A 57,671-nucleotide genomic window follows, 5' to 3' on the forward strand; every position below is an offset into this window, starting at 1 on the left:
ACGGCGCATGGGTGGACCACGGCGCATGGGTGGATCACGACGCATTGGTGGACCACGGCGCATCGGTGGACCACGGCGTATGGGTGGATCACGGCGCATGGGTGGACCACGGCATATGGGTGGATCACGGCGCATGGGTGGACCACGGCGTATGGGTATCCGTGCCGTAGGTACGGCGTATTGGTGGGCTACGGCGCATTCATAACCGTGCCGTAGGTACGGCGTATGGGTATCCGTGCCGTAGGTACGGCGTATGGGTGGACCACGGCGCATTGGTGGACCACGGCGCATTGGTGGACCACGGCGCATGGGTGGATCACGGCGCATGGGTAAACCGCGTCACATTGGTTGTTAATTAATCCCCCAAATATCGAACGATCAATCGCGCAGCATTATCCGAGGCACGACCCACATCGAGGGTGTCATAGATAGAATCATAGGCAGATATCATCTGATTTCGATAATCTCCGTCATTCATCAGCCTGGATAATTCGGCATCCAGGTTTTTCAGGTTCATCTCGTCCTGAAGCAGCTCTATTACCACCTCTTTATTGGCGATGAGGTTTACCAGGGAAATATACGGTGTTTTCACAAGGCGGCTACCGATGGCATAGGTGATCGGACTGGCCCTGTAAATGACGACCTGTGGGATTTTGATCAGTGCAGTTTCCAGGGTGGCAGTGCCGCTGGTAACAACCGCTGCCTTTGATTGCTTCAAAAGATCATAGGTATGCCCCTTATACGCACTTACATTTTCCAGATTCAATATATCTTCATACAGCCTGCTGTCGAGGTTATCAACCGTCGCCAATCCGAAAGACCATTCAGGATGTGCCCTGGCCAATTCCTCCATTAATGGAAGCATGTATTTTAGTTCCTGCTTTCGGCTGCCGGGAAGCAGGGCCACCTGGGAGGTGGATGATTGATCTGTATTATAAACATGATCCTTCACGGCATCCAGCACAGGGTTGCCAACATATTCTACATTCCAATCGAATCTTCGAAAAAAATCTTTCTCAAAGGGTAATATCACCAGCATCTGGTCGACAGTTCTCTTCAGCTTCCATGCCCTACCCTGGTTCCATGCCCAGACTTTTGGCGAAATGTAATAATGTATTGGGATACCCTTACCCTTTAAACGAGCAGCAAGTTTCATGTTGAATCCGCCATAATCGATCATAATAACGACATCCGGGCGGATCCTCAGTATTTCCTTCTCCGTATTTTTAAGGTTTCGCCGTATCGAACGAAGGTTTTGAAGAACCTCTACAATGCCCATGAAAGCCATCTCCCGATAATGGATAAATATATCCATACCGGCAGCTTGCATCTGATCACCACCTATTCCCGAAAAGGCGGCCTGAACATCCTGTTTTTTGAGGGATTTTATGAGATTCGAACCATGAAGGTCCCCAGATCTTTCTCCGGCTATGAGAAAATACCTCATTCGCCGAAATATTCTACAAAATTGCGGGGCGTTTCATAGAGCTTGACACAGTGTAACTGCGCATCCGGGGCTATTTCCGGAAGAGAGCCATATAAAATCTTCCAAATCTCCATGACCAGATTTTCCGTAGATGCCATTTTTCCCTCCATGAAGGGGACGTCGAGGTTTAAATTCTTGTGATCAAGTTTATCGGTCACCTCAGTGCGTATAAGCCGGCTTAATTTCTTCAGATCGACAACGAAACCCGTATCCGGATCAGGCGTACCCTTCACGGTTACAATCAGGTTAAAATTATGGCCATGCCAGTTTTCATTGGCACAAGGACCGAATACCTCCTGATTTTTCTCCCTGCTCCATGAAGGGTTATAGAGCTTATGTGCAGCGTTAAAATGTTCTTCCCGGCTAACGTAAATCATAACAACTTGATTTCGGTGCAAATATAACAATGCCTCCTCTATATTTTACAATATGCATGGGATGGATTAATTTGGCAAAAAAGATCATATGATAGTTGTTACCGGAGCAGCAGGATTTATTGGAAGCCGGCTTATAAAAAGGCTCAATGACGATGGGTTCAATTACATTATTGCCGTTGACAAATTTGGAATTCCCGAAAAGGAGCGAAACCTGGACAAACTGAATATCCTTTCATTTGTGGAGCGGGCAGAATTTATGGAATGGCTGGATGTGAATTACGAGGAAGTAGAATTCATCTTTCACATCGGGGCTAAAACAGACACAACGCTGTTTGATGAGGAACTCCTTCGTATCATGAATACAGATTATACAAAAGACATCTGGACCCGGTGTGTAAAATACCAGATTCCCCTTGTTTATGCATCGTCGGCAGCCACATATGGTCTCGGTGAACAGGGTTACGAAGATGATGAAGCGAAAATACCTATGCTGAAGCCTCTGAATCCCTATGGAAAGTCAAAGCAGGACTTCGATGTTTGGGCACTTGAACAGGAAGAAAAACCATTTTTCTGGGCCGGTCTGAAGTTTTTTAATGTGTACGGTCCGAATGAATATCACAAAGGCAGAATGGCATCAGTGGTTTGGCACGCATACAATCAGATCCGTAAAACCGGGGGCATGAAATTATTCCGTTCCCACAATCCGGAATACAAGGACGGAGAACAGCAGCGAGACTTTATTTATGTGGATGATGTGGTTGATGTTTGTATCTGGCTGATGCATCACAGACAGCAATCAGGTATCTATAATCTCGGTACCGGTAAATCCCGAACATTCCTCGATTTAACACGAGCTGTATTCAGCGCTATGAATGTACCCGAAAACATCTCCTTCATCGATACACCTGAGGATATCAGGGACAAATACCAGTATTTCACGGAGGCTGACATGAAAAAATTAAGGTCTGCCGGATACGACAGACCTTTTACTGAGTTGGAAGAGGGCATTACACGATATGTGCAGACCTACCTCAAAGCTTTATTTAATTAATTGCACCATCATCAAGTTTTTCAAGCAACAAAGCAAAATCATATTCATTTTTTATGTTGTAGCGTGCTTTTTTAGCAATGGCCTTGGCCTCATCTTGTTTATCTCCCAGTAATTCAAAAACCGAATTCTTGCCTCCTTTTACCTCAGCCATTCGGCCATCGGGTGTAACAAGTATGAACATATCTGTAGTCACAAATTTTTCCACCTCTTTGTTCGTACCATAATCACTTACAAGATCTTTAATAAAATCTGTTTTATACTTTCTCACTAATTTATGCTTCCCTTCATAAAACACTTCATAAAAACCCTTTCCACCGAGTAATTCCAATGAGGTGGCTGTTTTAAATCTCCTGTTTATTTGCGTCGTACTACCTTCTTCATAAAAATTGAGAGTGAATTCCGGGTACAGTTTCGCATCCAGAATAAGTGTAGTCCCGTCTTTGAATATCTGCAGCTGGTCCTGGTATGAATCATATTTCAATAATGCCGCATCGATCTTTTTCCCGTCGATATCGGTAATAGTACCTGTCTTCCAGTCCTTATAGAGGTAGGGGGTTCCTTCTGTGGTCTGATATTTTTTTTCCATTATCACACTATTGGCACTGCCCTGAATCGTTTGTATCTGTGCAAATCCCGGAAGGAACACCAACATGAAGAGGAATATAATTATACTATTTCGAACAATACTAACCATGATAATTACTTAATTACTTTTCTGATATAAACACCTTTATCACTTTCTAACCGCAGCCAGTACATGCCGGATGGCAGGCTCAACATTGGGACCACAAAGGTATTACTTTCACTTCTAATTTCCTCATTATACAGCGACCTTCCATGTAAATCCAACAATATCAGTCGATTGGGCCTTAAGGTCTCCGGCCAGCTGACTGTAAGATTTTGTTTTACCGGAACAGGATACACATAAATCTCCTTTGCGGCAGATTCATCTAATATTACATCTTCAATACCTGTTACTTCTACAGTCACGGAATCGGAAATGCTGTTACATCCTTCGTTGAATGTTAGCACAAAGAAATCCCCTCCAAGATTCCCGATTTGATAAATTCGAGCTGTCTCACCCTCCAGAAGCTCATCATCCAAAAACCACTGGTAAGCCTGTCCCGCTTTTTCACTTACAAGTTGATTTTCATTCTGAACTATTTTATTGTCGTTCAGCGCCGGATTCGGCTGTATGATTGAAATCGATCTCGTAACAGATTCTACACTACCACCATTCGCAATAGTCAATGAAACATTAAATGGGCCTGCCGTTGTATATTGGTTATATCCATTTTCACTTGTAGCTAATTTTCCATTACCAAAATCCCATGAATAACCCGTGATTGATCCGGAGCTTTGATTGATAAAGTACGTCATCCCTTCAATGCAATTGTACAAGACATCAAAGTCGGCAAACAAAACATCGTCACATGTTTGAGCCAGCCAGCCAACAGCATTTGTCGTTGAGCTATTTAGCCCTATGCTCACTTTTCCTTCTCCGGAATAATTGACATGATCAATATTCAAATGATCAAAACAAAACTTCTCATAGGTATCGATGGAAATCGTTGAAACCTCACTTTGAGATGAAGACACTATACTAACCGGATTCGTGGCAGAACTATTTATTTCCCAGTATTGAGATATGCTAAGCACAGTTCCTGCGTCAACGACCAGTTGAGCTCCCGGTTCCAGAATCAGGGAATCAACCCTGGAACTATTCAAAAATTCAATGATTCCCAAACCTTCCAGACGCTGTATACTAGCATCAGACGTATTTACAAACAGTGTTCCTCCCGGATTTATAAAAGTACCTTCAAATTCCTTCCCCGAAAACACAATAGATGCTTCATTAGTACTAATGAAGGTAAGTTCTGAATTATCTGATGCAATATTCAGGCTGCTTCCGCCCAGCTCAAAGAGCGCAAGACCACTAATCGAGGCTCCTGAAAGATCCAGTGCCTTGGCATTGGTTCCAGATGTAATGATTTCCCTGATTTCACCAATTGCACCAGCCAGTGAAAGATTTCCACGATTAAGCTGAATCCGATTGACGTCCACAAAACCAGGAATTGCCCAGTTAGCATTGGCTGCATCAAAATATAGGTTAAGCAGAGGAAGAGAATTCGGACCAAGATCAAACAGTCCATTACCCCTAACCGAGAAGGTTCCCTCAGTTGAAACTGAAAATGTCTCCGAGCTCACAACAAGATCATCATTACTCCGCAGTGTATGACCGTTCAGTGAAATTCCGTTGTTTGACTTATTCAACCAGGCAAATGAAAATACCTCGACGTTACCACTGAGGGATATGAATTGATCATTCCCGCTGAATGAGTTTTCATCAATTACAACACGGTCCGTTGAAAGAGGCACGGTATTGGCAGAACTTCCTCCACTTGAGAGAGACCAGTTAGCTCCATTGTTCCATTCGCCATCACCACCTATCCAGTAAAGTGCACGCCGGTCGCCATCCTCATATGCCGCAGTTTGTGAAATCAGCAAGGAAAATGCCTGCTGGCCGTTCTTAAGTGTATTTTTATGTGATACAACAACACGGTATCGGCGTGGTTCAGGATTAAACAATTCAATTTTTTCAACATTATCCCTGAAGTTATCACCTCGTTGTGCGGATCTTCCGGGATTATCTGGTTCCAGGATATAGGGCATGAACTCATTTCCGGCATCATCAACGAGTCGAATATCCAGGTCATTAATGAGCTTAAGATCCGTGGGGTCAAGCACTGCAGGCGAAGGTGTGCCTTCAGGGTCTGTCCATGCAATTGTAACAGTTACCTTGGTGCCGGTAACAGGGTGAATCGCTACTTCGTAGGTTTCACCCTCCTGAAGAACCCGCTCCTGCATGAAATTATTCAGGTTATCCCTATCAAGAATGTGTTTTGCCGCACCCGCTGCATTAAGAAGCCCCCAGCCATGTCTGTAATCCGGACCATCCGAATTAGTTGCTTTATGAGCTGTATGAATGATCAGTGCTTTAAGAGTGGCTGACCTCATGAAATTATTTGTCTCCTGTTTATGAAGCTGCTGCAGTAATGCAAGCGAACCTGTTACGTTAGGTGCCGACATACTTGTTCCACTGAGCGAACCATAAGATTCCTCAGAGGTTGAAATTGGTGAAATTAAGCCGACTCCTACCCCAACAATGTCTGGTTTGATCCTCCCGTCATCAGTAGGCCCCCAACTGCTGAATGAACTAATCCGAACATCTTGTGGCCCGGTATATCCGTTGGGAATTTTCTCAACTGCCCCAACCGTTAAAATATTTTTTGCGTTGCCCCATGATCCTATAATATCATAAGGTCCATCCGCTGGTCTTGAACCGTCACCCACATCATTCCGGTCATTTCCGGCAGATTTCACGATAAGATAGTAGGGTGCGTTAAATGCTAGTCGGTCCATATCCCTGGACTTGGCATCGTATAGACCGAAACGATAATCTTCATCCGGACTGATGGAAGCATTTCCATTCCATGACCAGCTGCCATTGTTAAAATCCCATCCTAATGAAAGTCCGTAAGAATGATTACTAAGCAGGAGACTTGTCTGATCGGGCTTAGCGCGGCCGGTCATTTCTGCTACATCATTATTCGCTGTGTACAGCAATGCCCTTGCTTCCGGGGCCATACCTTGTGCTGTTGGGTTTATCCCAGCTGCAATGATTGTCCCTGTAACATGAGTAGCATGGTTATCTATTTCACTTGCTGCATCCTGAGTAAGTACACGGTTTCCGAATTCCTGGTGCGATTGCATAACGCCAAAAACCTCCCATACTCCTACAGTCATACCGGTTCCACGTAGATTCACTCCAAGACCACCACCCTGCCTCAATTGGTCAACGCCAACAGATTTAGCCGCATCAATGTTAAATGTTTTTATATAAACGGGTTTCCCCCACTCATCTATATAATCAATGAAATACGATGTGCCTTCCATTGAAATAAACGATCTGCTGATCTTGTGTTGTTCAATATATTCCTGAACTCGTTGTTCCTTCTGATCATACTGCGCTTCCTGCTCCTGTTTTAATTCAGCAAGTTCAGCAGCCTGCTTTAAATAACTTTCCTGGCCAAAAACAACACCTGAAGTTAATGCCAAGAATACAAAGACTAAACTCAGAAGGATTTTATCCAAATATCCCATCCGCTATTATTTCACAGTAAATATTATGAGTATAACCCAAAACGCACCATAAAGGTTGCGTTAGATTTAGCAAAAAAAAGGCGGACTTTCATCCGCCTTTTCCAATAGTTTGATCAAATGTTAATTTCGATTGAACGTATGGGTGTTATCATCATAGGTCAGCCCATCAGAAACACGCACAACAGTATAATCTACTGAGAAGGATCCGGTACAAGGGTCATAAGTACCACTTCCGGCGACTACCCAGCCTTCACCACCCATCTGGATAGTTTGTTCTGGCAAAGTCACACCACCTGATGCATCAAATTCGTATTGTGCAACACCACCGAAGTCCCAGAAATTATCGATTTCAACTGTCGTGGCATCAATTTCTGTGAAGGTCACATCATAAGGTGAACCACCGTAGCCGGGTTCTATACACGAATATGATCCAACAAAGTTGGCAATACTGAATGAACATTCCTTACGCGTATTGGTAGTAAGGGTTGCGTAGTTGCTCAACTCAACTCCATCACTTGCACCTGTAAGCGTTACGGTGATTGTCTGCGCCTCATCAGTTCCGAAGTTAAATGTAAGTACTTCATAATCGATGTACGCATAAAATTCACCAGCAGGAATTGTAACCGAATTACCACTGGTCACCTTGTTGTAGTGAACGCCTTCAATCGCTGAGCCGCTGAACTCAAAGTTCACAGTAACAGGATTGTTCAAAGCAGCTGACGAAAGATTCACCCGTAAACGTACTGGTGTTCCTACTCCATTAGGCTGCTGGGCATAAGCTCTTGAAATAGTCGACCCTGCGGCAGTAGTTGCCTCCTGGATTTCAACATAGGAGCCCTCCCAAACGATATCCGTGCCCGGGTCATCAAAACAGCCCGTCAGGACCATTGAAAACCCAAGCAGAATTGCTAAATATAAATTAAATCTTTTCATAATTTCTAGTTTTTAGTATCCAGGATTCTGCTGTAACGACTCATTCAAAACGACCTGATCAACCGGAATACGGGCAATCATTCTGAAGTCTGTGTAATCCAGCTGCCCAAATGTTGTCTGAGGCTTAGGAATATCCATTCCAAGACGCTTCAGATCAAACCAGCGATGTCCTTCGAAAGCAAGTTCCACACGACGCTCATTCATGATCAAATCAACTAGAGCAGCGCCTGTTGCAGAAGTAGGATCTAGATCACGAGCTGCACGCAACTCATTGATTGTTGTTCTTGCCCCGGACTCATTGTTGGACCTGGCCTTCCCTTCGGCTGAAATAAGGTACATTTCAGAAATACGGATAACCGGAATGTTTTCGCGGTAATCTCCTTTTTCACCTCTCCACTTCAGGTTTTCCCAGTTTCCGTTGTAATCTACCCACAAATCGCCACGAAGATCTCCGGCTTCAATGGAATTGATCAAATCATCGCTTCCGGCAACAGCATACTGTCCACCAGTTGGATTGTAATCAGCGTCATGCTGGGCAGTAACCGAGTTCATCGAGTTGTTAACACCATCAACTGTAGACCAGTCAACCAGCGCGATGTCAAATTCAAGAATTGACTCGCCATGAGTGGTTGATGACCAAGAGGCAAGGTATTCATCTCCCTCCAGCAGTTCAATAGTGCTTTCATTAATCACCTGATCCGCATAATTTGCGGCATCATTATAACGACCGGCAAATAGATAAACACGTGCCAGCAACGCCTTCGCAGCTGATCTTGATACACGCGCCGGGAATCCGGTGGTACCAGTTTCAACCGGCAAAAGGTTAATTGCAGCCAACAAATCCTGTTCGATCTGTGCATAAACCTCTGTGTTAGTTGAACGCTCACGGAAATCCGCATCACTCAAACCAATAGTAGGTGTAGTTCGCAGAATTACCGAAAGGTTAAACCCGTTCACTTCCTGACCAGGCTCATAACCATAAGCTTTAGACAAGTCATGATACATCAACGCTCTCAGGAACAACGCTTCACCAAGGATACGATTCTTAGCAGCATCAGTTCCTTCAACGTCAGGAACACCCGCTATTACCGTATTTGCCTCGTTGATTGCAGTATAACGTCCCCAGATGTCAACGTGAGCACCAACTGAGTTTACAACTTCACCTGTGTAACGACCTGTATTGTTGGCAATCACAAGGTTATCTGACAATGCTTCTGCATCAAGAATCATGGTCTGGCCGTAATAGCCGAACTCATGCATTCTTCGGTAAACAGAAGACAAAAGTGCATCATAGCCACCCAAATCAGCCAGGGCAATCTCTGGCGTAATAGAATCTCTGGGCTCTACATTTATTTGCTCCTCACATGCCGCCAGCATAGATCCGGCCAGCACAAGTGTGAATATTCTTTTATAAATTTTCATCATTCTTCAGTTTAGAGTCCAATATTTACACCCAAAGTATACTGACGAGGGTTTGGATACGCTCCAAAAGTGGACAGACCGGCATTGTTATTGAATTCAATAACCTCAGGGTCAATTCCATCATACTTCGTCCAGGTAACCAGGTTAAGGCCCTGTGCAAATACCTGCACGCGCTTCAAACCGATTTTGCTCAAAAGTGAAGGTTGGAATTCATAAGAAAGCGTAACCTGCTTAAGTCGAACATATCCACCATCTGACATAAAACGGCTAGGGAAGAATCCCGGGAATTGCTGGTCGAAACCATCTACAACACCACCTTCATACGCGATCGGAACGTTGGTGATGTCACCTGGATTCTGCCATCTGTCAAGCTGTGTAACCAATTGGTTGTTACGAGTTGAACCAGATTCTGCTATGTTGTACAGTTCTGCATTGGCCACTACGTAATCCAATGAATACTGGAAGAAAACAGCCAGTGAGAGTCCCTTGTAAGAGAACGTGTTATTCCATCCACCAAATTTGGTAGGGATTTGAGAACCTAACACACGACCATCACGCTGCTGTACGTTATAAACAGGATTGCCAAGTGAATCAAGCCACATTGCTTTACCGTTAGCAGGGTTAACACCTGCGTAAGGAACACCAAACAGGAAGTTTACAGGCTCGCCAACAATAAGTGTGTTACCGATTCGCTCCTCACCACCTGGTAATTCGGTGAGCTCGTTCTTGATAAACGAGATATTGAAATCAGAGTTCCAGCGGAATCCACCGACATCAAGGATAACTGCACCCACTTCAATCTCAACGCCTTCATTTCTTACTTCACCAGCGTTAGCGGTGATTGATCCAAATCCTGAATCAGTAGGAAGCGGAACATTGAATAATTGATCACGAGTATCTGAGCGGAAGAAATCAACCGCACCATAGAGTCTGCTGCCAAGTACTGCAAAGTCAAATCCTAATGTGATTTGTTCTTCACTCTCCCACGACAACAGGTCGTTTTCAAGACGGATTGGTCGCTGACCAGCATTACCTAAGTATTGTACTCCACCGCCGTATACACCGAGAGACTGGAAGTTACCGATACCATTCGCGTTACCAAGAACACCCCAGCTTGCACGGATTTTTAATTCATCAATGAATGAAGAGTTCTCAAGGAATGCCTCATCAGAGATACGCCATGCAGCACCAACTGCCCAGAATGTACCGTAACGGTTGTTACGACCGAAACGGCTGTTACCATCACGACGCAATGTACCATTGATCAGGTATTTACCTTTGTAATCATAGTTAACCCTTCCAAATACACCGTTTCTTCTGTATGAAGTCCACGTTCCGTTGATAGCCTGCGGGTTTGCAGCCTGACCGAGCAGACGAAGCTCAGTGTTGGCAAAACCACGACCAGTGGCAGATTCAGAGTTTACAATTTCTTCTTTGAATTCGTAACCTACGATTGCACTAACCTTGTGATCGCCAAATTGCTGCGACCAGTTCAAAGTTGCGTTTGTGTTCCAGTTCAGGAATCGACGGTTGTTTACAAAAGTCTGACCACCGAAAGATGAGAACACAGGAATTGTAGCAGGACGCTCGTTGATATCCTGGTTATCCTGGAAATCAAGACCACCAAATACCTGCGCTGTCAACGATGGAAGAATCTGATAAGAGATTGACATACTTGTCAAAGCCTGTACCGTATAAGCTTCCCTTCTTTCTTCATTCACACCCTGGTAGATGTTGTAGTTGAAGTAGTGACCAGCACCAGTCTGAGGGAAATGTGCAGGATACGGATTGTATTCACCTGTTTCAGGATCGACAGCGGGAGAGTTAGGCTGAAGTACAGCTGTCGCTGAGAATGGTCCGTTTACAAAGTTACCGTTTGCAATAGATCCAAAAGTATGCTGACGTGCCAACTGCAACTGCGTTCCAATTCTAAGCTTGTCAGTCGCCTGATGATCCAAATTCATACGCAGGTTTGCACGATCCCAGCTGGACTGGATGATCTGTCCTTCCTGCTTTTCAAATCCACCGGAAATATAGAACTGTGTTTTGTCGGTTCCTCCGGAAAGTGTAAGACCATAAGTCTCAATGTCACCTGTACGGAACATCAGATCAAACCAATCCTGAGGCGTGAAGCTAGAAGGATCAGCAGGGTTACCATACTGCGCCCATGCCGCTGCAGGATCCAATCCCGCATTGATATAAGCTTCTTCCCTGATTTCAGCAAACTGAGGAGCATCCATGATGTCATAATAGTTCATCGGTTTTGCCCATCCACGCTGATAATTCAGATTAAGGTTGGTTTGATTTTTCTTACCTTTTTTGGTTGTAATGATTACAACACCATTAGCAGCCTGTGCACCATAAATAGCAGCAGCAGCCGCATCCTTTAATACGTCAATTGATTCAATATCGTTCGGGTTGATACCTGCCAGTGCGTTTGTAGAACCCTGGGTTCCTACGCTACCAGTGTTTACCTGAACACCATCGACAATATATAAAGGAGTGTTATCAGATAGGGATCCGTAACCACGGATTACTACGTTGATCGCTCCACCGGGCTGTCCGGAACCAGAAGAAATCTGTACACCGGCAGCACGTCCCTGCATCGCGCGATCGAATGACTGCATGGGCAAGTCCTGGATCACATCGCTCTTAATCGAGGCGACAGATCCTGTCAGATCACGTTTCTGTTCTACACCGTAACCGGTTACAACAACTTCCGAGAGTTCAGTCACATCCTGTGCCATCTGTACGTCGATGACAGAGCGTGCTCCAATCTCTACCTCTTTCGTGGCTAGTCCAACGAAAGAAAAAACAAGTGTACCACCATCCGCAGGGACCGACAGGGAGTAATTCCCATCAATGTCAGTCACCGTACCGATCGTTGTACCCTTGAGTACTACGTTCACACCAGGTAAGGTCGAACCATCCTCTATGGATGTGATCTTCCCCGATATGGTTCGGTTCTGAGCCCACACTTCGCCGAAGCCAAGCGTGAAGGTCAACATGAAAACAAGTAGTAAAAACTTCTTCATATTGCTTTGTTTAGGTTGAAAATAATTTTGCTTTACGTTCAAACATAAAAGAAAATTTGCATATATGTGTAATATATGTTTCAAAAATTCCACCAAAATGGTGTAACCCTTTTTAAACAAGATGTTTAAACGTTGTTTGTCGTTTTCGCGACGTTAGGAAAGAAGTGATTTTTTGAGCCTAATTGATGATTTCAAACTCTATTCGCCGATTCTTGCTGCGATTCTCATCGGAATCATTTGGAAATGCAGGGCGTTGTTCCCCATATCCGGCATATCGAATACGTTCCGGCTCCACTCCATTTTGGGTGAGATAATCATACACCGATTTGGCCCTGCGATTTGACAGTGAGAGATTATAATCGTCTGCCCCCACATCATCGGTATGGCCGGAAACCTCAATCCTTAATTCCGGATTAGTATTCATGAACCGTATTACCTTATTCAGCTCCGTTTGAGAGCGCTCCTGCAAAGCATATTTATCGGTTTCAAAGAAGATATTATTGAGAACCGTTCGTGAACCTTCTTTAATAGGCGTAAGGGTGATGTCCTGCCGGATCGGCTCCAGCTGGGTCTGCCGGTCATACGCAAACGACAAACTGGTAAACAAATACCCGGTTTCGTTTACATACAGCGCATAATCCGAACCCTCGGCAAGTACAATCAGATACTCCCCGGAAACAGGATCTGAACTCACCAAGCCAACACGCTCTTCAGACGCGAGATCAAATAATTCAATATCCGCCTCGATCACTTCCCCGGTCTCAGCATCCGTTACCACCCCGAATACATAGGAAGCCCGAGAGGTGACACGCATATCCGAAGGCACATCAAACTCATAAATGCTCGACTTAACGCTGGGGTTCGACTGATCTTCCAGGGAATAATATCCCTTTTCCCCATTCGCACTTATAAAAAGGCTCACCTGGTCTTCACCCGTATTTACCGGCGCACCGAAATTCTGCGGTTCCGACCAACCGTCTCCTGTACGCTCTGTAAAATAAATATCGTAACCTCCGAAACCGGTTCTTCCATTACTGGCAAAATAAAGCGTCCTGTTATTGGGATGAATAAAAGGTGAAACATCCTCCTCTGCTGTATTTACAGCCGCACCCAGATTCACCGCCTTGGTCCACTCGCCAGCCTCATTCAGTGTCGTCATCCAGATATCCCGGCCACCAATTCCACCCTTACGCGTAGACACAAAATATAATGTGCGGCCGTCCGGTGACAAGGTGGGCTGTGAATCCCATTCCGGGCCATTCACCCGATCCCCGAGGTTTCTGGGTTCCGACCATTCATCGCCCTGCCGTTCAGTGATAAAAAGATCACAGCTGCCATATCCCTTCCGTCCGAGGCAAGATGTAAATATTAGGCGCCGACCGTCAGCCGAAATCGTGCAGGTACCTTCATTAAACGCTGAGTTGATGTTTGGGGAAAGCGACTCGGGCATTTGCCACTTACCGTTTTGATCTTTTCTTGAGATTACCAGGTCTTCATCGTAATCCATGGTCATCCCATTACGCCTTGTATATATAATGGCATTTCCATCAACAGTTACAACCGGAAAGTATTGCATCGGAAAAGCATTTACCTCAGCAGGAAGCGGAACCGGATTATATGCCGCCGCTTTCGAAGCATTCTCCAACGCGAAATTGGCATTATCTATAATCTGCTGTGCTTCAGAAGCGCGTTTACTGTTGCGCGGATTCAGGTCGAGGAAGGATTGTGCATTGGTTCTTGCTGATTCATAATCTCCCAGCTGGATGTAGAGATCTGCCAATTCGAAATAAGTGGGTGCGTGATTGGGATGAGGAAGATCCGCCATCTTTTCCAGGACCGACTGTGCTTCTGCCAGTTTACCCAGCGCCTTTAATATAAGGCCTAGTTGCAGATACGCCTCGTAAAATTCCTTGTCTTTGTCAATCGCCTTCTGCAGCCAGGAAATCGCCTCGTCGTACTGACCGCGAACCCTGAAATTATCTGCCTCGGCAAAATACTCCGCTGCCTTTTTCGACTTGGTGCTAAGGTTATACTGAATTTGTGCTTCCAGCTCTGTAAAAATGAAGCTACAGATCAATCCTGCTAAAAAAATCACTCGCAACATGAATTGAAGATCAGATATTTCATCTGATCCTGAAAGGATTTGTAGGGTTTTATTGATTATTGCACTATTCTCCAGCCCTCAGCCGGGTCGCCTTAAGCGTATTCAGCAGCAATGAGGCAATGGTCATCGGGCCAACTCCGCCCGGCACAGGCGTTATCAGACGTGCTTTTTTTGATACCTCTTCGAATTCAACATCACCCTTCAGGTAATAACCGCGTTCGTTGGCATCGGTCGGAATCCTGGTAATTCCAACATCTACCACAATCACTCCGTCCTTTACCATGTCGCCGGTAATTAAACCCGGTTTTCCAGTGGCCACTATCAGTACATCTGCCTGCCGCGTAAATGATGCGAGATCCTTCGTATAAATATGGCAAGTGGTAACAGTGGCATTTTCCTGGTACGAAAGGATGGCGCTCATGGGAGCACCGACCGTCCGGCTATTGCCTACCATAACACAATGCGCACCCTTCAGCATGACGTCATAGCGTTTCAAAAGCTCCACAATCCCATAGGGAGTGGCCGGCATGAGACCCGGATGTTTCGAAGTGATCCGGCCGTAATTGAGGTTGGTGAACCCGTCTACGTCTTTTTGCGGACTGATATGCTCAGTCACCTTGGTTGATGATATATGTTCGGGAAGGGGCAACTGAACAATTAAACCGTCGATATCCGGATCCTCATTCAGCCGGTCGACCTGGGCAAGCAGCTTTTCTTCTGAAATGGACGCCGGAAAGTTGAGGAGTGTGTATTCGTAGCCAACCTTTTTACATGCCTTGATCTTTCCGTTAACATACGTCTGGCTGGCACCATCATCACCCACCAGTACGGCTGCCAGGTGTGGAATTTTTTTTCCTTCAGTTTTACGCGTCGCTACTATCCGCGCAATTTCTTCATGAATTTCGCCGGCAATCCGCTTACCATCCAGAATATTGTTACTCATATTAATCAAGTTTAAGGACCGCCATAAAAGCTTCCTGGGGAATTTCAACATTCCCTACCTGACGCATCCGTTTTTTACCTTTTTTCTGCTTCTCCAACAGCTTACGCTTTCGGGTAATATCACCTCCGTAGCATTTGGCAAGTACGTTCTTCCGCATTGCCTTTACTGTTTCACGGGCGATGACCTTGGTGCCGATCGCAGCCTGGATGGCTATTTCGAACATTTGTCTCGGAATCAGCTCCTTCAATTTCTCACACAAACGTTTCCCCCATTCATATGCTTTGTCCCGATGGACAATCGCTGAAAGCGCATCAACCTTGTCACCGTTGAGCATTATATCCAGTTTAACCATAGTAGACGGTCTGAAACCGATCAGCTCGTAATCGAGTGAAGCATAGCCGCGGGACAATGTTTTCAGCTTATCGAAGAAATCAAATACAATTTCGGCAAGAGGCAATTCGAAGGACAATTCAACCCGATCTGCAGTAAGATAGACCTGGTTTTTGATGATTCCGCGCTTGTCGATACACAGGTTCATGATATTCCCTATGAACTCCGACTTGGTAATGATCTGTGCGCGAATAAAAGGTTCCTCGATATGGGATATGGTATTGGGCTCAGGCATATCCGACGGTGCATTGATCATCATCTTACTGCCATCGGTACGAACTGCGTGAAATTGAACGGAAGGAACCGTGGTTATCACGGTCATGTCAAATTCCCTTTCAAGCCGCTCCTGTACGATCTCCATGTGCAGCATTCCCAGGAAACCACATCTAAATCCAAAACCCAGGGCTGCTGAGGTTTCAGGCTCCCAAACAAGTGACGCATCATTGAGCTGAAGCTTCTCCATGGAATTCCGAAGTTCTTCAAATTCCGACGTATCAACCGGATAGATCCCGGCGAATACCATTGGTTTCACGTTTTCAAACCCACGTACGGCCGCGGCACACGGGCGATCCACATGTGTGATCGTATCCCCAACTTTTACTTCCTTGGCCACTTTGATACCTGAAATGAGGTATCCCACATTTCCCGAGCTGATCTTTTGCCGTGGCTCCTGCTTAAATTTCAATACACCGATCTCATCCGCCTCGTAAACCTTTCCTGTATTGACAAATTTAACCTTATCTCCCTTACTGATGGAACCATTGAATACCCTGAAATAAACTTCAATACCACGGTATGGGTTAAACACGGAATCAAAAATCATGGCCTGAAGCGGCTCATCCGAATTTCCTTTAGGCGCAGGTATACGGTCGATGATCGCCGAAAGAATGTCATCAATCCCGATTCCTTCCTTTGCACTTGCACGGATCACATCATCGGCACTGCATCCGATCAGATTCACAATTTCATCCGTTACTTCCTCCGGCATGGCACTGGGAAGGTCGATCTTGTTCAAAACCGGAATTATTTCAAGGTCATGCTCAAGAGCCAGGTATAAATTTGAAATAGTCTGGGCTTCGATACCCTGTGCGGCATCCACGATCAACAAGGCTCCTTCACAGGCTGCAATCGACCTTGAAACCTCATATGAAAAATCAACGTGACCCGGAGTATCAATCAGGTTCAAAATATATTCTTTTCCATCCCGCTTGTAATTCATCTGGATGGCATGACTCTTAATGGTGATCCCGCGCTCGCGCTCGAGATCCATATCATCAAGGAGCTGTTCCTGCATATCCCTGGCACTCACAGTATCGGTCGCCTGCAACAGTCGGTCGGCCAGGGTACTTTTCCCATGATCAATATGGGCTATGATGCAAAAATTTCGAATGTTCTCCATGTAACTTTAAACTCCGGTCCTAAAGGTCTATCTTCGTTTTGAACATGCAAAAGTAGATAATTATTTATACATAACGATAGTACGGCAACATGATTACCGATAATAATAAAATCGCTGACAGCAAGCTAAAAAACAATGTCTCCGAATTTATAATCTATATGTATCAGATGGAGGATCTCTGCAGGGTCTACCAGTTCAATATCGCGGATATCGAGCAATATGTAATACATCATTTCCCGGTAAGCTCTGAAGAAAAAGTCTTACTTAAAGTTTGGTTCGAATCCCTCATGGAACAAATGAAGAACGAACAAATTGAAGAAAGCGGCCATTTGGCTGAAGTTCAGCAGTATGTAAATCGTCTGCTTGATCTGAAAAACCGCCTTCTGACGACTGATGAGGAATTCGCAGCGGTCTATAATGCTGCCAGACCCCATATCCGGCAGTCACTAATGGAAGCAAATGCAGTAGGAAAAAAAATAAATAGTGATATACAGGTGTGCCTCAATGGCATTTATGGCCTGCTGCTGTGCCGCATGAACGGTCGGGAAGTACCTGAAGAACTCAATGATGGCATCGATGCATTCGGAAATGTGCTGTCCTACCTGAGTTTCAAATACAAGCAGGAAGACATGATGTCACCGAACTAAATTATTAATCCTTATAAACAACGCCGTCCTTCATCACAAAGACAACATTTTCCATGGTACTGATATTTTCCAGCGGGTTATCCATGGTGGCCACAATATCGGCTAATTTACCCGATTCAATGGTTCCCAGCTGTTCTTCCATTTCAAGCAATTTGGCCGCCTCAATCGTCGCTGATTTAATCGTTTCCATCGGAGGCATCCCGGCATCCACCATGTAACCGAATTCCTTTCCGTTTTCGCCATGCGGAAATACTGCCGCATCGGTTCCGAAAGCGATCTTAACCCCACGCTTGTACGCCTGCGCAAAAGTATTGCTGATCTGCGGCCCTACTTCAAGTGCTTTTGGAACGATGATCGGAGGATAGTATCCAGGAATTTTCGCCTTTTCCGCAACAAACATTCCTGCCGAAATTGTCGGCACATAATACGTGCCCTTTTCTTTCATGAGATCCATGGTTGCGGTCGACATAAACGTTCCATGTTCGATGGATGTAATTCCCGCCTCCACAGCGCGTCTCATTCCCTCATCGCCATGCGCATGTGCAGCGGTAGTCATCCCGTATTCCCTGGCTGTCTCAATGATCGCTTCTAGCTCATCCATTTGAAATTGCGGACCGGAACCATCCTTGGCCAGGCTTAACACACCGCCGGTTGACGTAATTTTTATTACGTTTGAACCATCCTTGTATCGCTGTCGAACAGCCTTGCGTGCATCATAAGGCCCGTTGATCACACCTTCCTTCGGTCCGGGGTCACCCACAAGATCCGACCGGTAGCCATTGGTTGGATCCGCATGGCCGCCTGTTGTGGCAATGGATTTGCCGGCTGAGAAGATCCGAGGTCCCGGAACCTTCCCGGCATTGACTGCGTCACGAAGCGCCGTATTCACACCGGTTCCGCCAAGATCCCTGACCGTTGTAAATCCTGCCATTAAGGTTGTTTTTGCGTGCACTGCAGCATCATAAGCGATGTCCGCCGGATCCTGCTGAAAACGCTTCAGGTAACTGTCCGGGCTGGTCTCTCCTTCCAGGTGAACGTGCATATCCATCAACCCGGGCATTACAGAATGTCTGGTAAGATCAATTACCTTATCATCCTTGCCAGGTGCTGAAAATCCCTTTTCAACGCCAATAATCCGGTTGCCTTCCACGACGATGGTCATTTCTTTCATTGCCCGGTCGGAAAGCCCGTCGATCAGGGTTCCGCAATGCAATAAGGTTCGTTGCGCTTCGGCGACATAGCCAAAAAGAATAAAAAGAACGAGCGTGAAGAACTTCATGTATTTCATATTATTTCAATTTCATCATAACCAGGTAATGATCATTTTCACCTTCGTAAACCACCTGACAGTGAAACCCTGCCTTCGAGGCTGCATACCGCAGGGTCTTCTGATCCACATAAATCCACTTAAACCATTCCCCGGGCCTTCGGTGATAAATATACTGGTAGTTTATTTCTCCAAAATATACATTTTCAGGCAATGCCGATTCATACAGGTACCGGATGTCGGATGAATCTGCAATCACGATACCTCCTGGCTTTAAAAGTGATTTGAGATTGTTGAGCCCCTGCTGTAGTCCGTCGAGCGTACCAAATAACCCCAGCCCGTTCATCATAAATAAAAGCGTATCAAAGGTCTCTCCGGAAAATTGGTCAAGCGGAAGGTTTCTTATATCCATCACCCCGCGGCTTTTCATAACTTCACATGCTTGTTCAGAAATCTCGAGTGCGGTAACCTCTACCCCGCGTTCCTGGAGCGCAAGTGAGAATGCACCTGCACCAGCTCCAACATCCAGGACCCTCCCTTGCACCAGTGTAAGCGCAAAATTTTCAAGATCTGAAAAATCATCTTCCGTTCTGAAGAATACCTCGGCGGGCATATCTTCCTGAACACCATAACTCGTATTTAGCAATAAAGGGGGAACATAACGTTCATTCAGATAGTCCAGCAGTGCTTCTCCGTAGGCATCCCAGGTAAATGTCATGCAAATCGAAATCCAGTTTCCACATACTTTCGGATTACTTCACGTTCCATCAGATCACCCTGGTCGAAAACACCGACAACCAGATTGAAAAATCTCGTTTCGGGGAATCCAATTTTATTAACCACATCAAAGCAAAAGGTCATTTCCCGCAATTCGATACGGCCATCTGCCCGCATCACCATCACCAGGTTGGTGATGAGATCTATCTTTTCATCCTCGGTCATGGCCTCAAGGGAAGGAATGGTGGATTTATTTGAAGTACTCTGAAATATCATATCCATGTCCTTCCTGGAAACAAATTTTGACGCCCCGATCTCCTGGATGAGCTTCAGTTCTGTTTCACTTGTATCCCCGTCGATTCGCGCCAGCTGCATTAAAATTTGAATATGTGGGTTTTCTGACATTCTGAATTTTCAGAGCTTTCTCGGTATAAGTTGATAAATATATTCATTTTTAGGACATATTACCCGAAATAACAATATTAGCCCTAGATTTAATCATGAATTTTCTTGCGCATTTATATCTTTCAGGACAGTCTGAACCCATTGCTGTTGGAAATTTCATTGGTGATTTTGTAAAGGGAAATCAGTATAATAAATACCCGAAAGAAATTCAAAACGGCGTCCTGTTGCACCGTGAAATTGATGCTTTTACCGACAGTCATCCCGAAATAAGGGAAGGCAGAAAACGGCTCTGGGACCCATACAGGCACTATTCCGGTGTCATCATGGACCTTTTTTGCGATCACTTTCTGGCAAAACAGTGGGAATCCTATCACGACGATCCGCTGGAAGTGTTTGCCCGTAATATGTATGCACTGATGGACCAAAACAATGCATATCTGCCACAGCAGGCCAGAAATATGCTGCCTTATATGAAAAATGGCAACTGGCTTGTATCCTATGGATCTGTGGAGGGAATCGACAGAGCACTTACAGGTCTTTCCAGGCGAACCAGCTTCCGGTCGGGCATGGAAAATGCCGCCAATGATCTGGCGGCAGACTATACATTTTTCAATTCTATTTTTAATAAGTTCTTCCCCGATATGATTCGTTTCGCATCGACAAAAAACCCGTATTTTACTTAACCTCAAAGGTCGTTGCCACGCTTTTCCCTGCCTGATTAACTGTTACCTTGTAGCTTCCTTTTCCAATGTACTTTTCCTTCGCTTCTTCCTTTTTGCCCTTCTTACCGTTGGATTCCAGCACCTTCAGATCCCAGGTGAATTGGTTAAATCCACGATTCAAATCCATTTCCAGGTTACGCAGCACTTGCCCTTCGCTATCGGCAATGGTTACAGTGGCGGGACCTGCCTGAGCCGTATATATCCGCCACTTCAATTCGGGTTCATAAGGCTCTACGTACTCAAAACGGCGTTCGCCCCATCTCGGAGAATATCTGATCTGGTCGCTGCCAGCAATGTGCAGTTCGTCTGTCTTTCCTGCTATCTGATGAAGCATTTTCACATCCATGACGTACATACTCCGGCCGTGTGTGGCAACAACAAGTTCAAGATCCCGGGGATGCACAATAAGATCGTAAACAGCCACATTGGGAATCCGGCTTACATACTCCCACGAATTACCGGAATCCATGCTGACGAACATCCCGAGGTCTCCACCGAGATACAGTATTTCAGGTTTCACGGGATCCTGAATAAGGTCATTAACCACCATTTCAGGGAGGTTTTTGCCAATGTTTATCCATGTCTTACCCGCATCCTCACTCATATACACGTAGGTATTGAAATCATCCTCGCGGTAACCATTGAGTGTTACAAAAACGGTAGAAAGCTCATGGGGGGAAGCGACAACACTCGCTACCCATTTACCTTGCGGGAGTCCACTGGAGATTTTCTCCCAGTCACCGCCAGCAGACCTTGTAACCCAAACATTACCATCATCTGTTCCGGCATAGATAAAGCCAAATTGCAGAGGTGACTCAGAAAACGTGGTAATCGTAGAGAAAGGAACATTTCCTTGCGGCAGATTCTTCGTCAGATCAGGGCTTATAGGGCTCCAGTTTTCTCCCTGATTCATACTCCGGTAAAGCCGCTGTGAGGCCATGTATACCACATCCGCGTTGTGTTCACTTAATTTCACCGGTGTTCGCCAGTTAAAACGGGGTACATCCTCGCCTATATCATGACGCGGGCGCAGTCGCAGCGACTCCCCGGTTTCCCGGTTAATCCGGGCATAATTCCCGAATTGAAATCCAACATATACAATGGATGAATTTCGGGGATCCGGGGCAACAAACATTCCATCCCCCCCGTAAATGGCCGTCCAGAATGGAGTTCGGTTCGGTACGCTGGTTGATGGGCCCATTAAAGTACCATTATCCTGAAGGCCTCCATAAACATTATATGGTTTCTCATAATCAACATTAACCGTGTAAAACTGCCCGACCGACATGTTATTAATATGTCTCCAGTTGGCACCTTCGTCAAAGCTTTCATATAATCCTCCATCATTTCCGAGCCGAAGGTGGCGGCTGTTTTCAGGATTGATCCAAAGTGTCTGATGATCTACATGCACATCACCCAACGTATCAATTCGATTATATTTCACACCCCCATCCGTTGATTTGAGCAGGGGTACCCCGAATACGTAAACAAGGTCGGGGTTATCCGGCGCTACCCTGATTTCTCCGAAATAGTAGCCATATGTGAAATAAACTCCATCGAGCTCATAGCTGTTAACTTTCTGCCACGACATCCCATGATCATCTGATCGGTAAATTTCCGCCCCAATCACATCGGTATTAAACAATGCGTTATTCGCATCACCGTAATAGTTGCCGATATCAACCGGAGTATATTTTCCTTCTTTCAGATCCCTTTTAACACTTTCCGCTGAATATTTCTCAGGGAAGTTATTGTCTTTCAGAAACTTAGCAAGTTCCTTATCATCAATTTTCAAAGCATCCTCCACCGACATACTCGTGAAGTCGGAAAAAGTCAATCCTTCTTCCGATTCCTCCTGATCCGCTCCTTCCTTTGTATTCTGATTATCCAGGAGGGCATAATAGCGTGAAGGATTCGAGGCACTCACCGCAAGACCGATCCGCCCAATTCCATCACCTGTGGGAAACCCATCTTTCGATAACGTCCATGATTTTCCACCATCTGTTGATCGGTAAATACCTGATCCCGGACCGTCTCCCTTGAAATCAGATGCTTTGCGCGTGCGCTCCCAGGCAGCGGCCAGCAATTCATCCGGGTTGGCCGGATTGATCACCAGGTCTACGATCCCGGTGCTGTCGTTGACAAACAGGGTCTTATTCCAGGTATTACCTCCGTCTTCGGTGAGATATACACCGCGGTCTGCGTTATTGGAATACAACGCTCCCAGGGCCGCTACCCAGACAATATCCGGATTGGAGGGATGGACAATCACCCGTCCGATGTGATGGGTTTGTTCAAGACCCAGGTGTTTCCAGGAGACACCGCCATCGGTTGATTTATAAATGCCTGTTCCTGCATAGCTTGAACGGCTGCTGTTTTTTTCTCCGGTACCTGCATAAATGATATCAGGGTTTGAAGGAGCCAACGCCAGATCACCGATGCCAAGGGCATCCTGGTCATCAAAAATCGGCTTGAATGTGATCCCGTTATCCGTTGTTTTAAATATTCCTCCGCTCGCGTAGGCTACATAGTAAGTGGTTATCTGCCCTTCAGGCACTACAATATCGGTAACCCTGCCTCCCTGTACAGTCGGACCAATATTTCGTACCGGGTAATTTGAGAATAGGGATTCACGGTCTGCGGTGGTTCGTTGAAGGTAGGAATCCATATCAACGGTCTGCGCCTTACAGATGCAGACGGATAGTAAAAGAAGTGTAACGATGGAGAGTTTATTCATGAATTGCTTTGATTAGGTTGGCACTAAAATAAGTAAAATCTGCAATTGACGCGGACTCTCATTATTTTTGCAGAAAAAGCATTCATGAACGACCCTGAATTAGACGGCAAATACCTCGGCTCCATCACCAAAGATTTTGCCACGGTAGCTGAGACATTAAGGGAGGCAAGTTATGCCATCCGCAAACGAGGCTTTTCGGAGCATCCCATTTTCCCCATTTCCAAGGTTCAGCTGCCGATTGGTCAGTTGCTGATCGGTAAGGAGGATGTGGCGATCAACTGGTACATCAATGCCTCCTTCCTGGATGAATTTGTTCAGCGTGAAATTATTGCCGAAGACAAGCGGGAAGAATTTATTGGCTCCTACAAGGATCCTGATGAATTCTGCTGCCTTTTTGTGGTAGATGCCGATTTCACACGTTTCGTTTACATTCCCTACCCGGAAGATTAATTATCCTTTTTCATGTGATTCCAGCCCTGTGCCTGGATGGGAACGAGGTTTCCGCCTTTTGTGGCCAGTTCAAATCCGGCACTTGCCTTCTGTGCGTGCCCGATTAAATGGATGTCTGCATGATCCTTGATCTTTTCGAAGTCAGACTGTGAAATAGTAAAAAGCAATTCATAGTCTTCGCCACCATTCAGGGCACAGGTAGTGGCATCGATTTTGAACTCATACGCAGTGTCGTAGGTGACCTTATCGATGGGCAACTTATCCTCATAAACCCTGAATCCCACCCCTGATTGGGACCCCAAATGGAACACCTCCGAAGCCAGTCCGTCTGAAATGTCGATCATGGAAGTCGGAACGATTTGAAGCCCCCTTAATTCATGGATGATATCCATCCGTGCTTCAGGCCTCAATTGGCGCTGCATGAGATAATCGTAACCTTCAAGTTTTGGCTGCATATCCGGATTACTCATGTATACCTGCTTTTCACGTTCCAAAACCTGCAGCCCGAGATAGGACGCACCCAGGTCACCGGTAACACAGAGAATATCACTCTCGCCCGCCCCTGAGCGTTTCACAATTTCAGATTCGGTGGCGAAACCAATAGCTGTAACACTGATGATCAAACCGCTTCTTGATGCATTTGTATCCCCACCGATTAAATCCACCTGGTAGGCATCGCAAGCCAGCCGGATCCCTTCATAAAGTTCGGTCACCGCCTCCACTGAGAAACGGTTGCTAAGTCCGATATTCACAACAACCTGGGAAGGAATCGCATTCATGGCAGCGATATCGGAAATATTTACCGCAATGGCTTTGAACCCCAGATGTTTGAGCGGCATGTAGGACAAATCGAAATGTACTCCTTCTATGAGCATATCCGACGTAATAACCTGGTTATCTGTCTGTTTTACAATTGCCGCATCGTCCCCGACCCCAAGTACTGTAGATGGCTGGAGAGTCTGAAATGAGGAGGTCAAATGCTCAATGAGCCCAAATTCACCCAGTTCACTAATTTCTGTTCTTTTTTCTGCCATGATGGATTATTTAAAGAATACGGATGGCAAAGATAGACGTATTGACTGTTTTCCTTACATGACAGGTTACAAATCTCGGTTTCGGATGATACAACATCGTATTAAAAAAAGAAATCATGAAAAGAATTGTAATCACCGTGATGAGTGTTTTCCTGGTTGGTCTGATTGCTGTTTCATGTGGACCGAAACCCCAATACAAAACAGCACAGGGCAAGAAAAAGCTGAAATATTATAATGATATTCAGTACGACCGAAACAAGGTTACCGACTTCAAAAAGTGGAATTAATTTCCTGACAAAGCTCGATCAGCACGCCATTGGTGCTTTTCGGATGCAGGAAACAGATGAGCTTATTGTCTGCTCCTTCCTTTGGAGTATCATTCAATAGGATAAACCCCTCTTGTTTCATACGTTCCATCTCTGCATAGATATCCTCTACCTCAAAGGCAATATGATGGATCCCCTCCCCGCGCTTTTCAATGAACTTTGCGATGGCCGAATCTGGCGTTCCCGCTTCAAGAAGCTCAATTTTTGTATCCCCCAGCTGGAAAAAGGAAGTAATCACATGTTCAGACTGCACCTCTTCCTCCTTGTAAGGGACAGCTCCAAACAGCTTTGTAAACAATTCATTTGACGCGGACAGGTTTTTTACTGCGATGCCAATATGTTCTACCTTCTTCATTTTACTCTGTATTTTAGGGTTGTGAGGTGGAATTTATAACTTTGTGTAAAGTTCTGAAACTTTTCAACAGGAAGGAAAGTTTTCAAGAGTAACATTAGCGGACGAAATTAAAACCATGGAAACATCACAGGATGTACATGTTGAAGTGGCCCGAATTCAAAAGGAGATTAAAAATCACCTGGGCCTGAGCAGCAATGACCTCATGTTTGAGTATTCAAGCGTAGACGGAAAAGTAAAGCTTGACCTGATCACGATCAATCCCAGGCACAGCCAAAGTTTTTTATTCCACTCGGTGACGGGCTACGATAAAGTCGATGCCCTGAAAAAAATGACAGAATACGTCCGCAGTTACCGTGAAAAGGAAAGTTCCTACACAATTCAGTGGATAGCGAACGGCGAGAAGGAACTTCATACTTCCTATTTCCGGGCCAGCAGTGTGTACAATGCACTGGATAAGTTATACTACGGTAGGGACATGAACCAGATTACCGTTTTTAGTGTTGTTTTAAATCCTGTAGCGTAAGTTTGCAAGATATATGGTAACGATAACAGACAAAGCGAAAGAACAGATCATCGAACTCCGAAAGGAAGAGGGTAAGGACGAAACCTATAATATCCGTGTCTCTGTAAAGGGCGGAGGATGTTCAGGATTAATGTATGACCTGGAATTCGACAATGCCCTCAATGATGGTGATGAAGTTTTTGAAGACAAGGATGTGAAAATTCTGGTTGACAAGAAGAGTCTTCTGTATCTGCTCGGCACCACCCTTGATTTTTCAGACGGTTTGAACGGGAAGGGCTTTCAGTTCATTAACCCAAATGCTTCGCGCACCTGCGGCTGTGGCGAAAGCTTCGCAGTCTGATCGCGTCAGAAGAAAAACCCCAGGCGAATATAAAAGGCATCTTCATTATCATTGGAACGGGCGTAGTCTGTGCTGATTACGATTGATCCCATTGGCGCTATCCATAAACCACCACCGATTCCCCGGTGCCAGGTAGCTTTATCAGGGTTCTGAACAGGTTGGTCGGGGTTGTCACTCCACACCCGTCCCTGATCACGGTACACATGAAATCCGACCAGTGCAGGGAAAAGAATTGATTTGACCTCCAACACCTGTACACGTAATTCGAGGTTGGTGTAAAAAGCCTCATCTCCCGCAAAACGTAATTTTCGATACCCGCGCAGGTTCGACAACCCGCCAAGACGTGCTGCCTGGTAAAATTCAAATTCCCCCCTGTTTACCTGGCCGCCGATTCGTCCGGCAAAGGTTACTCGTAAACCACCGCCCACCGTAAAATAGAATGACAGATCGGATCCAAACCTCTGATGACTGAATTTTTCATCATTCAACTGATAGGCAACAGTTAGTTCATTCTTCCAGAAAACTCCGAGACGCGGAAATATTTCGGAATCTCTCAGATCCAGGTCATAACCGATCCTTGCGCCCGCATAATGCCGGCGGGTATCAAGCAGCGGAAATTCAGATTCCTCACCACGTCCCACAAACTCAGAATATGCGATGATAAACCGGTCTGTGATCTGGGTATTTTCATCCCTGCGTATCTTCACCGCCCTGTAATACGGTCCGGCCCTGAAGATATGTTTACCATTTCGGGCATTGACCCGAAATAGAGGCTGAAGCAGCCATTGTGAATAACGCACACGGTAAAACTGTCTGCCCGCTTCAAATAATGAGTCATTGAAATTGGTTTTATTCCCAAACCCATAAAAGAAATCACCAAAACTTGGTTCATCAATTCTGGCGGTGAGTTCAAGGTCGGTCCGCCGGATCACATCAATAAAATCCCCGTTATAGGACAGGCTGTAAGATGCTGACCTGGGGGCAAACGAAACAAGAAATTTATGCTGAGCAGCATACGGTTCTTTTCTGAATCCGTGCTTTTGAATTAACACACCTCCACCAAGGAATAACCCATCATCCGGATTGAATCCCCCCGTAATAAGCGGCATTGCCTTGTCGTATTTAAACTCATACCGGTCATATTGATTTACCTGTGCGCGCCCTGACCTTCTGTCCCTCACTTCACCCGATGAATACAAAAAGGCATCGGGCTTATCGTAGAAAATGGTGTTTCGCAGACGGCTTTTTACAGAGCTTTCATCCAGGATACTATCCTGACCTTTACCACCGATAATCCTTATTCTTGGGGCCTTTTTAGCGTCGCCTTGCAGCAGAAAGCGATCATCACCTTCCAAACCGAAGAGGCGTATCTCCTTTGTCACTGAAGGGTCAAATGAACGTTCATACGCCAGGTATTTGATCTCGCCGCTCTTTTCCTTTACCCGGTATTTCCTGACTACCAGTGAATCGCTGAAGTAATCGACCGTAAATCGTTCTGCTTCATCACTACCGGTTATGGTTACTGTCTTTGAAAGAAATTCATAGTATTCCCGTGCGTAATTCAGGAGATCATCCCGACGGCGCTTAAGTTTCCGGATGATATCATTGCCGTGAAGGTCAAAGATTTCTGGCGGGAATGCTGCCACCGAGTTTTCAATCAGCGAATCAGTAAGTCTTTCCTGTAAGTCACGGGCGATCGATTCCCAGTCTCCCAGCTCACTCTGTGTAATGAACGTGCGATCGAAATATCTGGCATTATAGTTCAGGCCTGCTACATCCCTGATCACCTCGTGAAAACCCTGGAATTTAGGCTGTCCCCATCGGCGGGAACTTAGCTGCAGCAAGCGTCCGTCTGACCAAAAAAATGCCTGATCACGATCTCTGGGAATGGGTGCATAAGTCTTGAAGTCTTCATCGTCTTTGTAACGGGCCCATCTCCACTGATCATCGTGCCGGTCCCAGTCCCCAATCCAAATGTCAAAAAGCCGGGATCTGATCACCTGCTTCTCATCGATAAAATGATCATCATCATTACCCAATTTCTCCACAACATCCGCCGTACTGATGATATCCGGAGCATTGCCAAAGTGATCTTCATCCTCCCAGTGATCATCATCCGGGCGTTCCTCAAAAAGGTACAGGCCATTGGCAAAGTCTTCCCGGAACTTTCCAAGTGCCGGGTCATCAGGCAGGTATACCAACCGTGGATTAGTATGATAGACACCCGCTGCTTCAGCGATTTGTGGAATCACAAATGCCCCATATGGATGAGAAGCCGAAATCTGATCGCTGATTATATCTTCGGCAATGGTTCCCCGCAACGCCAGGGGAACAGCTTTTTCAGGATATTTTTGAATGGATCTGAGTACGTACTGCCTGCCATTCTCCGCCTCAAGTCGTAATGACCGGGTTTGCTGCCCACCACCTTTTTTTTCAATGGAGAGCCCTCCTTTTTCTGTTTCAATGTCAAATACAGGAACCCCCGAAATAGTGGCTGACCACTCGTCCCGGTAATTATTACCTAATAGTCCGGGTTTTTTAGAGTTCTTCAGAAGTTTTTGGGTGGCTGAGGTGTTGATGCTTGATCCGGAAAAACTCGTATCTCTTTTGTATGCCACATTGTAGGGAATTTCGCCGTTATAGAAACTCACCGAAACTTCATCCTTACCAACACCCCTGTATGCCACAGCCACCTTATAAGTGGAGAGAGATGCGGAAAGGGCCAGCAAATCGATGAGTACATATCCCGGATTGGATGAAATACGTGTAAAATCACTCAATTGAACCCCGTTTTGCATTTCGGGGGCTTTGACCGGCTTCGCATAAGTTCCATTTTCCAAGGAACCCGTTATTATCTGAGAGCGAAGAGGTGATTTGTCAAGTATATCATAATGAAAATAGCCTTCATGTCCCGAAAGGTAATATACACCCTGATGAACATCGAACGAGGACTCAAGCTGAGCGATCAATGCCTGGTAACGGTCTCCTTTGATATCCTGAACTCCACCGATATATTTTCTGAATCCGGCATATATACTTCCCAAAACCGGCGGCAACAGGTGCTGATACCATGGAAATACACCGGCATAAAAACTCCGCGAGCGCAATGGATGATGCCCTACAACAAATACCGGTTTATGCAGATTTTCTTTCAGAATCTCTTCAAGCTCATCAAAAACAGCGGCTTCATCCGACTGACCGCACTCCGAAAACGGTATTACATCTCCGTAATGCAAAAATCGCGATGTATTAATAAATACAAGCAGGAAACTTTCATTTACCTCAACACTAACCGGTCCGGGGCATCCATTTTCAGGAACAATGTGCCATGTGGTGTCGATTTCTGAAACCGACTCTGCCAGTGTGGCAAGGTGGCTGACGGAGTTCATTTGAAACGGTCCGTATTCATTTTCCCCGGGAATAAAATAAACGGGGCCTGTGTATTCTCTGATCCTTGAACCCAGTTCTGAATTAACGAGGAAATTCTGATCGACGCGGTGTCTGTTTTCCAGGTAATCACCTGTGATGATCAACGCGGCAGGATGATCAGCCAGGTCTGCCGTTAACTTCCGCAAAACTTCAGGGTTGGCATTATCCAATCCTTTGCCTAACAGTATGATCCTGTTTTCCTGCGCATCCAGCCGCAATACGGTAAATAGCAGAAGAAAGAACAGGATGCTGAATCTCATTTGTTTAATTGTTCTGTATCACTCCCCAATGTAAGCAATGCATTTCAGCTCAATAGCGATTGGCGTTGGCAGGGCATTTACCTCCACCGTTGTTCGGCAAGGACGGTGGTCGGTGAAATACGAGGCATAAATCTTATTGAATACCTTAAAGTCATCCTTCATATTGGTTAGAAAAACAGTAATGTCCACCAGGTCTTCCCACCTTGCTCCGGAGGCTTCCAGAATAAGTTTTACGTTTTTCAGAACAGCATGGCATTGTTCCTCAATGTCATAGGATAAAATTTCCCCCCGATCCCCCAGGGTCACTCCGGGAATATCCCTGCTGTTCCTTGTTCTCGGACCTACCCCGGACAAAAACAAAAAGGGGCCTGCTTTTAGAGAATGCGGGTAACTTCCTACCGGTTCCGGTGCCTGCTGTGAATCGTAACTTTGCTTCATTGGAATATATCTAAATTACTAAAATATCCGTTATAGAAAATATGGTACTTGTAATACTCTTGTCGCTGCTCTATTCCGCCATATTAATTTTTGTGATCGTCCGGCGTGTCCGGTCACAAAAAGAGGTGATCCGGGAATTTATCCGCGCACAGCGTTCCAGGGCAGCATTTGCCTTTTCAAAGATCACCGGCGCCATTGCCTTGCTCCGGTTTAAAAGACTTTCAGAAGAATTACAACGGGAAGAATCAGTGATTCATAAGTGATTCAATTTCTTCGGCTTCGATAGGAATAGTGCCCATCAGGTCGCGCACACCATTTTCTTCTACAACCACATTATTTTCCAGGCGAACTCCAAATCCCTCTTCCCTGATATAAATCCCGGGCTCAACAGTGAATACCATACCCGTTTTCATTCCCTGATAGATATTGCCAACATCATGCACATCCAGGCCAAGGTGATGCGAGGTGCCATGCATAAAATACTTCTTATATGCCGGCCATAGCGGATCCTGGTTTTTTATATCCGTTTTATCCAACAGCCCAAGGCCGAGTAATTCGGATTCCATGACCTTACCGACTTCTTTATGATATTCGGGAATGACATTACCGGGACGAAGCATGTCCATTGCCTCGCGCATGACGCGCAACACAGCATTGTATACATCCTTCTGACGCTTGGAAAAAGTACCGTTTACCGGAATGGTTCGGGTCATATCGGCATTATAGTTTCCGTATTCAGCACCAACGTCCATCAGGATGATTTCACCATCCTTGCATTCCGCACTATTCTCGATGTAATGCAGGACATTAGCATTGGCACCTGCGGCAATAATAGGTATGTAAGCGAATCCACGGCTTCGGTTCCGAAGAAATTCGTGTGCAAATTCAGCCTCAATTTCGTATTCCATGATTCCGGGTTTCACAACTGAAAGGACCCTGCGGAAAGCGGATTCGGTGATTTCACAGGCTTTTTTGATCTGCTGAATTTCGGCTTCGGATTTCACAGCGCGCAGCTCATGCATCAGGGGTGCCGACCGCTCATATTTGTGCAGCGGGTAATGCTGACGGCAATATTCGGAAAATCGTGCATCCCTTGTTTCTACTTCTACCACTGCACGTATGTGTTCGTTGGTATTGAGATAGACAAATTCTGCCTCGGCCATCAGCGTATTGAACGTACTCTTGAAATCTTCCAGCCACAGAATCGTCTCCACTCCCGACAGTTCCCTTGCTTCTTCCTTCGTGAACTTATGGCCTTCCCAAATGGCGATGTGCTCATTTGTTTTTTTCAGAAAGAGAATCTCCCGCCACCGCGGATCCGGAAAATCTGGAAAGAGAACCAGAATGCTTTCTTCCTGGTCGATGCCAGATAAGTACAGAATATCATTATTTTGGCGGAACGGCATCGTCCCGTCGGCATTCGTGGGCATGATATCATTTGAGTTGAATACCGCGACCGAACCTGGTTTTAGCAGACTTGTAAATCTTTTTCGGTTCGTATTGTATTCACTTTGGGGAAGGGGGGTATATTTCATAATTTCAAGAGATTTTCAATGCTATGTGGAAAGCTAATAAATATTGGTTATTGATGCTTATGCTCTGCTGGTCGTTTCTGGCAGATGGTCAACAAAAGTATTGGATATATCTTAACCACAAAAATCACGATTTAAAAAATTGTTCGGAGGAATTCTGTAAAACCTCGCATCTGAATTCGCTTGAGGCATTTGGTATATCACCCATCATCTATTCCAGTTGGTTGGAAGCTGCTTCGGCAGTCATTGATCACGCGGATGTCGAAATACTTCAGGAGTATTCTGAAATTGACTCCATTCGGCCCCTGAACCTGAACCTTCGCATCACTTCAGCTGGTCAACCGCAGGAAGAATTGGATGCAGCACTCAGTCAGATCCATGCCGAGGCATTTCGTGAGGCGGGTCTGACAGGAAAAGGGGTGCGCATAGGAATAATTGACGCAGGCTTTTACCGGTCTGACAAGGTTAAGTCTTTGTCGTATATTTTTGATCAAAAAGGATTTCTTGGCTACCGGAATTTTGTAGAGACCGATATTACAGATGGTTTTTCACAGATGAAAAACAACGATTATCATGGCACCCGGGTTTGGCAATTGATCGGTGGTTATCAGCCGGAAAAAAATGAAATTAACGGCCTCGCATACGATGCCCGTTACTATTTAGCCCGTACAGATGAAGATCCCCGGGAATATCGGGGCGAGGAGGATTACTGGATCGCAGCAGTTGAGTGGATGGAAAAACAAGGGGTAAGGATCATTAATTCATCACTGGGGTATGCCGATGGTCACGATAACCCGGATGAAGACTATGCGCAGGAAGATGCCGACGGGCGGTCGTCGGCACTTACCAAAGCAGCTGAAATTGCCGTAAATGAAAAAGGGCTTCTCATTATTATGTCGGCCGGCAACAGTGGAAATGAATCTTTTTCTGTGGTAAATATTCCTGCCGATGCACCTGGGGTTCTGGCAATAGGAGCTACAAACTTGATGCATTGGACACGACAGAATTATTCATCCATTGGAAAATATACTCTACCGGTAATCAAACCGGATGTATCCTGTTATTCGGCATCCGGCACTTCCTTTTCAGCGCCCGTTATCACCGGAATGGCGGCCTGCATCCTCCAGTCAGACTCAACGCTTACCAATGTCCAGATCTCTGAAATCATTCGTCGTTCTGCCAATCTTCGATATTTCCCCAATAATTTTATCGGATACGGCGTTCCGGATAGCAGACGGGTTCTGGATATGATCAGTGGAGAATGGATTCTGGGAGATCGAAGTGAGGTAGTGATGGCAGAGTCGGATGAAATCACACTGACTTCTGATGCAATCAACCCGGTCCTTTTTCACAAAATCAATGCCTGGGAAGTAAGTTCCCAGGAAGCACTTACCCGGAAACAACGTGAATGGAAAATATTACGACCCGGCAAAAGTATCACGCATACCACATTTGCTACGGAAACCGATGCTATTGAAATAATATGGCCTGATTAACCTTCTTTTTCAGATAGTTCCAGCCATCGTAACTCCTTGGAATCAAGTTCTTCCTGGTTTTTTTCTATTTCTTCCGCAACCTCACGCAACTGCTCATGATTCAGGTCTCCTGAATTCAGGGATTCTATTAGTTCTGCCTTTCTGCTATTCAGTATCTCCATGTCCGCCTCAAGTTGTTCCATTTCACGCTTTTCCTTGAAACTAAGCTTCTCTGATGATCCCCTTGCTTTTTCTTTTGATTTCTGTAGCTCAGGTTTTCTGGATTCCTGTTCGGCGAATTTTTGAAGATCCTGCTGATCACGATATTGAAGATAGGTCCCGTTGAAATCCTCCACATCCTTCCCCTTTTCGAAGATGAACAAGTGATCCACCATGCGGTTCATAAAATAACGGTCATGACTCACGACAATCAGACATCCCTTGTATCCCTGTAAAAAATCCTCCAACACCTGAAGTGTAATCAGGTCAAGATCATTTGTTGGTTCATCCAGAATTAAGAAATTCGGATTTAGCAAGAGTACCAGTAACAGCTGCAGTCGTCTTTTTTCACCACCACTGAGTTTATCCACGATATCGTACTGCTGGGACGGACTGAAATTAAAGCGTTGCAGCATTTGGGAAGCGGAAATCTCATTGCCATCAGAAAGTTTCATTACTTCCGCTTCTGCCCGTACTATATCGATCACACGTTCTCCCGGTTTGAAATTGGGTTCTTCCTGCCTGAAATATCCAATATGGGTATTGACACCCTGATCAATAACACCTGAATCAGGTTCAAGTCTGCCTGAAAGTATTTCAAGAAATGTGGTTTTCCCGGATCCGTTCTTGCCCACGATACCAATCTTTTCGCCCTTACGAAATATATAACTAAAGGGCCGGAGAATGACCGTTTCACCATAACTTTTGGAAACATGCTGCAATTCGATGATCTTCCCCCCAAGCCTTTTCTCGCTCACATCGAGTTCGACGGTGCCTGCACTCGCCGGACGAGCAGCATCCTTCTTCAATTCTTCAAACGCTTCTATACGGTATTTTGCCTTGGTGCCCCTTGCCTTTGGCTGCCTGCGAATCCATTCCAGTTCTTTTCGCATCAGGTTTCGGGCTTTCTCCGATCTTGCCTGATCATTTTCATATCGCTCCTGCTTTTTCTCCAGGAAGTAGCTGTAGTTGCCGTTGTATTGAAACAATTTAGCCTGATCAATCTCTACAATTTCATTCGTAACACTTTCCAGAAAATACCGGTCGTGCGTCACCATGAGAATGGACATCTGATTTGCACTCAGATACTCCTCCAGCCATTCAATAATATCAAGATCCAAATGGTTTGTGGGCTCATCAAGCAACAGTAATTCCGGTTGCTGAAGCAATGCACGGGCAAGTCCGACACGTTTTTGCTGTCCGCCCGATAGTTCTCCCACCTTTTGCTCCAGATCATGCAACCCAAGTCTTCCCAGTATTTCTTTCACTTTAGACTCATAATTCCAAGCATTAAGGGAATCCATCTTACTTGCGAGATCCGTGAGTCTTTCCACAGCTTTGGGATCATACGCTGAACGATAAACAGCCTGTTCATACTGACTAACAACTTCCATTACAGGATCATCCATGTCCATGGCTGCCTCCAGTATTGTGGCATCCGGGTCAAGGTCAGGCTGTTGAGGCAGATATGCCATGTTCAGGTCATTTTTATAGGCAACCTCACCGCTGGAGGGAGCCTCTTCTCCTGCCAGGATTCGCAGTAACGTGGATTTTCCACAACCGTTCACTCCAACAAGGGCTACTTTCCTACCCTGTTCCAGTCCGAACGAAACATTATCAAGCAACAGACGGTCACCAAACCGGATTGAAATATTATCTGCAGAAATGAGATTCATCCGCCAAAGCTACACAATAACTTATTCAATGGTGAAGAACATTTCTCGGAGTGATAACCCGGAGCGAATCATCCCATTCATCCATCATATGCCCCGGATTGATCAATTCTTCATTTGCCATTACGGGCATCCCGGCATCTACCCAGCATGTATACCAAAAATCAGCTGTGAGTTGAATTGATGCCCGCATACGACGCTCAACCATTCCGTTCATTGCCTTTTCATAGGCATCTGCAAACTCAGTGGAATACTGTCGCATTGTCTGCAGCCTGCGGATGTCATGACTCATGATCTGTTGATCAACAGCCCGTGCCAGTTCCTGCTCAACTGCCAGCACGGAATCTACCGCTGCATTACTTTCAAAAATTGCCTTCCAGATTGCCTCACCGGGGTTCTCGAGGTAGCGTGCTTTGTCAGTAAACAATTCATACTGTGCCAGGTGCAGTTCAGGTAGCCTCGATTCCCACAAACCATGGATCCCGCGTTGTCCGGTAAGCTGCCCGTCATAGTTTTGAGTGGTATGGAGTGGCACGTGAGCATCACCAATATAATGACCTAATTCGGCAGCAAGGCGTAAAACGGAAGCTGATTCCCCTTTCAGCATGGCTGTCGTCAGAAGTCTTTTATGAATAAGAACCTGTCGGGGCAATGCCCCGTGATCGTGCAACCATTGTTGAGGAAGGGAATCGGCATAGAAAGGGTCTTCCTGCCAGGCCTGCAGAATGCTGTCCGGGTAGGCGTCAATATCAATAAAGTGTCGTTCCCCTTCTTCTTTTACCACATAGCGCCGTTGATCAGGCTTTACGGAAAGGAGGGATAGCTCCTGGATATGGAAACGGAAAAACGGATACATTTCTTCCGGTAATGCGAAAACAGCGAGGCGATTAATGGTTTTATGACCAAAGAACCCCCAGTCAGCCTGCCTCATTGCGTTTGCACCAAATACACACTGAATTGCCAGAAACACCAAAAAGCCCCTGTAAAACTGATTCATAGACCTGAATATGGGGTACGCGGCGGACAACTTATAATTATACATTTCCTTTTGGAAATAAATATTTTCAACCTATCTTTGCACACTCAATTAAAAAACGGGTAGAAGAATAAGATCAGAATATGGCAAATCACAAGTCGGCGTTAAAAAGAATCCGTTCTAACAACGCGAAAAGATTAAGAAACCGGTATCAGCACAAAACCACCAGAACTTTCATTAAAAGGCTGCGTGGTACTTCCGATAAGGGAGAGGCTCAGGAATTGCTGAAGAAGGTCACCAGCATGCTGGACCGTTTGGCAAAGAAAAACATTATACACAAGAATAAGGCTGCGAATAACAAGTCGAAGCTCACCAAGCTTGTGAACAGTCTTTAATTGACTGACCATACCTTTAAAAAAGCACTGCTGATGGCAGTGCTTTTTTTGTTTATGACCGTCGCGGTTTTTTTGTTGCAGCATGAAAATTACGGTCAAGTCTCCCCTTATTCATCGTGCCCGTCAGAAATTACTTGAATTCGGCACGGCACATCTTTCGGATACTGAATTATTAACATTATTAATTGGCTCGGGGAGTGATCCGGACCAAACTGCCCGCCAGCTACTCCGGCGGGTAGATTACGACCTGAAGCAGCTCGCCCGTTTATCGGTGGGAGATTTAAGAAAGCTTGAAGGCATTGGTGAAACACGGGCAATAAATTTGGTGTCGGCCATAGAACTTGGTCGCCGTCGTGATGTATGCACCTCTGCAGACCGTCCGGGCATTCAGTCTTCCGGAGATGCCTATGCGCTCATACGCCGGGATCTGCAGGACCTGAGCCACGAAGAATTCTGGATCTTACTTTTGAACAGGAATCATCGGCTGATCCTAAAACAGCAAATCAGCAAGGGGGGAATTTCCGGAACAGTGGTAGATCCCAGAATTATATTTAAAACAGCAGTGGATCATTTAGCCAGCGCAGTAATCGTTGCCCATAATCATCCCAGTGAACATTTAAAGCCCAGTCAGTCGGACCTTCAGCTAACGCAGAAATTGGTGAAAGCAGGCAGACTCCTTGAAATACCTTTACTGGATCATCTGATTTTGAATAGTGAGCGTTATCTTAGCTTTGCTGATGAGCAAATGCTTTAAATAAAAATGAACGCAACATGAAGAAATGGATCTATGGCGGTGCATTATTGGTGATAGTACTTTCAATTCTGTACAATTTCATGGGCGGAATCAACCCGGCGAATTATCGGGAGGAAATTATGGAATCCCGCGAAGACACCGATCGGTTTATGCGGTTTTCGGAAGAATCCCCTTTCATTACGGCGGGGGTATCACTGGATTCATTGAAATATTATGAACCAGATCTCACGTATCGTATCGCGGCGCGATTCACTCCAGTTGAAAAACGTGATATCGTACCGCTGGGCACAAACGATGGTAAGAAAGAGGAATACCTCAGCTACGGGTATGCCGAATTTAACCTGGATGGCAACAGCGAACGGTTACTGATCCTGGAGAACATTGATGAAGAAAAACTTTTCATTCCGTTCGGAGATGCCACCAGCGGCGATGATACTTACGGAGCCGGACGATACCTCGATGTGGAACATGGCGGATCTGCCACGATCATCCTTGATTTCAACAAAGCGTATAATCCGTATTGCGCCTATGTAGACAGCTATTCCTGTCCTCTCCCTCCTCCTCAAAATCTATTAAAGGGTGCCATCAGGGCCGGTGAGAAGAACTATCACTGAAAATTCAGGAGTATGCATCCCAGAAGTGGCGGAATTATGTAGTTTTGTTGGATTAATCAAGTACTCAGGATATGAAAATTTCCCTTAACTGGCTTAAGGAATATATCGAACTGGATGAATCCCCGGAAAAAATAGGTGAACGGCTTACAGACACAGGTCTTGAAGTTGAATCCATTGAAACAATTGAAGCGGTAAGAGGCGGAATGCAGGGGCTTGTGATCGGTGAAGTTCTACAATGCGAACCCCATGAGAATGCCGACAGGCTAAAAGTGACAATGGTGGATATTGGGGCTGATGAGCCCGTACAGATTGTGTGTGGCGCCCCCAATGTAGATGCAGGACAAAAGGTTGTAGTCGCTACCGTAGGGACAATGCTATATCCCAAAGATGGTGAGGCATTTGAAATCCGTAAAGCAAAGATTCGGGGAGTGGCTTCGGCAGGCATGATCTGTGCCGAGGATGAGATCGGATTGGGAGAGAGTCATGACGGCATTATGGTGCTTTCAACAGACCTGGACAATGGTACACCAGCAGCCAATTATTTTAACCTTCAGGATGATCATATAATCGAAATCGGCCTTACGCCTAACAGAGCTGATGCTGCGTCCCATATCGGGGTGGCCCGTGATCTTAAAGCCGTGTTGCACAAGGAAGTTCTGTGGCCTGACGTAAGTGCGTTTCCCGACAATATTTCCGGTACACCCGTTTCCGTTGAAGTCCTGAATACTGAGGCATGTCCGAGGTATTCCGGCCTCACCCTCGAAAACATAACCGTTGGTCCCTCTCCTGAATGGCTTCAGAACAGATTGCGTTCCATCGGCCTGGCCCCAATCAATAACATTGTTGATATCACCAATTTTGTCTTGCATGAAACAGGACAGCCGATGCATGCCTTTGATGCCGATAAAATCAGCGGTCAAAAAGTGATCGTTCAGACATTGCCTGAGGGCACTACTTTTACCACGCTTGATGAGAAGGAAAGAAAGCTGGCAGCAGGTGATCTGATGATCTGCGACGGCGGAAACAGTGGAATGTGTATAGCAGGTGTTTTCGGCGGGACAGGTTCCGGGGTAAAGGAATCTACCAGGCGAGTCTTTCTTGAAAGTGCCTATTTCTCCCCTGATTATATTCGAAAGACCGCACAATATCATAAGTTGAAGACAGACGCTTCCTTTAGATATGAGCGAGGCACTGATCCGGAAATTACGGTTTATGCATTAAAACGCGCTGCTTTGTTGATGCAGGAAATTGCAGGAGCAACCATTGCCTCTGAGATCATCGATATTTATCCGCAGAAGATTGAGCCGAAAATTATTGAGGTAAGTTATGCTCATATCGACCGGCTTATTGGTATTCCTGTACCCACTCCTACGGTCGAAACAATCCTGAAGCGCCTGGATATCCAAATGACCGACCTCACGGATGATGGCTTTCGCGCCGTTGTTCCACCTTATCGGGTTGATGTGACACGCGAGGCAGACATTATTGAGGAAGTCTTGCGCATTTATGGATTTAACCAGGTTCCTCTTCCGGAAAGCTTGTCCAGCGATTTCCTGGCTGAGTTCGATGAGAAAAGTCCGGACAAGCTGCAACGAACCATTAGTGATTTACTGGTTTCAAACGGCTTTTTTGAAATCATTACAAATTCGCTGACAAAACCTGCTTATTCAGCCGATTATGGCGTTTCAAACCCTGAAGAAAGCGTTGAAATTTTAAATAAACTCAGCGAAGACCTGGGGGTAATGCGTCAATCACTGCTCTTCAGCATGCTGGAAGTGGCCCAGTATAATATCAGCCATAAGCAAACAGAACTCAGGCTTTTTGAATTTGGCAAGGAGTACTCCAAACACGATGATAAATATACAGAACGTCAACGCCTTGGGTTAATTTTTTCGGGCAAATTCCTGGAAGAAAACTGGCAGAAGACCGACCGGGATGTACATTTCCATGACCTCTCCGGGGTAGTGCACCTTATCCTGAGCAGGATCCTCAATGCTTCGCTTCAACAGGAAGTCGTAAGTGATCCCCGATTCTCATATACACTTTCACTAAGGGTGGGTAAAAGGGAAATCGCGCGTTTAGGGATGGTTGATTCAAAGCTTTCGCGAAAGTTTGGAATTCGGCAGAATGTTTATTTTGCCGATATTGATTGGGATCAGGTTATCAGAATTTCAAATAATAGTATTATATTCAAAGAAGTTGCCAAATTCCCTGAGGTACGGAGGGATTTATCACTGGTAATCAGTAAGAATATAACATTCGAAGATATCAGAATGCTGGCCCTTAAAAATGAATCTAAAATTCTGAAGGACGTTCGGATGTTTGATGTGTATGAAGGCGACAAAATTGAATCGGGCAAAAAGGCCTACGCACTTACCTTCACATTACAGGACAGAAACCGTACACTGGATGACAAGGTTATCGATAAAACAATGAACAGGTTGATGAGTGCTTTTGAAACCGAATTAAATGCTCTAATACGAAAATAAAATGAATAACGATCTGCTTCGAAATGAATTTTCTTCGCTGGAAAGAAAGGTATCCCTTTTACTAAATGAACACAAAAAACTTCGTTCGGAACTGGCCGGTGTACAGGCCGAAAATGAAGGTCTGAGAGAAGAATTGAAGCAACGGGATGAGCAAATAACCGGCTTTCAAAATAAGTTTAAAATTAGTAAGATTGTAAATAGCATAGATACAGAAGGGCAAGATACTTCTGAGCTGAAAAGAAAGATTGATGAATATATAAAAGAGATCGATAAATGCATTGCGCATATTAGTTAACGCGTATGGACGAACTTTCAATAAAAATAAAAATTGCGGACCGGGAATATCCAATGAAGGTGAGACCCGAAGATGAGGAGCGTGTTCGCAAAGCTGGAAAAAGTATCAATGAAAGATTGCGTAATTACCGCGAGCGCTTTGGTATCGATGATAAACAGGATCTATTATCCATGGTTGCTTTTGATTGCCTGATAGAAAAGATGGAAGCTGAAGAAAAGAGTTACGGGGCAGATGAAAGCGTTCTGGAAAAAATTAATGATCTGAATAACCGTATCAGTCAGGCACTCTGACGGGTACAACATACTTTCCTTCCTTTTAGCGGATGTATAATCCCGCATTCTGTATCGTTGCAGGTACAGCCAGGTAAAACGTACCCGGCCGGGGCCGTTTTCTAAACCTAACAACATGATGGATATACTATATATGATCGTCACCGGAGTGATATTTCTGGTGATTGGCATCCTTGTAGGCCGTGCGCTCAAAGGAAAGGCCAATAGGGAGAAGGAACTGGAGATTGAAGAAAAAGGTCGGACAATCATCAGGGAAGCAGAAATTGCAGCAGAGAATATTAAGAAGGACCGAATACTGGAAGCAAAGGAAAAATTCCTCAAGCTTAAAAGTGAGTTTGAAGAAGAGGTTTCCCGAAAAAAGCAACTGCTCATAACGAATGAAAATAAGCTGAAGCAAAAAGATCAGCACCTGAGCAAAGAGTTTGAAAAATTAAAAACAGGGCGAGCGGAAGTCGATGAACTCAAAGAACAGCTCAACAGTCAGATTGAAGTCATCAACCTGAAGAAGGCTGAGATAGAAAAGTTCAACCAGCAAAAAATCAGTATGCTGGAGAAAATCTCAAATCTCACAGCAGACGAAGCACGAGAAAAATTGATGGAATCCCTGCAGGACGAAGCGCGGACTAAGGCCTCTTCCACTATTAAGGATATTCTGGAGGAAGCGAAATTGACCGCAACCAAAGATGCCAAAAAGATCGTTCTGGAAACAATTCAGCGAACAGCGACTGAACATGCGATAGAAAACTGTGTGTCTATTTTCAATATTGAAAGTGATGATATCAAGGGGAAAATCATTGGGCGTGAAGGCCGAAACATTCGTGCTCTCGAGGCCGCTACCGGCGTAGAAATTATTGTGGACGATACACCCGAAGCAATAATTATTTCCGGGTTTGATCCGGTGAGAAGGGAGATAGCCCGTCTGTCGTTACACCGACTGGTACAGGATGGCAGAATTCACCCTGCCAGGATCGAGGAGATTGTGGCAAAAACAACAAAGAACATAGAGGAGGAAATCGTAGAGATCGGTGAGCGTACTGTTATCGATCTGGGCATCCATGGCCTCCACCCTGAACTGATAAAGATGGTAGGCCGCATGCGGTTCAGGTCGTCATACGGACAGAATTTACTTCAGCACTCCCGGGAAGTCGCCAACCTTTGTGCCACGATGGCTTCTGAACTGGGTCTTAATCCAAAACAGGCAAAACGTGCCGGACTGCTGCATGACATTGGCAAGGTGTGGCATGAAGAGCCTGAAAAACCCCACGCCATACTGGGCATGGAGCTGGCACAGAAGTACAAGGAACACCCCGTGGTTTGCAATGCCATCGGAGCTCACCACGATGAGATTGAAATGACCTCGTTGATTTCTCCCATTGTACAGGCTTGTGATGCTATTTCGGGTGCCCGTCCGGGAGCTCGGCGCGAGGTGATGGAAAGTTATATCAAACGACTGAAAGAACTGGAAGCCCTCGCAATCAGCTTTGATGGTGTACACAAATGTTATGCGATTCAGGCAGGCCGTGAGCTAAGAGTGATGGTCGATGCAGATAATGTATCCGACGAACGGGCCGGTCAGCTTTCCTTCGAAATCTCACAAAAAATTGAAAAGGATATGCAGTATCCGGGACAGATCAAGGTTACGGTAATCCGTGAAATGAGATCTGTATCCTATGCCAAATAAATTATTCGGGGAATAAAGACAAAGGACCTGCCAAATTGGAAGGTCCTTTTTAATTTAAGAATGAGGTGTTTCAGTTGTCCGGGATAACTGATATCTTCCCCACAATAAGGGGTTTGGGGTGGCATGAATTTTAAGGGAATCAGATCATTCAAGCATGAAAACAATGGGGATTATCACCTTCTGACTTACCGGAATTCCCCGATGCAGTGCCGGATTCCACATGCCCATCTTTCCGAGAACCCTGAGTGCTTCCTTGTCAAGTTCGGGTGAAATACCTCTCACAACTCTTAAATCCTGCGGAGTTCCGTCCTTGTCAATCGTAAATTCAACATAGACTTTGCCCTGATCTCCCATGGACATGGAATATTCAGGATATACCATATTCCGGCGAATCATATCATACAAATTTTCCTTCCCTGCTTTGTACTCCGTCGATTTAATTAGCACTGTATACCTGATTTCCGACCCATCCTCCAGAAAGGATTTACCATGTATGAATTCGCCATCCTCATAGGATTCTTCATAGACCTTTCTTCCTTCTTCGAATCCTGTCCAGACCTGATCTTTCTTGCCTCCTTTAACCTGCCCGTTGTGTGTTATTTCCTTGGTATTATAATAGTACAATCCATCCCCGTCTACAACGGAATGCAGACCGGCGCTATCATAAAATTGCATGATTAAGTGATCCTCTTCTACCCATTCAATTTCAGATTTCGGAGAACCATCAGCATACCACTCCTTCCATAATCCAACTTTTGAACCGTCGTGATAATTTCCCTCCGAAATTAGCTGACCAGCGGAATCCCATGTCTGCTCCTTCCCCTCTCGTGTACCCCTAAACTTTTTCTTGTAACCAGCAGTCTTATAGAGCTGCCCGGAAACATAATTAATGTAATAAACCGAAACGATATCCTCCCCCATCGAATATTGTTCAACCCGATCAGGATTATAAAAGTATTCGGCGTTTGTCGAATCATCTATTTGATTCAAATCCTTATCCAGCCAAACAGATCCCTGACAAAATCCATAAAGGGGGCATAAAATAAATATACCCGCAAGCAATGACTTCATATAAATCAATTAATAAATGCCGCCAAATATAATTGTTGACGCCTTATGAAGAAAATATAATAATCCCTAAAAACCCCAGTTCGCAAGGCGATTGCCGGAGGGTGCGGTCGCCTTTAAGCGCTCCCTGATCTTTGGAAGATACATGGTATTATACCGAAGCCGGCTGATGTAATTGGGGTTTTCCTGGTCTCCATTCCAGCAATGCTCCTGTCCGTCACCGTAATCCACTTCACCAGCGTAATACGGGTTAGTGGTACTTTCCAGAAACTGCTCGGTAAGCACCACGGCATTATTGAGGTAATAATTATCCATGTCGCCGCAATAGATATGGATTTTACCTTTCCATTTTTCCCCCTTCTCTTCCCAGTCCCGTTCCATAATGAACCGCAGGTCATAGTTTTCCTTCCAGTATTCCGCAACCTCATGATCAATCTTTCCGGTAATCTTGTCCCAGATGGGTTTCGGGTAGCCATCTTCTCCCATCGGCGAATAGACAGCCTGCCAGATATCCCACTGGTCACCGGAACGGCTGTTGCTGCCGAGCGCCAGCTCACGCTGGTTCGCTCTTGCGATGGTTGTGCTTACATGACCTTTATTGTCCCTGTGACCAGGTCGTGCAATCTTCATAAATTCTCCCTCCTGGTAGTAGGCATTGTCATCCTCATAAATATTCACCACGGTATAAGCCCGAAAATCAATGGGATCCGGACAGGCCGCAAAACAACCATTATACTCGTCAGGATACATGACCTGTACCGCCAGTGCTTCCCAGCCACCTGTGGAACCTCCATAGAGGAATCGGCCCCAGCCTTCCCCAACACCATTGTACATCTTTTCAACATGAGGAAGCAATTCATATGTGATGGCGTCGCCGTATGGTCCGAGGTTCGCTGAGTTAACAGCATAGCTGTCATCATAATATGGATTCTGATGCTGGATCTCCAGAACAATGAACCTTGGGAAATCCGGACTAACCCATCGTTGATAAAAGTCATAGGCTTCTTTCTGCTGAATATATTCATAGCCTGTGATGCCGAAGCGCTCATTATAGACATTATCATTGGGATCAGCTGTCGGTGGTTCGGTTCTGAAACCGCCAATCGTATAGGGAAAATGACCGTGAAATATCATCACAGGATACCGTGTATTCCCGGAAGGATCATAATCATGCGGAACCAATACGTTGGCCTGAAGGTACATATCCCTGCCCCAGAATTCCGTAAGCATCTCAGATTTCAGGCGAACATGTTTGATGTACTCACTGTCACTGGCCGGTTCAATGGCCGGAATTTCTTCTGTCAGGGTAATTCCTGCTTTCAGGTTATCGGTGAGATCAATTGAAACTGGAACACTATACAGGTTTTTAGGTGACCGATTCCAGTGCTGGCCCTCTCCCTGGTCCATGGGCAGTAAAACCGTTTTGCCCGGAGCAAGGTTAAACGTGTCATATTTATGAAGCACCGCCTGAACCGAATAGGTTCCGGAAGGAAAATCACTGAATTTCTCCACGGGGTATCCATATGCATTATCATCCAGCCTCACCGGTTCTCCCGGGTGCCAGTCATTCACATCTATACCAAATATCTGAGCCGTCTTTACATCATCCCTCACCTGGAACCGGGGCTCACTATCGGTGTTTGCAGCAAAAATAATGAGGAGGCGGCCATCAAAACCGGCCGGAACAGCAAGATCATCACCATAATTGATCTCAATCTCAGCAAAGGATGTCTCATCAATGCCTTGCTCGCAACTTAGCAGCAATGCAATGATGATATAAAATAATGGGGCACGAAAGAACTTCATACAATCGAAATTTGGTTCATTTCAAGATACTACTTTTTACTTTACTGCAAGTATTTTTATATATTGACGGAAAATATTTGCCTCTGAAAATCATCATTAAAATGCCTGGAAAAGTTTGATCGTAAATGCACATGCAGAAACGATTAATTAACTGAAACTTTTCCAAAATGAAACAGCTGGTAACTCAACGGTTACGGATAATCCCGCTAACCAAAGATCAATTATTGCTTCTGGAAAAACAGGACCGTTCTGAAGTACTGAAGCAACTTGGCTTATCAGATACCGACCTGAAAATCTCCGCCGGGGAATCTTTCCGCAAAGAGTTGGACAATGCTTACCCACATATTTGCAGAATGATTGACAGAAATCCGGAATATTTTGAATTCTGTACCCATTGGTGGATGATACTGCAGAACACGTGTGTTGGCGGTATTGGATTTGCCGGTCCGCCCGATGAACAGGGTGTTGTAATGATTGGCTACTACATTGATAAACGTTATGAAAATCTTGGCTTTGCGACTGAGGGACTAGGCGCCATGACAGACTTTGCGTTCCAAAACAACCAGGTACGATCCATCATTGCTGATACGCTGCCAGACGGATTGGCCTCTCAACGGGTTTTGATCAAAACCGGATTCAGGAATATGGGCAGGGCGGAAGAAGGAATTCGCTTTCGGCTTGATCGAAGCTTTAAATGACCGATTGGATTTCAAACTTTCGTCCATTGAGCTCAAACTGGTCGCCCGACTTCTTCCCCATCAGCAGCTGACCCACAGGTGATGAAAGAGCAACTGCAAAGTAGTCTTTCTCATCTACGGTGATTTTGCCGGCACCGATGGCCAGATAGTAATTTCCAAGATTGGTGATGACCAGGCTTCCGGCCTGGGCATCATCTGTATGTTTGGCCGGACGGATCATGCGTATGTCATCGAATAACCGCTGTGCTTCCTTGAGCTGCACCACCTGATTCTCAATCTCGATCTGCATCATCGCTCGCCCGGTTTCATATTTATCACCGGTACTGTTCTTAGTCTCCTCATCTGCCGCTTCCTTGGCAGACATGATAGCCTGCTGAATAGTATCGATGCGACGATTTACGTATGCGATGCACTCTTCGTAGAGTGACTGCTTAATTTGGGTTAGCTCCATGACTTAAAAAATAAGCACGAAGTTAGATGCATCTTTCCAAAAAGCGATGTATTGAGGTGATTATTTATTCGCCTTTTTAAAAATTATTCTGGCGCGAAAAGAAGGCTTGCCACTATGTACCAGAATCCCTTCAATCAAATGTTCGGAATCACGCATGACTTTATTGAGCTCAATACGATCGCCTGGCAAAATCTCCTGCAGAAAGTTCATATCAATTCGTGCTACCCTGTGTGCTGCATGAAAATCGACCGAATAAGAATCCATGATCCAATCGATATAGCGCGTGGTTGTAACATGACCATTCAAATCAAAATCAAAATAGTTCGGGATTATGGTCCGCTGATAATCGGTGGTAAGCGTAGTCGGTGAAAGTTTCTCGATCACCGAGGGGCCTGCCAGTTTACTTTTCAACCGTGTAAAAATTTTGTTTGCATCATCACTCAGTAGAGTGGGTCGTTTCCGGTTTTTGTCAATCGCCAGCCATGCCGACGAACCCACAACGAGGATATTGCCGTCCTTATCCCGTGCTTCGAAATCCCGCAGATAGACCAACCCGTCAATATCCCTTGGCCAGGTATCGATGATAACAGTGTCCCGCCAGTGAAAAGGAGATCTGATTTCCACACTCAGCCTGCTGAGCACCCAGAATAATTCTTTTTTCCGCAGGTAAGACAGGCCGAAACCCAGCTCATCAGCCGACCGTATTGCCGCCTGAATCAGCAAATTTATGAGTGCTCCCGCACGCAGTCTTCCATACATATCCGCTTCTGCGGTTGTAACGTCTTTTTCAATCCGACAAACTAATTGATTACCCGAACTCATTACTTATTCAACCCGTGACCTCCTAACACACTCAAATGAATTCCCGTTTTGGGCGAACCACTTAATAATGGCATCGCTCTCCCAATAAGTTCCTTTACTCCCGGGTATGCCAGCGAATTATCATGATCCTCTCTGGAATCCCAAACCTCAATTATCTGAACTGCGTCAGCATCATCTTCCAGTAGAGCCACCATATATTGTTTACACCCCGCTGCGTTTTCCATTAAACGCGATGCCTCCAGCAGAATTTCAGCCAGCTCATTGCCTTTGCCGGGCTGCGCCTGAAGTCTGCCAATCAAACCATAATTTGCCATAAAAATTATTTTGAGTGCAAGATGAAAAAAATCTATTTGCACTTCCAGCTTTCATGCAAAAGTTTGTGTCTTTGTGTTATGAATCGAATCATCATCGGAATTATACTGATCACCTGCGCCGCTTGCAATGACGGAACAGATCTGGATAACCCAATATTCATAGGGGTTGACAATACTTTTGAATTAAGATCACAGGCCACAGCAGGTGTTATATCTTTATCACAGGACACTGTAACAGTTGAAGTTTTAGAAATTCTTGATTCCAGGTGTCCCTCTGATGTTGTATGTATCTGGGCCGGATACGGCTACGCCAAATTGGCGTTAAGCCTTAACAACGATGCTACTACCGTTGAATTATGCATTGGTCAATGTGCAAACGGGCCCTATCGTACTGCGGACACGGTGCGTTTTGAACTTGCCAATAAAGAGATGAGCGCTATTTTAGTTGGAATCAGCCCATTCCCTACTACCTCTAACGGCTCGGAAGAAAAACGTGCTTTGCTGGAATTTACAGATTAACCTCCCCACTATTTGAAGACCCTGATATAATCAACTTCCATGGTCTGAGGGAAAACAGTGGTTCCATCCGGATTTCCAGGCCAGTTTCCACCCACAGCTATATTGGCAATGAAAAAGAAGGGTGAATTAAAGGGATAGGTGGTATTTGGAACCCGGATGAATGACCTGTAAATCTGATTATCCACATACCAGCTCATTATATCCTCTTCCCAAACCAGAGTGAAGACGTGAAATTTATCAGAAAAGTCACCGCTATTCAATGTATAGCGCGCAGTATTGGTCTTATATCCTCCATGATCGTAATGAACTGTACCGTGAACAATTTCCGGCTCATGCCCTACGAGTTCCATAATATCAATTTCCCCGCATGCAGGCCAGCTCACATCATCAATGTTTTTACCCAACAACCAAAGCGCCGGCCAAACCCCCTGTCCTTTTGGTAGTTTTGCCCTGATATCAATCCGGCCGAATTGAAAATCAACCTTGTTCTTGGTGGTTATTCGTGCCGAATAAAAATCCCTTTCAATTTTCTCTGCGGTGATCGTTAAAAAGCCATCCTGAACTTTTACGTTTTCCGGCAAATCGGTATATGATTGCAATTCATTATTTCCCCATCCGCACAAGCCAACATCGCATCCATCACCTAATTCGTAATTCCAGGTTGCAGGATTGAGTTCTGTACCCTCAAATTCCTCCGAAAAGGCAAGGGTCATGGATGTGTAATTGTCAGGCGTATAATATCCGTTCTCATCCTCCAGTACCTCACCAATGGCATCATCATCGTTGATGGTGAGTGTATATGCAAACTCATTTCCATCCGCATTCAGAACCAGGTAAAATACTTCCGTTAATTCAAAATGTTCATCATCCAGGATCGTAAGATCAAGCGCGGCTGATTTTGATGTTTTGTCGAACGTCAATGTTCCGGCAGTTTCCTGAAAATCGACCCCCGGCTGAGCGGTACCCGCACGAAGAGAATAAGCTACATCCGTGTCTGATGCAAGAGTACCTCTTAAATTCAGGCTGATGTTTGAAGTACCTCCCGTTAAATCTTCATCGAATTCAACAACACTCACCGTAAACCCGTCGATTTTAGTATCAGGTTCCTCATCACCACCACCGCAGGCGATTAATAAAAAGGAAAGAAATATAAGATAATGACGCATATGTATTCACATTTAACCAAACGCTAAAATTACTGAAAAATGAGAAAGTGTCAGCCACATGCGACTCAATTCTGCATGCTTAATTCAGAGTAAACAGGGGTGACGCTTCAGATTTACCCCGAAGTGCCACTTTCCCAATGGATTTAACAGACAATGCACCTGAGGGAAATAAGCCCAGGAGACTATCCGAAAGAAGTATTAATACACCAAACTCGTTACACCGGCTTTGAATTCTGGCAGTTGTATTCAGCACATCACCTGAATAAACGATATCTCTTTTTAGTACTCCAATCTCTCCGACAGTAGCCCTTCCCACATGAAGGCCGGCTTTAAAAATGGGCACAGCTCCAAACTTGCTTTGATATACGGGGCCAGATTTAATTAATAGTTTCGAAATGTCTTGAAAACAACGTATACAATTCATATTCTTCGTCCCATTCTTAATGCTCCAACTCAAAACAACTTCATCACCCACATATTGATACACTTCTGCTTTTGTTGCCAGAAGAACAGGAGTGATTTCCTTAAAAATGTGCTGAAGGAAACGAAAATATTTTTCTTCCCCAATTTCTTCCGCAATGCGGGTGGAGCCCTTTAAATCGAGGAACATAAAAATTCGGTCTTCTACTTTCGGTTCAAAGTAGCGTCCTGAGAGAAACTTCATGAATACCCCCGGACCGTATTTATCATTAATGAATAAAGTGATCAGCGTTCCGATCAGAACCAAGAGCCAGAATGGGAATAAACGAACAAACTCATAGGAGAAAAAATAATCTTTCAGACCATTGACATAAGCTGTAGAAAATGATTTTTTGCCATCCCACATGGAGTCGATCACAAAATAGTTTTGTAAAGATGTCATCAAAAAAAAGAGGACAACATAGACTGCCATTCCATACAATAAACCCCGTGAATAGGAACGATCGCGAATCCAGGTTTGCAGAAAAAAGACTACTACCAGTCCTCCTATAAAACCATTCAGCACGAACGCCAGGGAGTTGATTACAAAATAAGTAAAAAAATTACCAGATGTACTCCAGCGGTATTCATATCCATAATCCTTCAAAATCGCAACTTCAAACAACAGCTGGATCATCGAAATAACTGTCCATGCCACCGTAATCCAAAGCACGGTCCTGAACTTTCGCTTTGTGTCGTGGGAAAGCCTCATTACATACTAAATGTAATAGAATTTTACTTAATCCTATTGTGACAGCAATTTGGAAATACATTCACAATCAGTGGAATGGTGAACCATCACAGGCTGATGGAATTCTCAGGGTAAAAAAGCGCATAAAAAAATTGGGCTCAAGTTGAACTGTATGCTCATACTCAAACCCAAACAGTCATTGTAGCCCCGACAGGAATCGAACCTGTATCTAAAGTTTAGGAAACTTCTATTCTATCCATTGAACTACGGGGCCATTAATAATTCGGAAGCCTTTTGCTTCCATTGTATTTTACTTTCTGAAATAACCTTTGGCAATTCCATGGACAACTTCTATTCCCTGCCTGCCGGCAGGTATCCATTGAACTACGGGGCCATATTCAATTGCTGTGCAAAGGTAATTAAATATCAATTCGCAGACAACGTTCATCCGAGAAGCATAATTTCTGACCGTGGATGACGTGAACGAAAAACCTTCAAAGGGAATCGCCGTATTTACAGGTGTGCGAACCTATATACTATTCATACTAATTCTCTTCCTTACAAGTACTTGTAAATCACAGGATAGAAAGCCACTGATTGCTGTCGGCGGACCGTGCGAAGGATGTGAAGCTATTTATGAATACGGCTCAAAAAAATTGAGCAACCGCGATACGCTTCCCGATTATAAGGAAAATGGGATCAAAATGCTGGTGAAAGGCACCGTTTTCAAAAAGGATGGAAAGACCCCCGCCAGCGATGTGATTATTTATATTTATCATACAGATCAAAATGGCATTTACCCCACCCGGGAATCCTCCTCCGGTTGGGAGAAAAGACATGGGTACCTCCGCGGGTGGATAAAGACCGGGGCCGACGGCACATTCTATTTTCATACGCGCAGACCCGCACCCTATCCGGGAAGAACAGAACCCGCCCATATTCATATTACGGTAAAAGAACCAGGCCTAACCGAATATTACCTGGATTCTTATCACTTTACGGATGACCCGTTGCTCACTGCAGACATAACCAACAAACTCAAAGATTTCGGAGGCTCCGGGCTGGTTACACCCGTTCAAAAAAATGATCAGCTGATCGTTGAACGGGATATTTATCTTGGCAGAAATATTATTGACTATCCAAAATAAAAGGATGCCTGTTCTATAAGCACCCTCTTTTGTAAGCTAAAGCGACTCAGCAATATAATATCGCAGTCGCTTCCTGCAATACCGGATCTCATGCCCGGCAGCACGTAAATGATTGATCATCCTCCTCACAGTCCGCTCTGAGCAGTCGTATTTTTCGGCGACTTCATACGGACTACTCACCCTACCTCGTTCAATCTGATGCAATAAATAATTGAGACGCTCCGTGTAAATTAAATAGTCCATAGGAGAATAGGTTTGAGTTGTAAATGAATAAACCAGGCTTATTCCCTGTGAGGAATTTACCTAATCAGAACATAACGTCAAAATAGTTTGACGTTTTGTCCAACTTATTCAATTACGACCTACTCACGGCCATCCACAAAAAATGATTCAAAATTATTTGTCAACGATGATGATGCGTTTATGAAGGTACTTTTCAACCACCTTCCGCATGGTAGATTCTCCGACTGTACCTTTTCGCATCCTGTATCTCAATTGTCTGAATTCCGCCCGTGTCTCATCATCGAGTTTCATCAGTACAGTTTCATCGTTAATGGCGATCAGAAATTGTTTCCTTAATTCCTTTTCGTACGAATAATCTTCCATAAGACAAAGGTACAGCTTATAGCCTGGGTATGAAAACGATCATCCTGGTTTGACCGGGAGTACAAAAAAATGAGATCCGTCCCCCGTGTTTTTCGACGATTTTATGAATAATGTTTAATCCAAGACCACTGCCCTCCCGTGCGAACTTAGTCGTGTAGAATTTATCAAAAACAAATGGTTGATCAAGGGCAGAAATGCCGCTTCCATTATCAGCAATCATCACAATTACATAGTCTTTCCACTGGTTATCGACGGTGATTTTAATACAGGGGTTTTCATCAGGAAGTGCCTGTATGCTGTTCAGAAGGATATTAATCCAAACCTGTGAGAGCTGCTGTGCATTTCCCCGCACCATAGGAGGGCTCTTTGGCATATCCAGGACAACATTCACAGCATATTTTAACTGATTATGCAATAACACAAGAACCCCTTTCAGGTTGTCAGCAATATTAATATCCTCAACAACCATTTCCACATTGCCCCCTCTTGAGCTCTCGCGTAAGGATTGGAGCACGAGTCTCATGCTTTCCAGGGATCGATCCACCCGGGTAAGTTCCCTTTTCAGCATAAGTGAATCATAAATAAGCCTGATGCCCGTTCCATCGTGACTCGAGTTGACAGTTATCTGCCCATGATCCAGGTGCTGCACCCCAAGATCAAGCAAACACTCGATAAGTTCACTGGAGTCTTTTCCCTCCGGCAATGCCTTCTGAAGTTCTTTACGGGCTGTTCGGCGAGCCATCCCGGTGAGATAAACATTGCCATGGTTCTTTTCGGATTCTTCAATTACAGTAGACCATTTTGCACGTTGATCATCCGACATCGTTTTTTCAAAAATTCGCTCAAACCGGGCGCTGCCTGACTCTACCGACGCAATAGCGGCGCTCAGCGGACTGTTGAGCTCATGTGCTATGCCGGCTATAAGAGACCCCAGGGCAGCCATTTTCTCCTGCCTGATCAATTGTTCCTGCATCTTCTCGAGGCGATTGAACGCTGCCTTTTTCTTCCTGTAATTATACCACCACATAATGGCCAGGATGCCAACGATGGCCGACATACCAATAAAGATGACGTTCGCACGGCGGGTGGAGGCCAGCGCTTCTTCACGTGCCGCCAGTTCGCCGGTATATGCCTTTTCGATCCATTCCAGTTCATAGGAATATATTTCATTGAGCACTTCCTCACCTTTGATCAGTTGTCGCATCGAGTCATATTTCTTCCAGTAACCTACTGACTGATCCAAAGAACCAAGCTGTTCCTGCAGTTCTGCCATTTGAAGATAATTGCTCTGGATGCGATGTGGCATACCCACCGAATACGCAATCTTCTGAGCCTCCTCGGTATATTCCCATGCTTTCCGGTAATTCCCCGATTGCTTCTCCACACTCGAAAGATTATCCAGTGCCATTTCCTGATGCGCCAGCAAGCCGTTTTCACGGGCCAGCGCAAGGACCTTCCTGAAATAAATCAGGGCACTTGAGAGATCATTCTGATTTAAGTACATCCCCCCCATGGCATTATAAAAATCACACCAAAGATCCGGACTGCAGCCCTGTGCGCATACACGCTGAAATTGGGCGAAGCGCTGATGCGCCTCTTCATAACGCCGCATGTAAGGCAGACAGGTCGCCAGGTTCACAAGAATCGCTGCATCGCTTCGGTCCGGCGTTTCTTTTTGAAGCAACGCGAGACTAAAATATTCATGCGCCTTCTGCCAGTTCCATAGTTTCAGATATACCAGGCCGATATTATTATAAATGGTAGCCAGCTCCTCCGACTGATTCCGCTTTTCCCGTAAAACAAGCGACATGTATAAATATCGCAAGGCATCCGGATAATTTCCGGCCGCATAGAGCGACATCCCCAGTCCGTTTGATGCCATCATCTCCCGCTCTTCAAAACCCCTGCTCCGCGATATTTGCCATGCATTCCTGTAATGCTCCACTGCCGAAGGGTAATCATTCAGGTAGCGATAGGTATACCCCAGCGCATATTCGGATCGAACTACGTTAAAATCATTACCAGCATCGTGTGCCGCCTCTAACATCCGATGTGCATAAAAGAGTGCACTGTCTGGGTTAAAATCTGCGTTGCGCGTAAAACCCTGCAGGTAAAACTCAAAGGAATGATCTTCAGGCACGGCTTCAACCTGCAGAAATGATAGGATAACCAGGAGTAATGCCGTCATAATTTATTGACTTTTTGTCAATATAATTAAAATATGTCACTTACATCCAACCAATCCACACACAGGTATCTGATTTTGCGGAATTCGGTATAATTTGTACCTTGTTTTTGACCCTTATTGCAAAATGATGGATATAAACCGCCAGACTCCGGCTTATTACCATACAGAAATATTCATAACTGCCCCGGCAGAAATGGTATATGAAACGCTTGCACGGCTTGAAAACTGGCCTGAATGGCAAGCTGATGTAAAAATAATCAGCGTTCCCTCTGAAATATTACCGGAAGGCATTTTCCGCTGGACCAATGCGGGTATGCAGATCACATCCCGAATTCTCAGGGCAGATTCTCCTACACGGCTGGAGTGGATCAGCCGGTCCATGTGGATTCGCGCACATATTCGTTGGGAAATGGAAGAAGGAAATGGAGGCACCGTTGTGCGTTTTGAACAGAGTATTCAGGGATTTGGCGCTGTCCTGTTAAAACCCGCACTAGTTAATTCCATGGAAACCACGCTGCTTGAGCTCAGAAAACATGTGGAATTGCAGGCTGTACTGGTCTGACTATTCGAAATGATAGGGATCGGGATGTATATAATTGGGAAATATCTCGTAATGCCGTTTGCGTACCATCTTGAAGATCTCCTTCCGCAGCAATTTAATATTGGTCTTTTTCAGAGCTGATATAAATACCATTTGGTCACCCGGACGCAAAAGATGTCTCAAATATTCAAACCTGCCGGCCTGATCATCGTGCTCATCAGCCGGTACCTGATCCATCTTATTGAAGACATATATGGTTGGCTTGTCGTAAGCCTTCAGTTCGCGCAATGTTTCCCTTACCACGTCAACCTGTTCCTCAAATGCAGGATGTGAAATATCAATCACATGGAGCAGGATATCAGCTTCCTGGGCTTCCGCCAGCGTTGATTTGAAGGATTCAATTAAATGGTGGGGTAACTTCCGAATGAATCCAACGGTATCTGACAGAAGGAATGGAATGGTATTGATCACTACTTTTCGAACGGTAGCATCAACGGTAGCAAATAATTTATCTTCCGCAACCGCATCATTCTTAGAAAGAATGCGCATCAGCGTAGATTTTCCCGTGTTGGTATACCCTACAAGGGCTACCCGCACAATCTGGTTCCTTGACTTTCTGCGGATTTCATCCTGCATCTGCATTTTCTCAAGTTTTTTCTTGAGTACAGAAATCTGGTTACGAATAATCCGCCGGTCAGTTTCAATTTCTTTTTCACCGGCACCTCCCCGGGTACCTGTCCCTCCCCGTTGCCGCTCGAGGTGGGTCCACATCCGGGTAAGCCGGGGCATCAGATACTGGTAACGCGCCAGCTCAACCTGCGTTTTCGCCTGCGCTGTCTGAGCACGCTGTAAGAAGATATCAAGGATCAGCAAGCTGCGGTCATAAATCTTGATCTTGAGTTCACGTTCGAGGTTGCGCAGCTGAGATGGACTAAGGTCGTCGTCAAAGATCACCACATCAATGGAAGACGCGGTAACATATTCTTTGATCTCCTGCAGTTTACCGCTTCCAATAAAAGTCTTGGGATCAGGATGGTCCAGTTTCTGGGTGAACCGGGCATCCGTTTGGATATGCGCGGTCTCGGCCAGGAATGCAAGTTCATCCAGATGATCCTTCATCGTCCGTTCATCCAGAAATTTATCTCCCACACCTACGATTACCGCGCGCTCTATTTGCTTTCCTGTATCCAGCATAAACTGTTAAAGATGTTTAATTTCGAATTAGTTCACTTCGGGGAAAAAAGTTACTTTTAACGAAATTTAGTATTAATATATTGACTGACAACTGGTTTCCTGTTAGCTTGAAATCAGTTTAGTGCAAGATTAACGGATAGACGCCAGATATGAAAATAGTAATGGTTCTCAACACCTCCTGGAATGTATATAATTTCAGGATGGGCCTTTTAAATGCGTTGAGAAACGACGGACATGAAGTTTTGGTTCTGGCACCTGAAGATTCTCACACCGCATTGATCAGGGAAGCCGGATTCAGGTTTTACCCGGTCACTATGGACAGTCGTGGGGCTAATCCTATTAAAGATGTAAGGCTTGTTTTTGAATTAAAAAGCCTTTACAAACGGATTAAGCCAGATATCATTCTACATTATACAATCAAACCAAATATTTACGGAACATTTGCCGCAGCCATGCTCGGCATACCTGTGATCAATAATGTTTGTGGTTTAGGAACTGTATTCCTGAAAAGGACGATCGTTTCGCGAATCGCTGAAACCATGTATAAACTGGCATTTCGATATCCAAAAAAAGTTTTCTTTCAGAATGATGCGGACCTCGAACTATTTCTCAAAAATGATCTTGTTAGTAAGAATATAACCGAAGTGATTCCT

54 protein-coding genes and 1 tRNA gene (1 of these 55 running past the window's edge) are annotated in these 57,671 nt (G+C 45.1%); 22 read left to right on the forward strand and 33 right to left on the reverse strand.

What is annotated here, in order from left to right:
• Positions 1 to 205, forward strand: a 205-nt coding sequence (locus LDX50_RS30885; protein ID WP_255647391.1) for a hypothetical protein, incomplete at its 5' end; no start/stop codon positions are given.
• A 150-nt stretch (positions 206 to 355) separates the two neighbouring features.
• On the opposite strand, the gene lpxB is transcribed toward LDX50_RS30885, so the two are convergent.
• Together lpxB and LDX50_RS23710 are read right to left on the reverse strand one after the other, a co-directional pair.
• Positions 356 to 1,447 carry a lipid-A-disaccharide synthase gene (gene lpxB, locus LDX50_RS23705; RefSeq protein ID WP_225698764.1) on the reverse strand — a complete coding sequence of 364 codons (1,092 nt, stop codon included), beginning with the start codon at positions 1,445 to 1,447 and terminating at the stop codon, positions 356 to 358.
• The gene (locus LDX50_RS23710; RefSeq protein ID WP_225698765.1) at positions 1,444 to 1,863 is read right to left on the reverse strand and encodes a 6-pyruvoyl trahydropterin synthase family protein; all 420 of its coding nucleotides are present in this window, start codon (positions 1,861 to 1,863) and stop codon (positions 1,444 to 1,446) included. The genes lpxB and LDX50_RS23710 overlap by 4 nt, the downstream gene beginning before the upstream one ends.
• Before the next feature lie 88 nt (positions 1,864 to 1,951).
• Here LDX50_RS23710 and rfaD point away from each other — a divergent pair, with 88 nt between their 5' ends.
• Positions 1,952 to 2,914 carry an ADP-glyceromanno-heptose 6-epimerase gene (gene rfaD / locus LDX50_RS23715; RefSeq protein ID WP_225698766.1) on the forward strand — a complete coding sequence of 321 codons (963 nt, stop codon included), beginning with the start codon at positions 1,952 to 1,954 and terminating at the stop codon, positions 2,912 to 2,914.
• Here rfaD and LDX50_RS23720 read toward each other — a convergent pair.
• The 8 genes from LDX50_RS23720 to lepA form a co-directional block, all read right to left on the reverse strand.
• Positions 2,907 to 3,500, reverse strand: coding sequence for a hypothetical protein (locus tag LDX50_RS23720; RefSeq protein WP_225698767.1), 594 nt, complete (start codon positions 3,498 to 3,500; stop codon positions 2,907 to 2,909). The two genes, rfaD and LDX50_RS23720, sit on opposite strands and share 8 nt — an antisense overlap.
• Before the next feature lie 113 nt (positions 3,501 to 3,613).
• Complete coding sequence (locus LDX50_RS23725; protein ID WP_225698768.1) at positions 3,614 to 7,033, reverse strand: S8 family serine peptidase; 3,420 nt, start codon at positions 7,031 to 7,033, stop codon at positions 3,614 to 3,616.
• A 165-nt stretch (positions 7,034 to 7,198) separates the two neighbouring features.
• Complete coding sequence (locus tag LDX50_RS23730) at positions 7,199 to 8,011, reverse strand: hypothetical protein (RefSeq protein ID WP_225698769.1); 813 nt, start codon at positions 8,009 to 8,011, stop codon at positions 7,199 to 7,201.
• Positions 8,012 to 8,023: 12 nt separating this feature from the next.
• Positions 8,024 to 9,436, reverse strand: coding sequence for a RagB/SusD family nutrient uptake outer membrane protein (locus tag LDX50_RS23735; protein WP_225698770.1), 1,413 nt, complete (start codon positions 9,434 to 9,436; stop codon positions 8,024 to 8,026).
• A gap of 8 nt (positions 9,437 to 9,444) precedes the next feature.
• Positions 9,445 to 12,468: a SusC/RagA family TonB-linked outer membrane protein gene (locus tag LDX50_RS23740; RefSeq protein ID WP_225698771.1), complete on the reverse strand. Its 3,024-nt coding sequence runs from the start codon at positions 12,466 to 12,468 to the stop codon at positions 9,445 to 9,447.
• A gap of 178 nt (positions 12,469 to 12,646) precedes the next feature.
• Positions 12,647 to 14,572 carry an OmpA family protein gene (locus LDX50_RS23745; protein ID WP_225698772.1) on the reverse strand — a complete coding sequence of 642 codons (1,926 nt, stop codon included), beginning with the start codon at positions 14,570 to 14,572 and terminating at the stop codon, positions 12,647 to 12,649.
• Between the two features lie 64 nt (positions 14,573 to 14,636).
• Positions 14,637 to 15,515 carry a bifunctional 5,10-methylenetetrahydrofolate dehydrogenase/5,10-methenyltetrahydrofolate cyclohydrolase gene (locus tag LDX50_RS23750; RefSeq protein ID WP_225698773.1) on the reverse strand — a complete coding sequence of 293 codons (879 nt, stop codon included), beginning with the start codon at positions 15,513 to 15,515 and terminating at the stop codon, positions 14,637 to 14,639.
• Position 15,516: 1 nt separating this feature from the next.
• Positions 15,517 to 17,304, reverse strand: coding sequence for a translation elongation factor 4 (lepA, locus tag LDX50_RS23755; RefSeq protein WP_225698774.1), 1,788 nt, complete (start codon positions 17,302 to 17,304; stop codon positions 15,517 to 15,519).
• Between the two features lie 89 nt (positions 17,305 to 17,393).
• Here lepA and LDX50_RS23760 point away from each other — a divergent pair, with 89 nt between their 5' ends.
• Positions 17,394 to 17,951 (forward strand): DUF4924 family protein, encoded by a 558-nt coding sequence (locus LDX50_RS23760; protein WP_225698775.1) that lies wholly within the window; start codon positions 17,394 to 17,396, stop codon positions 17,949 to 17,951.
• 4 nt (positions 17,952 to 17,955) lie between these two features.
• Here LDX50_RS23760 and LDX50_RS23765 read toward each other — a convergent pair whose 3' ends face one another.
• The 3 genes from LDX50_RS23765 to LDX50_RS23775 are packed head-to-tail and all read right to left on the reverse strand — an operon-like array spanning position 17,956 to position 20,310.
• Complete coding sequence (locus LDX50_RS23765; protein ID WP_420828566.1) at positions 17,956 to 19,239, reverse strand: metal-dependent hydrolase family protein; 1,284 nt, start codon at positions 19,237 to 19,239, stop codon at positions 17,956 to 17,958.
• A 1-nt stretch (position 19,240) separates the two neighbouring features.
• Positions 19,241 to 19,936, reverse strand: a complete 696-nt coding sequence (locus LDX50_RS23770; protein WP_225698776.1) for a methyltransferase domain-containing protein — start codon at positions 19,934 to 19,936, stop codon at positions 19,241 to 19,243.
• Positions 19,933 to 20,310, reverse strand: coding sequence for a hypothetical protein (locus LDX50_RS23775; protein WP_225698777.1), 378 nt, complete (start codon positions 20,308 to 20,310; stop codon positions 19,933 to 19,935). Before LDX50_RS23775 ends, LDX50_RS23770 begins: the two co-directional genes overlap by 4 nt.
• A 125-nt stretch (positions 20,311 to 20,435) precedes the next feature.
• Between LDX50_RS23775 and LDX50_RS23780 the strand changes: the two genes are divergently transcribed.
• Positions 20,436 to 21,023 carry an acyl carrier protein phosphodiesterase gene (locus LDX50_RS23780; RefSeq protein ID WP_225698778.1) on the forward strand — a complete coding sequence of 196 codons (588 nt, stop codon included), beginning with the start codon at positions 20,436 to 20,438 and terminating at the stop codon, positions 21,021 to 21,023.
• Here LDX50_RS23780 and LDX50_RS23785 read toward each other — a convergent pair.
• The gene (locus tag LDX50_RS23785; RefSeq protein WP_225698779.1) at positions 21,016 to 23,799 is read right to left on the reverse strand and encodes a VPS10 domain-containing protein; all 2,784 of its coding nucleotides are present in this window, start codon (positions 23,797 to 23,799) and stop codon (positions 21,016 to 21,018) included. The genes LDX50_RS23780 and LDX50_RS23785 overlap by 8 nt on opposite strands.
• Before the next feature lie 84 nt (positions 23,800 to 23,883).
• Between LDX50_RS23785 and LDX50_RS23790 the strand changes: the two genes are divergently transcribed.
• Positions 23,884 to 24,249 carry a hypothetical protein gene (locus tag LDX50_RS23790; RefSeq protein WP_225698780.1) on the forward strand — a complete coding sequence of 122 codons (366 nt, stop codon included), beginning with the start codon at positions 23,884 to 23,886 and terminating at the stop codon, positions 24,247 to 24,249.
• Here the strand turns inward: LDX50_RS23790 and thiL are convergent.
• Positions 24,246 to 25,283, reverse strand: coding sequence for a thiamine-phosphate kinase (gene thiL, locus LDX50_RS23795; protein WP_225698781.1), 1,038 nt, complete (start codon positions 25,281 to 25,283; stop codon positions 24,246 to 24,248). The genes LDX50_RS23790 and thiL overlap by 4 nt on opposite strands.
• Positions 25,284 to 25,399: 116 nt before the next feature.
• Here thiL and LDX50_RS23800 point away from each other — a divergent pair, with 116 nt between their 5' ends.
• Positions 25,400 to 25,570 (forward strand): hypothetical protein, encoded by a 171-nt coding sequence (locus tag LDX50_RS23800; protein WP_225698782.1) that lies wholly within the window; start codon positions 25,400 to 25,402, stop codon positions 25,568 to 25,570.
• Here LDX50_RS23800 and mce read toward each other — a convergent pair.
• Positions 25,554 to 25,964: a methylmalonyl-CoA epimerase gene (gene mce / locus LDX50_RS23805; RefSeq protein ID WP_225698783.1), complete on the reverse strand. Its 411-nt coding sequence runs from the start codon at positions 25,962 to 25,964 to the stop codon at positions 25,554 to 25,556. The two genes, LDX50_RS23800 and mce, sit on opposite strands and share 17 nt — an antisense overlap.
• A 115-nt stretch (positions 25,965 to 26,079) precedes the next feature.
• Here mce and LDX50_RS23810 point away from each other — a divergent pair, with 115 nt between their 5' ends.
• Positions 26,080 to 26,487 (forward strand): hypothetical protein, encoded by a 408-nt coding sequence (locus tag LDX50_RS23810; protein WP_225698784.1) that lies wholly within the window; start codon positions 26,080 to 26,082, stop codon positions 26,485 to 26,487.
• Between the two features lie 13 nt (positions 26,488 to 26,500).
• Positions 26,501 to 26,827, forward strand: coding sequence for a HesB/IscA family protein (locus tag LDX50_RS23815; protein WP_225698785.1), 327 nt, complete (start codon positions 26,501 to 26,503; stop codon positions 26,825 to 26,827).
• A 5-nt stretch (positions 26,828 to 26,832) separates the two neighbouring features.
• Here the strand turns inward: LDX50_RS23815 and LDX50_RS23820 are convergent, their stop codons facing one another.
• Both LDX50_RS23820 and LDX50_RS23825 read right to left on the reverse strand, forming a co-directional pair.
• Positions 26,833 to 30,516 (reverse strand): BamA/TamA family outer membrane protein, encoded by a 3,684-nt coding sequence (locus LDX50_RS23820; protein ID WP_225698786.1) that lies wholly within the window; start codon positions 30,514 to 30,516, stop codon positions 26,833 to 26,835.
• Between the two features lie 18 nt (positions 30,517 to 30,534).
• A complete protein-coding gene (locus tag LDX50_RS23825) occupies positions 30,535 to 30,954 on the reverse strand; it encodes a RidA family protein (protein ID WP_225698787.1) in 420 nt (139 codons plus the stop codon).
• Positions 30,955 to 30,995: 41 nt separating this feature from the next.
• Here LDX50_RS23825 and LDX50_RS23830 point away from each other — a divergent pair, with 41 nt between their 5' ends.
• Positions 30,996 to 31,217 (forward strand): hypothetical protein, encoded by a 222-nt coding sequence (locus LDX50_RS23830; RefSeq protein ID WP_225698788.1) that lies wholly within the window; start codon positions 30,996 to 30,998, stop codon positions 31,215 to 31,217.
• Here LDX50_RS23830 and LDX50_RS23835 read toward each other — a convergent pair.
• Positions 31,200 to 32,489: an aminopeptidase P family protein gene (locus LDX50_RS23835; RefSeq protein ID WP_225698789.1), complete on the reverse strand. Its 1,290-nt coding sequence runs from the start codon at positions 32,487 to 32,489 to the stop codon at positions 31,200 to 31,202. The two genes, LDX50_RS23830 and LDX50_RS23835, sit on opposite strands and share 18 nt — an antisense overlap.
• 53 nt (positions 32,490 to 32,542) lie before the next feature.
• On the opposite strand from LDX50_RS23835, the gene LDX50_RS23840 reads away from it, so the two are divergent.
• Complete coding sequence (locus tag LDX50_RS23840) at positions 32,543 to 33,982, forward strand: S8 family serine peptidase (RefSeq protein ID WP_225698790.1); 1,440 nt, start codon at positions 32,543 to 32,545, stop codon at positions 33,980 to 33,982.
• Here LDX50_RS23840 and LDX50_RS23845 read toward each other — a convergent pair.
• Entirely contained in the window at positions 33,979 to 35,856 is a 1,878-nt protein-coding gene (locus LDX50_RS23845; protein ID WP_225698791.1) for an ABC-F family ATP-binding cassette domain-containing protein, read from the reverse strand. The two genes, LDX50_RS23840 and LDX50_RS23845, sit on opposite strands and share 4 nt — an antisense overlap.
• Before the next feature lie 25 nt (positions 35,857 to 35,881).
• Positions 35,882 to 36,850 carry a zinc dependent phospholipase C family protein gene (locus LDX50_RS23850; RefSeq protein WP_225698792.1) on the reverse strand — a complete coding sequence of 323 codons (969 nt, stop codon included), beginning with the start codon at positions 36,848 to 36,850 and terminating at the stop codon, positions 35,882 to 35,884.
• 122 nt (positions 36,851 to 36,972) lie between these two features.
• Here LDX50_RS23850 and rpsT point away from each other — a divergent pair, with 122 nt between their 5' ends.
• From rpsT to rny, 7 genes are all read left to right on the forward strand, one after another.
• Positions 36,973 to 37,224 (forward strand): 30S ribosomal protein S20, encoded by a 252-nt coding sequence (rpsT, locus tag LDX50_RS23855; protein ID WP_225698793.1) that lies wholly within the window; start codon positions 36,973 to 36,975, stop codon positions 37,222 to 37,224.
• Positions 37,225 to 37,306: 82 nt separating this feature from the next.
• Positions 37,307 to 37,978, forward strand: a complete 672-nt coding sequence (gene radC, locus LDX50_RS23860) for a RadC family protein (RefSeq protein WP_225698794.1) — start codon at positions 37,307 to 37,309, stop codon at positions 37,976 to 37,978.
• Positions 37,979 to 37,995: 17 nt separating this feature from the next.
• Positions 37,996 to 38,592, forward strand: a complete 597-nt coding sequence (locus LDX50_RS23865) for a DUF1684 domain-containing protein (protein ID WP_225698795.1) — start codon at positions 37,996 to 37,998, stop codon at positions 38,590 to 38,592.
• 71 nt (positions 38,593 to 38,663) lie between these two features.
• Complete coding sequence (pheT, locus tag LDX50_RS23870; protein WP_225698796.1) at positions 38,664 to 41,081, forward strand: phenylalanine--tRNA ligase subunit beta; 2,418 nt, start codon at positions 38,664 to 38,666, stop codon at positions 41,079 to 41,081.
• 1 nt (position 41,082) lies between these two features.
• Positions 41,083 to 41,376, forward strand: a complete 294-nt coding sequence (locus LDX50_RS23875) for a hypothetical protein (RefSeq protein WP_225698797.1) — start codon at positions 41,083 to 41,085, stop codon at positions 41,374 to 41,376.
• Positions 41,377 to 41,381: 5 nt separating this feature from the next.
• Complete coding sequence (locus LDX50_RS23880) at positions 41,382 to 41,666, forward strand: cell division protein ZapA (RefSeq protein ID WP_225698798.1); 285 nt, start codon at positions 41,382 to 41,384, stop codon at positions 41,664 to 41,666.
• A gap of 115 nt (positions 41,667 to 41,781) precedes the next feature.
• On the forward strand, positions 41,782 to 43,347 hold the full coding sequence (gene rny / locus LDX50_RS23885; RefSeq protein WP_225698799.1) for a ribonuclease Y: 1,566 nt from the start codon (positions 41,782 to 41,784) through the stop codon (positions 43,345 to 43,347).
• 144 nt (positions 43,348 to 43,491) lie between these two features.
• On the opposite strand, the gene LDX50_RS23890 is transcribed toward rny, so the two are convergent.
• Together LDX50_RS23890 and LDX50_RS23895 are read right to left on the reverse strand one after the other, a co-directional pair.
• Positions 43,492 to 44,418: an energy transducer TonB gene (locus LDX50_RS23890; protein WP_225698800.1), complete on the reverse strand. Its 927-nt coding sequence runs from the start codon at positions 44,416 to 44,418 to the stop codon at positions 43,492 to 43,494.
• Between the two features lie 66 nt (positions 44,419 to 44,484).
• Positions 44,485 to 46,221, reverse strand: a complete 1,737-nt coding sequence (locus tag LDX50_RS23895) for an alpha/beta hydrolase-fold protein (RefSeq protein ID WP_225698801.1) — start codon at positions 46,219 to 46,221, stop codon at positions 44,485 to 44,487.
• Between the two features lie 167 nt (positions 46,222 to 46,388).
• Between LDX50_RS23895 and LDX50_RS23900 the strand changes: the two genes are divergently transcribed.
• A complete protein-coding gene (locus LDX50_RS23900; RefSeq protein WP_225698802.1) occupies positions 46,389 to 46,919 on the forward strand; it encodes a GNAT family N-acetyltransferase in 531 nt (176 codons plus the stop codon).
• Here LDX50_RS23900 and LDX50_RS23905 read toward each other — a convergent pair.
• Genes LDX50_RS23905 through LDX50_RS23915 form a run of 3 tightly spaced genes read right to left on the reverse strand, consistent with a single transcriptional unit; the run spans position 46,912 to position 48,506 of the window.
• On the reverse strand, positions 46,912 to 47,370 hold the full coding sequence (locus tag LDX50_RS23905; protein WP_225698803.1) for a GreA/GreB family elongation factor: 459 nt from the start codon (positions 47,368 to 47,370) through the stop codon (positions 46,912 to 46,914). The two genes, LDX50_RS23900 and LDX50_RS23905, sit on opposite strands and share 8 nt — an antisense overlap.
• A gap of 60 nt (positions 47,371 to 47,430) precedes the next feature.
• Positions 47,431 to 48,192 (reverse strand): acyl-[acyl-carrier-protein] thioesterase, encoded by a 762-nt coding sequence (locus tag LDX50_RS23910; protein WP_225698804.1) that lies wholly within the window; start codon positions 48,190 to 48,192, stop codon positions 47,431 to 47,433.
• Positions 48,192 to 48,506 carry a putative quinol monooxygenase gene (locus LDX50_RS23915; protein ID WP_225698805.1) on the reverse strand — a complete coding sequence of 105 codons (315 nt, stop codon included), beginning with the start codon at positions 48,504 to 48,506 and terminating at the stop codon, positions 48,192 to 48,194. The genes LDX50_RS23910 and LDX50_RS23915 overlap by 1 nt, the downstream gene beginning before the upstream one ends.
• A gap of 78 nt (positions 48,507 to 48,584) precedes the next feature.
• On the opposite strand from LDX50_RS23915, the gene LDX50_RS23920 reads away from it, so the two are divergent.
• Positions 48,585 to 49,025: a hypothetical protein gene (locus tag LDX50_RS23920; protein ID WP_225698806.1), complete on the forward strand. Its 441-nt coding sequence runs from the start codon at positions 48,585 to 48,587 to the stop codon at positions 49,023 to 49,025.
• A gap of 8 nt (positions 49,026 to 49,033) precedes the next feature.
• Here the strand turns inward: LDX50_RS23920 and LDX50_RS23925 are convergent, their stop codons facing one another.
• The 3 genes from LDX50_RS23925 to LDX50_RS23935 form a co-directional block, all read right to left on the reverse strand.
• Positions 49,034 to 50,191 carry a family 16 glycosylhydrolase gene (locus LDX50_RS23925; protein WP_225698807.1) on the reverse strand — a complete coding sequence of 386 codons (1,158 nt, stop codon included), beginning with the start codon at positions 50,189 to 50,191 and terminating at the stop codon, positions 49,034 to 49,036.
• Positions 50,192 to 50,270: 79 nt separating this feature from the next.
• Positions 50,271 to 51,362 (reverse strand): adenylate/guanylate cyclase domain-containing protein, encoded by a 1,092-nt coding sequence (locus tag LDX50_RS23930; RefSeq protein WP_225698808.1) that lies wholly within the window; start codon positions 51,360 to 51,362, stop codon positions 50,271 to 50,273.
• 181 nt (positions 51,363 to 51,543) lie between these two features.
• A tRNA-Arg gene (locus LDX50_RS23935) sits at positions 51,544 to 51,615 on the reverse strand.
• 196 nt (positions 51,616 to 51,811) lie between these two features.
• Between LDX50_RS23935 and LDX50_RS23940 the strand changes: the two genes are divergently transcribed.
• Entirely contained in the window at positions 51,812 to 52,489 is a 678-nt protein-coding gene (locus tag LDX50_RS23940) for a dioxygenase family protein (RefSeq protein WP_225698809.1), read from the forward strand.
• A gap of 36 nt (positions 52,490 to 52,525) precedes the next feature.
• Here LDX50_RS23940 and LDX50_RS23945 read toward each other — a convergent pair whose 3' ends face one another.
• The 3 genes from LDX50_RS23945 to LDX50_RS23955 all read right to left on the reverse strand — a co-directional run bounded on the left by LDX50_RS23945 (position 52,526) and on the right by LDX50_RS23955 (position 55,283).
• Positions 52,526 to 52,732, reverse strand: coding sequence for an HTH domain-containing protein (locus tag LDX50_RS23945; RefSeq protein ID WP_225698810.1), 207 nt, complete (start codon positions 52,730 to 52,732; stop codon positions 52,526 to 52,528).
• A gap of 153 nt (positions 52,733 to 52,885) precedes the next feature.
• The gene (locus LDX50_RS23950; protein ID WP_225698811.1) at positions 52,886 to 53,095 is read right to left on the reverse strand and encodes a hypothetical protein; all 210 of its coding nucleotides are present in this window, start codon (positions 53,093 to 53,095) and stop codon (positions 52,886 to 52,888) included.
• A 16-nt stretch (positions 53,096 to 53,111) separates the two neighbouring features.
• Complete coding sequence (locus LDX50_RS23955) at positions 53,112 to 55,283, reverse strand: tetratricopeptide repeat-containing sensor histidine kinase (RefSeq protein ID WP_225698812.1); 2,172 nt, start codon at positions 55,281 to 55,283, stop codon at positions 53,112 to 53,114.
• A 124-nt stretch (positions 55,284 to 55,407) separates the two neighbouring features.
• Between LDX50_RS23955 and LDX50_RS23960 the strand changes: the two genes are divergently transcribed.
• Positions 55,408 to 55,845 (forward strand): SRPBCC family protein, encoded by a 438-nt coding sequence (locus tag LDX50_RS23960; protein WP_225698813.1) that lies wholly within the window; start codon positions 55,408 to 55,410, stop codon positions 55,843 to 55,845.
• Here the strand turns inward: LDX50_RS23960 and hflX are convergent, their stop codons facing one another.
• On the reverse strand, positions 55,846 to 57,018 hold the full coding sequence (gene hflX / locus LDX50_RS23965) for a GTPase HflX (RefSeq protein ID WP_225698814.1): 1,173 nt from the start codon (positions 57,016 to 57,018) through the stop codon (positions 55,846 to 55,848).
• A 149-nt stretch (positions 57,019 to 57,167) separates the two neighbouring features.
• Between hflX and LDX50_RS23970 the strand changes: the two genes are divergently transcribed.
• Positions 57,168 to 57,671: the beginning of a glycosyltransferase family 4 protein gene (locus LDX50_RS23970; protein WP_225698815.1), read on the forward strand. Its footprint extends 603 nt past the window's final position; the window shows 504 of its 1,107 coding nt (coding positions 1-504); it begins with the start codon at positions 57,168 to 57,170; its stop codon lies off the right edge, out of view.

Source organism: Fulvivirga sedimenti (genome assembly GCF_020328055.1).

Excerpts from the sequence above, each read along its gene's own strand:
- lpxB (WP_225698764.1), bottom strand. The coding sequence starts at position 1,447 with ATGAGGTATTTTCTCATAGCCGGAGAAAGATCTGGGGACCTTCATGGT.
- LDX50_RS23710 (WP_225698765.1), bottom strand. The coding sequence starts at position 1,863 with ATGATTTACGTTAGCCGGGAAGAACATTTTAACGCTGCACATAAGCTC.
- rfaD (WP_225698766.1), top strand. The coding sequence starts at position 1,952 with ATGATAGTTGTTACCGGAGCAGCAGGATTTATTGGAAGCCGGCTTATA.
- LDX50_RS23720 (WP_225698767.1), bottom strand. The coding sequence starts at position 3,500 with ATGGAAAAAAAATATCAGACCACAGAAGGAACCCCCTACCTCTATAAG.
- LDX50_RS23730 (WP_225698769.1), bottom strand. The coding sequence starts at position 8,011 with ATGAAAAGATTTAATTTATATTTAGCAATTCTGCTTGGGTTTTCAATG.
- LDX50_RS23735 (WP_225698770.1), bottom strand. The coding sequence starts at position 9,436 with ATGATGAAAATTTATAAAAGAATATTCACACTTGTGCTGGCCGGATCT.
- LDX50_RS23740 (WP_225698771.1), bottom strand. The coding sequence starts at position 12,468 with ATGAAGAAGTTTTTACTACTTGTTTTCATGTTGACCTTCACGCTTGGC.
- LDX50_RS23745 (WP_225698772.1), bottom strand. The coding sequence starts at position 14,572 with ATGTTGCGAGTGATTTTTTTAGCAGGATTGATCTGTAGCTTCATTTTT.
- LDX50_RS23750 (WP_225698773.1), bottom strand. The coding sequence starts at position 15,515 with ATGAGTAACAATATTCTGGATGGTAAGCGGATTGCCGGCGAAATTCAT.
- lepA (WP_225698774.1), bottom strand. The coding sequence starts at position 17,304 with ATGGAGAACATTCGAAATTTTTGCATCATAGCCCATATTGATCATGGG.
- LDX50_RS23760 (WP_225698775.1), top strand. The coding sequence starts at position 17,394 with ATGATTACCGATAATAATAAAATCGCTGACAGCAAGCTAAAAAACAAT.
- LDX50_RS23765 (WP_420828566.1), bottom strand. The coding sequence starts at position 19,239 with ATGAAATACATGAAGTTCTTCACGCTCGTTCTTTTTATTCTTTTTGGC.
- LDX50_RS23770 (WP_225698776.1), bottom strand. The coding sequence starts at position 19,936 with ATGACATTTACCTGGGATGCCTACGGAGAAGCACTGCTGGACTATCTG.
- LDX50_RS23775 (WP_225698777.1), bottom strand. The coding sequence starts at position 20,310 with ATGCAGCTGGCGCGAATCGACGGGGATACAAGTGAAACAGAACTGAAG.
- LDX50_RS23780 (WP_225698778.1), top strand. The coding sequence starts at position 20,436 with ATGAATTTTCTTGCGCATTTATATCTTTCAGGACAGTCTGAACCCATT.
- LDX50_RS23785 (WP_225698779.1), bottom strand. The coding sequence starts at position 23,799 with ATGAATAAACTCTCCATCGTTACACTTCTTTTACTATCCGTCTGCATC.
- LDX50_RS23790 (WP_225698780.1), top strand. The coding sequence starts at position 23,884 with ATGAACGACCCTGAATTAGACGGCAAATACCTCGGCTCCATCACCAAA.
- thiL (WP_225698781.1), bottom strand. The coding sequence starts at position 25,283 with ATGGCAGAAAAAAGAACAGAAATTAGTGAACTGGGTGAATTTGGGCTC.
- LDX50_RS23800 (WP_225698782.1), top strand. The coding sequence starts at position 25,400 with ATGAAAAGAATTGTAATCACCGTGATGAGTGTTTTCCTGGTTGGTCTG.
- mce (WP_225698783.1), bottom strand. The coding sequence starts at position 25,964 with ATGAAGAAGGTAGAACATATTGGCATCGCAGTAAAAAACCTGTCCGCG.
- LDX50_RS23810 (WP_225698784.1), top strand. The coding sequence starts at position 26,080 with ATGGAAACATCACAGGATGTACATGTTGAAGTGGCCCGAATTCAAAAG.
- LDX50_RS23815 (WP_225698785.1), top strand. The coding sequence starts at position 26,501 with ATGGTAACGATAACAGACAAAGCGAAAGAACAGATCATCGAACTCCGA.
- LDX50_RS23820 (WP_225698786.1), bottom strand. The coding sequence starts at position 30,516 with ATGAGATTCAGCATCCTGTTCTTTCTTCTGCTATTTACCGTATTGCGG.
- LDX50_RS23825 (WP_225698787.1), bottom strand. The coding sequence starts at position 30,954 with ATGAAGCAAAGTTACGATTCACAGCAGGCACCGGAACCGGTAGGAAGT.
- LDX50_RS23830 (WP_225698788.1), top strand. The coding sequence starts at position 30,996 with ATGGTACTTGTAATACTCTTGTCGCTGCTCTATTCCGCCATATTAATT.
- LDX50_RS23835 (WP_225698789.1), bottom strand. The coding sequence starts at position 32,489 with ATGAAATATACCCCCCTTCCCCAAAGTGAATACAATACGAACCGAAAA.
- LDX50_RS23840 (WP_225698790.1), top strand. The coding sequence starts at position 32,543 with ATGCTTATGCTCTGCTGGTCGTTTCTGGCAGATGGTCAACAAAAGTAT.
- LDX50_RS23845 (WP_225698791.1), bottom strand. The coding sequence starts at position 35,856 with ATGAATCTCATTTCTGCAGATAATATTTCAATCCGGTTTGGTGACCGT.
- LDX50_RS23850 (WP_225698792.1), bottom strand. The coding sequence starts at position 36,850 with ATGAATCAGTTTTACAGGGGCTTTTTGGTGTTTCTGGCAATTCAGTGT.
- rpsT (WP_225698793.1), top strand. The coding sequence starts at position 36,973 with ATGGCAAATCACAAGTCGGCGTTAAAAAGAATCCGTTCTAACAACGCG.
- radC (WP_225698794.1), top strand. The coding sequence starts at position 37,307 with ATGAAAATTACGGTCAAGTCTCCCCTTATTCATCGTGCCCGTCAGAAA.
- LDX50_RS23865 (WP_225698795.1), top strand. The coding sequence starts at position 37,996 with ATGAAGAAATGGATCTATGGCGGTGCATTATTGGTGATAGTACTTTCA.
- pheT (WP_225698796.1), top strand. The coding sequence starts at position 38,664 with ATGAAAATTTCCCTTAACTGGCTTAAGGAATATATCGAACTGGATGAA.
- LDX50_RS23875 (WP_225698797.1), top strand. The coding sequence starts at position 41,083 with ATGAATAACGATCTGCTTCGAAATGAATTTTCTTCGCTGGAAAGAAAG.
- LDX50_RS23880 (WP_225698798.1), top strand. The coding sequence starts at position 41,382 with ATGGACGAACTTTCAATAAAAATAAAAATTGCGGACCGGGAATATCCA.
- rny (WP_225698799.1), top strand. The coding sequence starts at position 41,782 with ATGATGGATATACTATATATGATCGTCACCGGAGTGATATTTCTGGTG.
- LDX50_RS23890 (WP_225698800.1), bottom strand. The coding sequence starts at position 44,418 with ATGAAGTCATTGCTTGCGGGTATATTTATTTTATGCCCCCTTTATGGA.
- LDX50_RS23895 (WP_225698801.1), bottom strand. The coding sequence starts at position 46,221 with ATGAAGTTCTTTCGTGCCCCATTATTTTATATCATCATTGCATTGCTG.
- LDX50_RS23900 (WP_225698802.1), top strand. The coding sequence starts at position 46,389 with ATGAAACAGCTGGTAACTCAACGGTTACGGATAATCCCGCTAACCAAA.
- LDX50_RS23905 (WP_225698803.1), bottom strand. The coding sequence starts at position 47,370 with ATGGAGCTAACCCAAATTAAGCAGTCACTCTACGAAGAGTGCATCGCA.
- LDX50_RS23910 (WP_225698804.1), bottom strand. The coding sequence starts at position 48,192 with ATGAGTTCGGGTAATCAATTAGTTTGTCGGATTGAAAAAGACGTTACA.
- LDX50_RS23915 (WP_225698805.1), bottom strand. The coding sequence starts at position 48,506 with ATGGCAAATTATGGTTTGATTGGCAGACTTCAGGCGCAGCCCGGCAAA.
- LDX50_RS23920 (WP_225698806.1), top strand. The coding sequence starts at position 48,585 with ATGAATCGAATCATCATCGGAATTATACTGATCACCTGCGCCGCTTGC.
- LDX50_RS23925 (WP_225698807.1), bottom strand. The coding sequence starts at position 50,191 with ATGCGTCATTATCTTATATTTCTTTCCTTTTTATTAATCGCCTGCGGT.
- LDX50_RS23930 (WP_225698808.1), bottom strand. The coding sequence starts at position 51,362 with ATGAGGCTTTCCCACGACACAAAGCGAAAGTTCAGGACCGTGCTTTGG.
- LDX50_RS23945 (WP_225698810.1), bottom strand. The coding sequence starts at position 52,732 with ATGGACTATTTAATTTACACGGAGCGTCTCAATTATTTATTGCATCAG.
- LDX50_RS23950 (WP_225698811.1), bottom strand. The coding sequence starts at position 53,095 with ATGGAAGATTATTCGTACGAAAAGGAATTAAGGAAACAATTTCTGATC.
- LDX50_RS23955 (WP_225698812.1), bottom strand. The coding sequence starts at position 55,283 with ATGACGGCATTACTCCTGGTTATCCTATCATTTCTGCAGGTTGAAGCC.
- LDX50_RS23960 (WP_225698813.1), top strand. The coding sequence starts at position 55,408 with ATGATGGATATAAACCGCCAGACTCCGGCTTATTACCATACAGAAATA.
- hflX (WP_225698814.1), bottom strand. The coding sequence starts at position 57,018 with ATGCTGGATACAGGAAAGCAAATAGAGCGCGCGGTAATCGTAGGTGTG.